This window comes from Flavobacterium suncheonense GH29-5 = DSM 17707, assembly GCF_000430025.1.
Taxonomy (GTDB): domain Bacteria; phylum Bacteroidota; class Bacteroidia; order Flavobacteriales; family Flavobacteriaceae; genus Flavobacterium; species Flavobacterium suncheonense.
Genome location: NZ_AUCZ01000003.1, coordinates 109,872 through 167,542, shown reverse-complemented (window position 1 = coordinate 167,542; position 57,671 = coordinate 109,872). Strand labels below are relative to the sequence as shown.

Genomic DNA, 57,671 nt, shown 5'->3' with positions numbered 1-57,671 from the left:
CCTACCCGATCTGAAAGCCGGATGTTCCCTGGCCGATTCCTGTCCGCCGGATTTGTTCGGTGCTTTTGCCTTAAAACACGCCGATCATATGGTAGTTACCTACGTGAATTGTTCCGCCGAAATTAAGGCGATGAGCGACATCGTTTGTACCTCTTCCAATGCGGTAAAAATTGTGGAATCCATACCCGAAGAAGTGCCGATTTTATTCGCTCCCGATAAAAATTTAGGCAAATACATCATGGAGAAAACCGGACGAAAGATGTTGTTGTGGGACGGCTCTTGTGTGGTGCACGAAGCGTTTTCGCTGGACAAGTTAATCGCACTGCACAAGAAACATCCCGATGCCGAAATCATCGCGCATCCCGAATCGGAAACCCATATTCTGAAAACCGCGAATTACATCGGTTCGACAGCGGGAATGATTGACTATGTGAAGAAAAGCAGTAAAGCAAAATTCATCATCGCTACCGAAGCCGGAATTTTGTACAAAATGCAACAGGAAGTTCCCGGGAAAACCCTGATTCCTGCGCCGTCAAACGAAGACAATACCTGCGCCTGCAGCGAATGTGCCTACATGAAAATGAATACGTTGCAGAAAGTTTACGATTGTCTGGTAAGCGAAAGTCCGGAAATCATCGTGCCGGAAACCATCCGTGAAAAAGCATTGCTGCCTATTGAAAGAATGTTGGAATTATCAAAATAAGTATGAGAACAGATTATCTGATCATTGGTTCAGGCGTGGCGGGATTAACTTTTGCCCTTAAAATCGCCAATCATTTTCCGGAACGAAAGGTTACTATCATAACGAAATCGGAGGAAGCGGAATCGAATACCAAATACGCACAGGGCGGTGTGGCGGTAGTGATTGATGAGATCGAAGATTCCTACGAAAAACACATTCAGGACACGCTGCTGGCCGGCGACGGAATCTGCGATGCTGAGATTGTGGAAATGGTGATAACCGAAGGGCCCAAACGCTTTAAGGAGCTGGTTGCCTGGGGTGCCAAATTTGATAAGAATTCCGAGGGTGAATTCGATTTGGGTAAAGAAGGCGGTCATTCCGAAAACAGAGTGGTACACCACAAAGACCAAACCGGATTTGAAATTGAACGCACCATCTTAAGACAAGTCAACCGAACCCGGAACATTACTATTTTAGAATACCATTTTGCCCTCGAATTAATCCTTGAAAACAACCGGTGTTACGGTGTTTACATGATGAATGAAAATAACGGGAACATCGAAATCTGTAAAGCCGGATACACGGTTTTAGCCACCGGAGGGATAGGGCAGGTGTACGGACATACCACAAACCCGGAAATTGCCACCGGAGACGGTATTGCCATGGCGTATAGGGCCGGAGCCAAAATTAAAGACATGGAATTTATCCAGTTTCATCCGACGGCTTTGTTTGATGAAACAGCATCGGAGACCTTTCTCATTTCGGAGGCGGTTCGCGGGTTTGGCGCTTTTTTGCGCAATGCGGAAGGAAAACGTTTCATGTCGGATTACGATGCGAGAGGAGAACTGGCTTCGCGTGATATAGTTTCGCAAAGTATTTACAAGGAATTAAAAGACAGTCAGCAAAAATGTGTTTACCTCGATTGTACCCATTTGGACGGTAACGAGTTCCGGCAACATTTTCCGATGATTTACCGCCATTGTCAGGATATCGGAATTGATATTGCAAAAGACTGGATTCCTGTGATACCGGCGCAGCATTATCTTTGCGGCGGCATTGTAACGGATAAAAACGGAAAAACCTCCATCGAGCATCTTTTTGCGTGCGGCGAATGTTCCCGAACCGGATTGCACGGCGCTAACCGATTGGCTTCAAACTCGTTATTGGAAGCATTGGTGTTTTCCAACAGGATTTTTAAATACATTTCGAGTACATCGTTAATCTCTTTAACGGTCAATAAAGAATTTTCAGAGTGGCATCCGATACAGAAAGGGGAAATTCCGTCCGGTTATATAAAGGAAACAGAGGAAGAACTTCAGTTGCTCATGCGGGAAAATGCCGGAATTGTCCGTAACGATGCCGATTTGCTTTCGGCAAAAGCCAGATTAATACAACTGCAGAAAGAAGTAGAAGGGAAGTACAAGCAGTATGTGATAACCACCTCACTTTGTGAATTGCGAAACATGATTCAGGTGGCTCTGCTAATTGTGGAACAGTCCTTACAGCGAACCAAAAATTGCGGCGGTTTTCTGAAAACAAATGCCTGCGTAGCGGTCTAAAAGGGCGATGAGAATACTCCGGCAACTGCAACTTGAATTTTCAGCGCTTTTCTGCTACAGGAAGAGTGAACGCTCCTGGCATATTCCGTTTTTGGCCTCTTTATGTGTCGGAATTCCGTTGTTTATCGGTTATTATCTGAACAAACCCGAATACGGAATAACGTCCTGTGTTGGCGGCTTGGTTTTTCTGTATTTGCCCGGCGGTTCGTTGGCCCGAAGAATGGTAACCATGCTGGCCTGCTCTTTCGGATTTGTATTCGCGTATACCATTGGTGTTTTGTTTAGTTTTCAGCCGTATTTGTCTTCCGTTGTATTGGGACTTTTTGCCGCTTTTGTGCATTGGGTATCCCGCTTTTTTCAGTTAAAACCACCAGGAAATTTTTTCTTTATCATGATTGCTTCCATAGCCAGTTGCATGCCTTTTGCTCCTGAGGAAATACCGGCAAAAGTGGGATTAATGGCGATGGGAACCCTGCTGGCGACCGTAATTGCTTTTGTTTACAGTATGCTGATAACCAAAGGTGTTGCCTTTTTATCAGAATTTGTCGTAGTTGTACAGCGCAATTATGTAACGATTTTTGAAGCTGTTGTGATTGGATTTTTCATGTCACTTTCGTTACTGATTGGTTTGCTGCTGAAACTGGACAATCCGTACTGGCTGCCGATTTCGTGTGCGGCCGTAATTCAGGGCGTAACGTTGCAACAGGTTTGGCGAAGGACGTTTCAGCGTATTCTGGGCACTTTTGCCGGACTGGTACTTACCTGGTTTTTGCTTCAGCTGGAGCTCAATTTGTTTTGGATCTGTTTCAGCATCGTTGTCTTTCAGTTTATCGTGGAAACCCTGATTGTGCGACAATATGCGCTAACCATCGTATTTATTACACCGCTCACCATTTTTCTGGCAGACGTCGGGAATTCACTTCGGATGGAACCCGGCGAATTAATCGCAACCCGTTTTTTGGATATCATCATCGGAAGCGTAATCGGAGCCGTTGCGGGTTGGTTGTTGCATCATCAGTACCTTCGCAACCAGTCGGAACGCCAAATCCGGAAAACTCGAATCGCCCTGTATCGGAAATGAAAATACAGTCGGATTCAGAATTTTACAGACTGAAAGTCAGATTCAGAAATACATTTCTTCCGCGTCTCGGGATGTTGTTCCAATCCGCAAAGGTGGAATATTTGGCGTCTAAAATGTTTTCCATGCCTACTCTTGTATTGAACTTGGTTTTTTCCAATCGGAACAAATAGCCCGCAGCACAATTTAAAATTGCATAATCCGGTGTGTTGTCTTCTCCGTATTTCGGGGCAAACCGATCTTGTTGCGCATTGCCCTGAACGGAAAATTCAGCAGTAAAGGAATTGTTTTGGTAGGCCAAGGTTGAGGTGTATCGGAACGGACTCATAAAAGGTAAGTTTTCCCCGTTGTTGTCTTTCCCCAAACTGTAAACCAATTGATTTTTCCATTTCAAAGAATTCAGCACCTGATATTCCGCGGTAACATCCAGATTGAAAATTTCCGCATAGGATAAAGCGGTATATTCTTTAATTCCGCTGGCGCCAATGGTCATCGGCAAAGCATCGGGATTTACTTTTCCAACGATATAATCGGAAATGTGAAAATAAGAACCCGCTATTTTAGAACTGAACTTTTTGTTTTTATAACCTATCGACGCATTGATTTCCAGCGATTTTTCATTTTTCAGATGCGGATTTCCGATGTAGTCATAGCGGTCAAAACTGTTAAAAAGATAAAAACCGTAGCCTTCCGAAACCGAAGGTGCGCGTTCGCCGTACCCCAATCCGAAAACATAGTCGAAATGGTTTTGGACATACGCAAAGGAACTGGCGCTGCTTTTTAAAATGCGGCTGTTAGTTTTTGCAGCATCCGGATAAAAAATCTGTAAACTTTGTAAACCGAATTCACTAGCCACTTCGTTGGTGTGGTTTCCGACACTCGCGGTAATTTGCAGCGAGCTGTGGCAGTTGAATTCGTAGCGGTCTTCCAGAAACAGTCCGTTGTAAAAGGTTCTCACATCGGGCCAGGTGTACATGAACATCAGGTTTTCATTCGGATTGTTCGGATACATGGTCATTTCGGCTTTGGATTGGTTGTAAAACGAATTCAGATTGGCCTGAAATTGATGTTTTTTATAGCTTCCGGTTATTTTGGAATAGCCGCCAAAAGTGTCGCTCCATCCCGGCATATCCATGTGAATCGGGACGAAAGGACGTTTGGTGTCGTCCATTCTATGGGTAATGGTGTTGTAATACAGTTTGGTTTCCCAATTTTTCAGCACTGTGGAAACGGGTTTGTATTCCAGTTTTAAGGAGGTGATTAAGGCTTCTGCCAGAGAAACGTCCATCGGAAGGGCAGGGTAGCCGACATCTGTGGCTTTATCGTAAATTACGGAGGCTTCAATCAGTTTGTTGTTGTGCCACTGAAAGCCCGAAGTTCCTGAGATGTTGAATTTCCGGAATTGGGAAAACGCCACTTCTTCGTTATTTCCGGCTTTGTAATTGTCGGCATCACGGTACATAAAATCAGTATCCAGATAAAATTTTGCTTTGGAATAATTTACCGCTGTTCCGATTATTTTTTGATTGCTGTTGGTTTCATACCCTGTGTGGAGTGCTCCGTTCCAGCCGGTTTCGCTAAAATTACTTCGGTTGCGTTTCAGGTCTATCGCACCGCCAATGGTAGCGCCGTGGCAAGTGCCCTGTTGTCCGGACGTTACGGTTGCCTCCGAAAGATTCGAGATTTCCACGTAGGAGGTAATCGGGTCCATTTTATCGGTACAGGCGCCAAAAATATGCATGCCTTCGATAGTTACCAGGGTTCTTTCGGTGGCCATATTGTTGATAACCGGTTCCCAGGCATAACCGCCTCGTTTTATCATGGTGATTTTGTTGGACTGTTGTAAATACTCATCAATGGTAGTAAGCGGTTTGGACTGTTTTTGATGTAATTCCGTTTTTTTGCCGATAACAATCACTTCCTCCAAGGGAACGGTTTTCAGGCTGTCTTTTTCCTGAGCCGTCAAAATAGCGGAAGACAGCAATAGCGCAATATGAAAAAAAAGGTTTTTCATGAGGTGTTTTTTTAGCAATAAGTGTGAAGCAATCCAATGGTATTAGCTGCTGCGGTTGCTTTTCTGAAAAGATAAAAAGGCTGAAAGCACTTGAAATACGGTAGTTGTCTTTCAACCTTTTCAGATTAAAGTGGCTGAAGATTAAAATTCCACTTCAAAATAAATGGAACTTTCCGTTGTGGTTTCCGTGATTTCTTCTCCTTTCAGCACTTCGTTAGCGCTGTTTAACAACTGCAGATTGATTTTCCAGTAGCCGGTCATGGTCAGGGAAAGTTTGCCGTGGTACAAAAGGTCTGTTGCCGATTGTGTTAAATTCACATTGTTTGGCGAACCGTGATTTCCCATACTCGGCATTCTCGGGTCGATTTTAACGGTATAATCATTAACGATCGGGAAACTCGTCATGTTTTCCATTTTGAAAACGCCCATTTTAATGTCGTTAAGGGCAACTTTCGGATTTGTCGGTTCGATTAAAGCCAGCACGTATTTGGAGCCGTCGGTTCCTGTAAAGGAAGTCACTCGTCTTTTAGCGGAAGCTGGCACGCTGATTATTTCGTCTACATTGTACTCTGTACCGTTGATGGTGTAGTTAACTTTCAGTTTCCAGTATTCGGTATCATTTTGCGCCATCTGGAAAACAATGTAACCGTTGTATAAAGTTTCCTTGCCCGAAGTTTTGGTTACGGCAGAATACGGACAGGCGTGCTGCATAGACATCATATACATTAAAGGCGACCAGGAAACCGTGGCATTTTTTTCGTATTCGTTTGTTGCTTTGTTTTTGATTCTCAGGGAAATGGCGTTGTGTCCTTGTTGTAAGGTTCCGGTGGAGGAATACAGTTCGACCACGTGGGTGTCGTTGGTCATTTCCTGAATTTTGGTTAAACCGTCCAGTTCGTTTGCGGTAACGGTTTCGTCATTGTCGGAGGAACATGAGGCAAAGAAAGCCAATATTGCTAAAGATAATATTCTTAAAGTTTTCATTTTTATTGTTTTAATTAATGTAATAAGAACCTGTCCGAAAAGTGTTTTTTCGAAGAAAAGGCATAAAAAACGGAAAAATTAAGAATGAATCGGAGGGTGGAAAATGGAATCGCTGTTCAGATGCGAATATTGATTGGAATAGTTGTTTTTTATAACAGGATTGTACTGCAAATCGTTATTTTTAAAAGAAATGTTGTAAAGCATCTCCAGAAATAAAATTTCCGTTTCCTGCTGGGTTTGTTTTTTGTTCTGGGAAACAGGATGTGTGCTTTCAGCCGCTTTGGCCAATTCTTTTTTCAGGTAACATTTCCCGTTACAGTGAAGCTGCGGTTTGGTTTTGTTTTCACAAAGTTCTTTAGCGATATAATCATAATTCACCACAAAAGTGACAACCGGAACTATCGGTTTCAGAAGTATGGTGAATATAAAAATGATTATAAACTTATTCATGCCACAAAGATAACACGATAATTCTCCTTTTTTGTATGATATTAGTCATATTTTCTTTAAATTTAAACGTTTTATTTTGTAAGATTCAGAAACTAAGGTGTGTTTTGCCTTACAATTTTCATCGGTATGCAGATAGATTTAGATTTGCTGTATTCTTGGGGAGCAGTTACCAAGGAATATAAAAAAAATGAAGTCATCTTTCACGAAGACACTCCAGCGGGCTTTTATTATCAGATTTTGGAAGGATGCGTTCGGATGTTCAATGCCAATGATAAAGGAAAGGAATTTACTCAGGCTTATTTTTGGTGCGGACAAAGTTTTGGTGAGCCTCCGTTGTTAATCGATAAAGACTATCCGGCTACAGCTGTGGCGTTTCGGGATTGCAAAATTGTGAAACTTTCCAAAGACCGTTTTTTGAAAATTTTAGATGAATATCCGTTTATCCAGAAGCACTTTCTCAATTTGCTGGCCGAAAGGATTCATACCAAAACCAAAATGGCGAAGGATATTATCAACCAAAAGCCGGAGTTTAGAATTTTGGCTTTTCTGAACGCCCATAAGAACTGCAGTAAAAACGAAAGAAAACTGGTGCCGTTTACACGGCAGGAAATTGCCAATTTTACCGGTTTGCGTGTGGAAACGGTTATCAGGGTTTTTTCCCGGATGAAAGAAACCAATACCATTGAAATAGTTAACCACAAGATTTACTATTAATGAAAACAGAAATGAGGTTCTGGCTGAAATTTTCCCTGATCAATCTGTTCGTGGTGGCTTTGCTGGGCCTATTGATGCGTTATAAAATTGGGTTTGAATTTCCGTATCTGAATCAAAAAAGCCTTCAGCTTACGCATTCCAATTTTGCGTTTACCGGATGGATAAGCCATACCCTGATGGTGCTGCTGATTTATACGCTTCAAAACAAACTGGCCGATTTTAATTTCGGAAAATACAAAGCAGCAATTGTCGGAAACCTGATTTGTTCCTACGGGATGCTGATTTTTTTTATTCTTCAGGGATACGGGCCGCTGTCTGTCTTTTTCTCGGTAATGACACTTGCCGTTTCGTTTTATTTTGCTTTTACTTTTTACAAAGATCTGAACCGGGCAGACAATAAAAGTCTTTTTAAGAATTGGTTTAAGGGCGCTCTTTTTTTTAACGTCCTTTCTTCGTTAGGTTCTTTGGCCTTGGCTTATATGATGGTCACCAAGAATATCCATCAGAAAGAATATCTGGCGTCTATTTATTATTTTCTGCATTTTCAGTATAACGGCTGGTTTTTCTTTGCCTGTATGGGGTTGTTTTTCGACTATTTTCAACTCAGAAAAACGGAGGATGCTTTTTTTGCCACTTCGTTTAACTGGTTTTTTGCGTCCTGCATTCCGGCTTATTTTTTGTCGGTTTTGTGGTTGAAACTGCCAGTGTGGCTTTATGTGATTGTGGTAATTGCTTCCGTAGCACAGGTATATGCTTGGTTTCGATTGCTTTACGGAGTGCTAAAACAGAAATCGGACAAGATGCGGGAACTTCGGTTTTCTTTGCGCTATGTGCTGCTTTTTGTCGGATTTGCGTTAAGCGTGAAATTGCTGCTTCAGCTTGGGTCGACAATTCCTTTTGTAAGCAAGCTCGCTTTTGGTTTCCGTCCGATTGTAATTGCTTACCTGCATTTGGTTTTATTAGCTGTTATTACGTTATTTCTGCTGTTTTATATTCATGCTGTTTCCTTTTTTACAGGATTGGGCAAGACATTTTTTGGGCTGATTCTTTTTTCGATAGGCGTGTTGCTTAATGAAATTATTCTGGCAGTACAGGGCATTGCTTCTTTTAGTTATACCATGATTCCGTATGTAAATGAGTTACTTTTTGGAGCGGCTGTAGTGCTGGCTGCCGGAAGCGGGGTTCTGGGCTATAATGCTTTTAAAAAAAGCTAAAAAAAAAAAGTTACTCTATGAGCATAATCATAAGAGAATAAGCAAATTGGTTATACCTTTCCCGTATAAATCCGAATACTTAAAAAAAGAAATTCAGTATGAAAAAATCAGTTAAAATTCTTGTACTGGCCAGTTTATTGGCTGTTTTTGGCTGTAAAGAATCCGAAAAAAGTGCACAGTCTGCAGAAGACCCATCCGCAACAGAAAGTGTCGGGCAATCCGGCGTTGTTGATGAGGTGTCAAATCCGAACATTGTGCAGACAGCCGTTGGCAGTAAAGAGCATTCCACTTTGGTAACCGCCGTAAAAGCCGCCGGGTTAGTAGATGCTTTAAGCAACGCCGGGCCTTTTACCGTTTTTGCACCCACCAATGCCGCTTTCGATAAATTACCTGCCGGAACCGTGGAAGGATTGTTAAAACCCGAAAAGAAAGATGAGTTAAAATCGATTCTGGAATACCATACCTACGTGGGGGTTCTGAAAACCGATTACATGCAGGACGGTCAGGAATTTGAAATGGTAAATCCCAAGAAAGTGAAAATCACTAAAAAAGACGGGAAAACGTATGTAAACGGCTCGGAAATAGTAGCTTCCATTGAAACGTCCAACGGAATCATTCATGTAATTGGAGACGTACTGTTGCCTAAATAAGAGTAATTATTAATTCAAGTTTCCTTTTCTAGTATTGTGTTCAGGAAAAAGCGTTAATTTTTTTAAGTTAGCGCTTTTTTCATGGCCGCTCCTGAACCTCAATTCGCGTAAAGCGTTTTCTCCATTAGCGCATTGGCAATGTTGAAAGCCCTGTCTTTTATTTCTTCTGCTTTTACACCCGAAAATAATTCGTCTACCGTAGTTTTAAACAGCGTTATCCAATGTTGGAAATGCTGCTGGGTCATGGTGCTTTTTTTATGCAGCTCTTGGTGTACAACCATTGGATTACCGTTGTAATTGCCGTTGTGAAAAAGAATGTTTTCCCAGAAATCATACATTTTGGGTAAATGGTTGTTCCAATTCACCTGCGCCACATCGTTAAATAAATAGCCTATTACCGTATCGGTTTTTACTTTTTCATAAAAAGCATCTACTAATTTTTCAATGTCTTTTCTATTCTTGATGTCTTTTTTCATACTAAAAAGGATAACGGATCAGAAAATTCAAATGCGAAAAATCACTTTCGGGCTTTATAAATCTTTCCGGTTAAATTTTTTAAGAGAAATGTAAAACGGAACGACGGCCCACAGTGACAATAACAAAAAGGAAACAATTAACCCAACCGATGTGCCGAAAAAGTCTTTGAAAATGGCTCCTGTATATCCCATCATGGCAGAAACGTCGAGATGCAGCAGTATTTGAATCCGCGCCAAATCAATGGGGCTTAATCCGGTAATGCCAACCATGGCAGTTTCAATGGGATAATCGGCAAACTGAAACAATAAAAACAGCACCATGCCGTCAAACAGCAAGGCAAAATACAGCCAGATTATGATGGCAATTCCGATACCTTTGGCCTTGTCTCTTGTGAGAATGGAACTCAGAAATGCCAAGGCGACAAAAACGACCGATACCAAACATCCCACGATTATCATCATGACACCAACACTGTCTGTAGCATTGATTAATAAAGGAATTCCGGCTCCGGCCAAAAAAGAAAAAACCATAGACGAAGAAAGACCGATAAACAGACTGAACCATATTTTCTGGCGTTTCACCGGCTGACTCAAAAGGAGTTCGATGAATTCGGAACTGTTGTAAAGGTAAATCGTTGAGAAAAGAATGGATACTAAGGGTACGGTAAACAAAATCACATTCAAAATGGTGAGCAGTCCTTTTGCGGAATTGTCTTCCAAAGCAAACGAACTCCAGGACAGTATCGCAAGAATAAGCGTGTAGCCTAAAACGATTTTGTTTTTGAGAATATCCAGTAAAATGATTTTAATGATTCGGTTCATTTTTTCTTGTGCGCTTTAAAATTTTAGCAATCGCTTTTGATATTTTGTGTTCGTGCGTTTCCGATTTCAATTCGGCTATGTTTTTATGAAAAAGAACATTTCCTTCCTGCATGAAAATAATTTCGGTAATCAAATCATCCAGCTCACTCAGAAGGTGCGAAGTGATTAAAATCAGTTTTCCTTTTTCTTTTTCCCGGATGATTTTGTCTTTCAGGATTTCGGAGGCCAGCGGGTCCAGGCCGGCGGTAGGCTCATCTAAAATCAGTACATCGGGATTGAACAAAAACGCCAGTGTGGCACTCACTTTTTGTGTGGTTCCTCCGGAAAGGGTGCGCATTTTTTTGTCGGACATCTTTTCCAGTTCGAAGGCTTTCAGCAGGTCTTCATCCAGTTCCTGATCGGTGTTCCGGATTTGTTTGATCATCTCGATAACCTGGCCAATCGTCATGTTGTCCGGATAACGCCCGATTTGTGGCATATAACCGATTTTTTCCCGGTACAGGTATTCTTTTTTAATCGGTTTTTCGTTAAAAGTGATGAGTCCTTTATCCGGAAGGACCATTCCCAATATCGATTTTATCAGAGTTGTTTTTCCACAGCCGTTAGGGCCAATTAATGCAATACACTCACCTTTATTGCAGTTGAGGTTTACATTTTTGAGCACTTCCAGCTTTCCGAATTTTTTATTTAAATCTGTAATCTGTATCATAGAGGCAACGACTTCATTAAGGGCGAATTGTCAATAAAATTATCCGGGGTGATACTCGGCAGTACTTTTTCGGATTTGTCTAAAAGGGTAATCATGAAACTCCGGTACAGCAGCATCGCGGACGGATTATTTTCGGTAAGCACGGCAAACAAACTCAGCGGATGATAAGGAACATCGCCAATTCCGTTTCTGTCCAGGTCATAGCCTTCGTATTTGTCCCAATAATTGCTGTTGAAGGTGTTTAAAACCAAACTTCCGTTGGTGCTGATGTCGAAAGTGTTCTTAAGATAATTGTTGTTTACAATCTCGTTCTCCATGCAACTGGCCTGGATTTTCATGCCCCAGCCGTTCGATTGAAACACGTTTTTCTCCACTTTTATCCGCGAGGTACCTTCCATGAAAATTCCGGAAGTGTTTCTGGAAAAACGATTGTTGAAGATGTAACTGTCGGAGATTTCTTTTAGCAATAATCCGTAGGCCGAATCGCCCCAGTTTTCCTCAAAATAATTGTTAAACATTTTTACGTTTCTGGTGAACATCACCGCCACGCCGGCACCGTTATCTCTGAATACATTCGTAATGTAGGCATCGTCGTTGGAAAACATAAAATGCAGTCCGTAGCGGATATTGTTGAAAGAAATGTTGCGCCAGATTACCGAATGCGTTACAAATTCAAAATAGATGCCGTCGCGATGACCGGATATTTTGTTGCCGATAATCTGCAGGTTGTCACTTTTCCAACAGTGGATTCCGTTGCCGATAAGTTGTTCTTCCTTCCCGTAGGCTCTGATGATGTTGTTTTTTACCCGACAGTTTTTGCTGTTTTGGATGTAAATGCCAAAGAAATTATTGTCGAGGATGTTGTTTTCAATCACCACATCACTTTTGTCATACACGCGTATCGCGCAAGGATCTTCCAGTGCCGCATGTCCCGAATTAATGATTTTAAAACCTTTAATGGTAACCTTGTGAGCGTTTACGGATATGATTTCCGATTTGTGTTCCCCGTCAATAATGGGGAAATTTTTACCGATAAGAAGGATTTCTTTGTTTATCAGCAGGCGTCCTTCCTTGTAAATTCCGTAATCAACGACAATCGTATCGCCGTCCGAAGATTGTGCAACGGCAGCCGTGATGCTTTTTACGGACTGATTTTTTCCCACCACTATCGTTTTGGCCTGACACCATAAAGAAAGGGAAAGAAAATATGCTATGAGAATTATTTTCATTGAAACGAATTATAAATGTCATCCCAGGTTGCGGGAGTGGCATTTAATTTGGATTTGTATTGTTCCGCTTCCTGTTTGGTGGAAAATGCGGCTTTGTTTCCTCTCATGGGGCTGTTAATGGCTCCGTCCTTTAAATAAAACGCTTTTTCAGCCGGAATTAAAGTGTTGTCCTGGAGATAATCGTTAACATAAAAGGCTTTTGCAGGAACGCTTGTTCCGGATTTGGCGAATTTCAGCATACAGGAAATATCGTCAAATTTGTAATGACGTCCTTTTTCCGTAATCAGTTCGGCTCCGAATTTTCCGCTGGAAATGGTCATTTTGCAGTTATCGCAACCGTCGGAATTAATTTTTATGGGTTTGGGTTCGTTTGAATTGCAGGAATTCAGAACACAAATTGTAAACAGAATAAACGCAACTCTTTTCATAATGGGGATATTTTTAATTTTTCTTCTTAAATAAATTATATTCTTTAAAAACAATTGCGAAGAGGAGCAAACCAGCCGCAGCAAGCATCCAGCCTCCGGTATCAGGGATGGAATACGCTCCGAAATTTAACAGTTGTTTGTATCCGATAAGCGGCGGCTGATAGGCCATGCCCGGCACCCGAATGGCGGCATTCGGATCGAGATTGTGACCGTATTCGTAATTCCAACGGTAAAAATCAATTCCTGCCAAGGCAACGAAAACAACGTAAGATAGGAAAAAAACCAATACAGCTTTTCGTTTTGCAATGAAAATCAGGAGCAGTGAAACCAAACCAAACGCTGCAAAAACATACGGCAATATTTTGAATTCGATAAAATTTTCAGTGTGTAAGGTAGCCATTCCGATGTAATGGTTTAATCCGTTGATGATTTCGACATCGCCGCCAATTTTATCGGCATGTAATTTTAAAACCAATCCTTCAGGATATTGCGGGGCGTTCAGTTCAATTTGCCACATGGGTACAAATATGGAACCTACAAACAAGGCTGCAATAATGAAAAGCAATACCTTAGCTATGAGGGAGATTTTTGTTGATGTCATGATAAAAGAGTTAAAAAAAGGGACAACTTACAATTGCCCCTTTTTGATGTTAAAGTTATTTTGTCGCAGGCAGATTGGTACCTACACTATACGATATCGGTACATTACTTCCGGCAGGGGAAACTCTGACGTAACCCGACATTTCCTGGTGGAGCGCACTACAGAAATCGGTACAGTACATCGGATACATTCCCACTTTTTTAGGCACCCATTTTAAGGTTGTAGTTTCACCCGGCATGATCAGCAATTCTCCGTTATCGGCACCTTTGATGGCAAATCCGTGCGGAACATCCCAGTCCTGCTCAAGATTCGTAACGTGGAAATACACTTCGTCGCCTAACTTAATCCCTTCAATATTATCCGGAGCAAAGTGAGAACGGATTGAGGTCATGTAAACGTGTACTTTATTTCCTTCCCGAACCACTTTGGATTCTTTTTCGCCTTTGGTGGCATACGGGTGATTGTTGTCTGCGATTTTATAGAATTTCAACTGTCCGTTGTTTCGGATAAGATCGGCCGGTGCTGCCTGTGCATAGTGTGGTTCTCCGATGGTTGGGAAATCCAGAATCAATTTCATTTTGTCCCCGCTGATGTCGAAGATCTGTGCACTTTGTGCTAACTCAGGACCGGTTGGCAAGTAGCGGTCTTTCGTGATTTTGTTGTAGGCAACCATGTATTTTCCAAACGGCTTTTTACTGTCACCACCCGGAATCATTAAGTGACCAACGGAATAATACGTAGGAACTCTGTCCAGCACTTTTAACGTTTTGATATCCCATTTCACTACTTCGGAAGAAACGAACATAGTCGTATAGGCACTTCCTTTTCCGTCAAACTCTGTGTGTAAAGGACCTAAACCTGGTTTTTGTACTTCTCCGTGAAGAGCCGCTTCGTATTTGATTACCGGAATTCCGCCATAATCGCCCTCAAACTGTTTTGACGCGATGGCAGATTGCATTTTGTCAAAGCTGAATACTGGGATTAGTGCAGCCAGTTTTCCGGAACCTACGATGAATTCACCACTTGGATCTACATCACAACCGTGAGGTGATTTCGGACAAGGAATCATATAACAGATGTCTTTCAGTTCGGCAGAATCTAAAACCAATACTTCTGTTTTGATTTCTGATTTTGCAGTATGCGTTTTTTCATCCCAAGTGTTGTGAGCATATTTTACCGATTGTTTTTTCCCTTTACCGGCTTTGATGTATTCTTCGGCTTTTTTCCAGTTTACCGCCATGATAAAGTCTTTGTCTTTTTGAGAAGCGTTAACTTCTAAAAGCGTATTGGCCTGTTCGGTGTTGTAACACGAGAAGAAGAACCATCCGTGTGATTTGCCTTTTCCGGCATGAGAAAGGTCAAAGTTAACACCAGGTGTTACGATCTGGAACGCCAAATCCATTTCGCCTTCTTTTCCGACTTTCACAAAACTGATGTGGCCTTTAAAGTTTTCTTTATACGTATTGATAGGCACATCTCCATTGGAATAATCTCCCGGTACACTGAAGCGTGTTCCCGCCACTACATATTCCGTATTTTCGGTTATGAAAGGCGAGGAGTGATTTCCGCCACTGTTTGGCAATTCGATAATTTCTGCTGTTTTGAACGTTTTCAGATCAATACGGGCGATACGCGGGGTGTTGTTGGCGTTACCGAAAACCCAGCGCCCGTCTATTTCACCATTGGTTTGCGACATTTCCGTATGGTGTAAATCATCCCAAGGCACAAAACCTTGAGCAGTGTTTAACATCGGTTTGGTTTCTTCACTGTAACCCCAGCCTTTTTCCGGATCTACCGAGAAAACCGGGATTACCCTGAACAATCTTCCGCTTGGAAGTCCGTAAACGCTCAGCTGTCCGCTGAAACCACCGGAAACGAAATTATAGAATTCGTCGTATTTACCCGGAGCAACATAAGCTTTTTGTGCGGCATCACCACTCACAGCGTCGCCGGAACTTTTGGGTTTGCAGGAAGTAAGCAAAGCACTCCCTAAAGCAATTGCAAAAACTGCTTTCAGAAATTTATTTTTCATTGTTTATGTATTTAGATTAAGATTACCCTAATCTTACATTTCCCTGATTAGGATTATCCGCTTAGGTTTATTTTACACCATCATTTTTGCGCATGTATTCCAGAATACTTCTGGCTTCATCGTCTGAAAGACCTTGGTTCGGCATTCTTACCAAACAGATTTCCAACTGCGCCTGTACTTCCGGATCTTTATCAATCATCGGATCAGGATTGGTGATAAAGTTCATAATCCATTCGGGTTTTCTTCTTTCGGTTACGCCTTTCCATCCCGGACCTACTAATTTTTCGTCGGTTATTTTATGGCAGGAAGTACATTTCACACCTGCAACTTCTTCTCCCTTGGAAGCCATTGCCTGATCTAAAGAAGCTCCCAGTTCGACACTGTCGAATTTTCCTTCACCTCTGTGAGGATCGTAAGAGGACGGATCTGAAGCGGGTGCATCAGTTTCTTCGGTTACCGGTTTTGACTCGTCTTGTCCGGATTTAGATTTATCTCCACCGCAAGAGGCGAAAAAAGCAAAACTGAAAAGGACGGCATAAATAGAAAACTTGTTCATATTCTGAGTATTTAAAAGGTTTATGTAAAAGTACGAATTGGTATACTAAATTTTTATGATTATAATCATATAAAAGCTTAAAAAAAATACTTATGGCAACTGGTTTTTTACAGTTAAAAAAAAGCCCTGTCCCAATAAGAACAGGGCTTTTTAACCAATTCGACCATTTGCCAACGGCAGTAGTGGTGTTGGCTTTCAATGTGTTTCGGTTTTTTTGATATGACGCCTGACTAAACGTAATATTATTCATCAAAGAAGTAATTGAAAATGCACACTTTTTAACAAATAAACTATTTCTTTGAATTCCGTTCCAAATTGAAAATATGGAAGCTTTTGACAGCTCTAAAATTGGCATTTATATATATGTGTAATTAACGATTCAAATATAAGACTAAAATGTCTTTTATTTGAATGACATTTGTCAGGTTTCCGAAAAAAAAATCATAAAAGCAGCAAAATAATGGTAAGAATAAGTGTTAAAACAAATCCTAAGGTTACTTTCCAGAACAGATTGGCCTTTTTCAGTTCCATAAAATTAAAAGCCACCAAGATAAATTTGACAGCCCAAAGGATTAGGAGCAGCGCATAAATAGTTGTGTTGCTTTCCGAGTTTTTCAGGGTTACCATGCTGGAGATAAGCGTCAATGCCAGCAAAGCAATAAATGTAGATTCTTCTGAGCGTTTCATTTTTTAAAAGATTAGGTATAAAACCGGGAACAATAACAGCCAAATCAGGTCGCACATGTGCCAGAAGGCGCCGCAGGTTTTCACCTCTTCGGCTTCAGTACCGGAATTTGGTTTCCGCATCGCGTAATTGGTCCAGAGAATGATGACAATACCCACCGCCACATGAATCAGGTGAAAAGCAGTCAGTAGCCAGTAGTACATATAGAAACTATTCACATCCGGGGTCAGGCCGTGTTCAATTTTAGCCGAATACTCGAAAAACTTCACCACAATGAACAGCAATCCGCCCAACGCGGTAATTTTCAGATACAGAGAGGCTTTCGAAATGTTTTTCACTTCAAATTCATGAACGGCCTTGGCCATGAAATAGCCGCTGGAAAGCAGGAATACTGTATTGATTAATCCTAAAGCCGTGTTTAACTGTAACTTAGCCCGGTGGAACGTTTCGTAATCTTTCGTTCCGTCATGCACAAAAGCCACCAGAGCCATTCCGAAAGTGATTAATTCGAGAAAAATAATAATCCAGATCAGGATGCCTCCCGGAGGATAGTAAATGTTTTTATAATCGATTTTTGCAGTATTCATTCTGATTTATTTTTTAAAGAAGTTTACTTCACCGGTCTGAATGTCGTAATAAGCTCCCACAATTTTTACTTTGCCCGCATTAACTAAACGTTTAATGGTGGCGCTGTTTTCGTAAATGTGTTTCATCGTTAGTTTTACGTTTTGTCTGGAGGTTTCCTCCGCGACATGTTCCGGTATCGGGTAGGTGATGTGTTTGCTGAAAGCCGGTTTGATTTGCTCGGTAAGCTGGGTTAAATGTTCGAGTTCTACATTGTCAATAGCTCCCTGAACCGCGCCGCAGTGGCTGTGTCCCAAAACCACAATCAGTTTGGTGTGTTTTACTTCCACGGCATATTCCATACTGCCCAAAATGTTATCGTCTTCTACGTTTCCGGCCACACGGGCTACGAATAAATGACCGATGCCCTGATCTAAAATGATTTCCGGCGGCACTCTCGAATCGATACAGCTTAATACAAAACTGTGCGGATGCTGTCCGTTTTTGGTTTTCTGAATCTGTTCGTGATAGTCCGTATATATCATGGCATTGTCCAGAAAGCGGTTGTTGCCGTAAATCAATTCGTTTAAAGCTTCGTCGGGTGTGTTTATTTCGGGATCGGCTGCTTTGCGTTCACTGAACTCCAAAAAACATAATGCCAACAGTATTAAAGCCGTTTTGGTAAACAGCGATGAAATTACAGATGATGGTTTTTTAGTACTTTTCATGACCGAGTTTTTTATTTCCAGTCGAGCAATCGTTTTTCGCCTTCAATGGTTTTGATGTCGGTAATATCCTGCGACATTTCAATCACGCCTTTATAGTTTTTCTGGGCGTCGCGAACTGCGAAATAGCGAATGTAAATCAACCGCTCTTTGTAGTTGATCCAGAAAGACGATTCGCTTTGTTCCCCTTTTCGGAATTTATCCAGAATTTCCAATACCGTTCCCACGCTTTTCGGCGGATGACAAAACCGGACTTCCCGCCCGATAATCCCGGCACTTCTCGGAAAAACGCGCTCTTCGCCGCGGTTGTAGAAGATTACTTTGTCGTTTTCATCCACGTAAGTGATGTCTAAAGGCATGGTTTTTAACAGTAAATTCACCTGTTCCACGGTCATGTAGCCTTCGTCGTAATGCGTAGTGTTTTCTAAAGAGAAAGTCATTTCGCGTTGGGTGAAATCCTGACTCGGGTGCACGTACACTTCTTTGGGATAAGGCATCGGCGCTTTGGGCAGCATCCAGCCGATTTCTTCTTCGCCGGCGCGCATTTCAATCCAGTCGGCATTGGTTAAAAGCTCTAGGGCATTTGGAAACAAAACGGTTTCTTCCACCTGCATCAGTCGGTAAATTCCGTTGATTAAATACGGCGTGTTGATTTTGACGGTTCCGAAATCTCTTGCTTCGAGGTCTTTGCGCATTAGCCGGAACTGGTCTCTCAAATTGTCGTGAAACGACCACATCCCTTGCGACGGACCGTTCCATCCGCGTTTTTCAAGATAGGGGAATAACTGATTTTCTTTGCGCTGAAAGCGTTTTTCAATCGTGTTCAGCTGGTTAAAAATATTGTAGAATTTCTGGTTTTCCGTCATCGGATTGGTAACGGCTAATTCTTCCAGTAATTTGTGAATGAGGTCGGTTTCCTGAAAATAAGTGTGCACCGGATGCCCTTCGGGAATGGCAGTATTGTTTTGGGTATCGTTCATGAGTATTATTTTTGATGTTTGATTTTTTCGTATAATTTCACCAGGGATTGTAAAAGTTCCACCGGTGTGGTGAGAATCTGATAATGATTTTGGCCGAACATCTGCGGCAGGTAATATTTTGCCTGCGCTTCAATGGCCAACGCATACGAATTGATGTTTCGCTCGTTGAGTTCCCGCAATGCCTGTTTTACATCGTTGATGCCGTGTTTGCCTTCGTATTTGTCGAAGTCGTTGGGTTTTCCGTCCGAAATCAGGATGATCCATTTGTTTTTGGTTTTGCGCGTGTCCATTCGGGCGCCGGCATGACGTAAAGCCGCGCCAATTCGCGTATAGCCGTTGGGCGAAACCGCTCCGATTTTGTGTTTGGCCGTATTCCAGTTCTCGTCAAAATCTTTCAGTGTGAGATAGGACGCATAGTTTCGGGTTTTGGAATAGAAACTGTCGATGGAAAAATCGATGTTAAATTCATTCATGATTTCCCCGAAGAGAATCGAAACTTCTTTTTCCACATCCAAAACGCGGTTTCCGGCCGCATAACTGTCGCTCGACAAACTGATGTCTAAAAGCAGTAAAATGGATAAATCTTTTTCTTTTTTTCGGTTGGAGATGTAAATGTTTTCCGAAGGCGTGCGTTTGGAATGTACGTCTACAAACAAATCGGTAATCGCGTCGATGTCAAATTCTTCTCCTTGGGTTTGCCGGCGTTGCTGTTGCATTTTGTTATTTACGTTGGTCAGCATTTTTCGCAGGCCCATTAAGGTTGAAGCGTTTTTGGCAATCGTGTTTTTATAGTAATCGGCATCCGTTTTTAGTTGTGTTTTCGGATAAACCTTGCAGAAATTCTCTTTGTAAGCCTGTTTGCTGTAATCCCATTCGTCGTATTTTAAATGAAAGCCTTTTTCGTCGGTTTCGGCACTTTCGGAAATAGTCGTGTTTTCGATAAATTCCGCCTGATACACCGAATGTGCGGTGTCATCCACCCGAACGGTAAATTTCATACTCAGTTCTTCCAGCGCATCCTGATGGTCTTCCAGTTCATCGGAACCGTCAAAATCACGCCAGTTACCGCTGAATTCATCGGCCGTTTCCACTTTTTCGAAATTGTGCGTCATCACGTAATCTTCCTGTTGTTTTTTGTCGACTTCCAGTGTGATGACTTCTTCCACGGCGGTGGCTTTGATCACCGTTTTCGGTTGTTTTTCGACGAGGCTTTTTACCTTATCGGAAAAATTGTGCAGCAGATTGTCGGCGTTAACTTCCGGATCGTTTTTCATCCATTTCCCGTACAGCCAGGTGAAGTCGGCCGGTTTTTTTTCGGTGGCTTTTTGCTGAAGACCGGTGGAAATCGTTTCATGAATTTTTTTTACCACCGGATAATTGCTGAAAATTTTCTCCAAAACCAAAGGAGCGGTTTCCAAAGCTTTGTGTTGTGAAGCTTCCAAAGACGGATCTTCATTGGTCCAGTTAAAAGCGAGCGCTTTCTGTTCGCTGAGGTAAAGGGTTCTGAAAAGGTAAAAAGAAAGATTCGCTTCAAAAGTCCGTAAAGCCGAAAAGGAGACAGGAAGGAAAAAACTGTTGTTCTTATAACCACCTTCTCGTTCTGCCGGGAAAATTTCAATGGCTTCTCCAGTTAAAGCGCTGGCCAAAAGGGTTAGCCGGGGTTTGATATCCTCTAAAAAAACGGTTCTGCGGAGTGTTTCGGCATCGGTTTTTTTGTTGTTTTTGAAGTATTTTACGATTTTTCCGTAGAGGAATTCGTCTAATTCTAATCCCATCTGTTCAGTATTCAGTGTTCAGTATTCCGTAATCAGACATTTAAATCATCAAATCACATATGTCTTTCAGAGCTTCTAAGGTTTGTAAGTCGTCGGTTAACGGTTCCACAACGGCTGTGTGTACAGACAATCGTTTCGGTAATCCGCTGTGAATTAATTTGGCGGCATCCACTAACAATCGGGTGGAAACGGTTTCGGTTAAGCCCAATTCCGTCAGGTTTCGGATTTTGTTTCCGATGTTCACCAGTTTTTTGGCGATTTCGGCATTCACCTGGGTTTCGTTTACCAGAATTTCAGTTTCCACGCGCGGTTCGGGATATTCGAAAGAAACAGCAATAAAACGCTGACGGGTAGAAGGTTTAAGTTCTTTGAATCCGCGTTGGTAGCCCGGATTGAAAGAAGCAACCAGCATGAAATTGTCGTGTGCTTTAACGGTTTCGCCTAATTTATCGATGAACAATTCGCGTCGGTGATCGGTAAGCGAGTGGATGGCTACGATGACATCCGGACGGGCTTCGGCTACTTCATCCAGATAAATGATAGCGCCTTCTTTTACGGCTGTGGTTAACGGTCCGTCCAGCCAAACGGTTTCAGCACCTTTGATGATGAAGCGTCCGATTAAATCGGTAGCTGAGGTTTCTTCGTGACAACTGATAGTGATGATCCGTTGGTCCAATTGGTGCGCCATATATTCGATAAAGCGCGATTTTCCGGTTCCTGTCGGCCCTTTCAGCAAGAAGGGAATTTTGTTCCTGAACGCATGCGTAAAGACCTCTTCTTCTCTTCCGGTGGCGTGATAATAGGGTATGGTTTGCGTCTGTACCATGATTTTTTGTTTTAAAAAAACGAAACCCATTCGTATGCCTACAGGCAGTGACATTTGCTGTAACCAACAGAACGAGTTTCGTTAACAAGAATAAAAACGTATAGTAAGGATTAGTTTGTTTCTTCTGTGTAAACAACATTCGCGTTAGGGATGTTGTTTATTTTTTTACCGGTCAGTACATAATCGTGGTTTTCTTCCAAAGCTTCATCGGTAGGTTTTCCGTATTTGATGAAGTCATAGATGAACAATGAAATACCTACGGCAAACATGGTCGCACAAAGAACAAGCACCACAAAGTGAATGCTGATTTCGTTCTGAACATCCATGAAATCCATTTTCATTTTCCGTTCCAGATATACCTGAGCCACACCCGCTACACCAAAGGCTACCGTCATTCCCAGCATTCCGATATTGGACAGCCAGAAAGCCATTTTTCCCGGTGCACTTTCATAGCGTTTGCGCCCGGTTAAATTCGGTAACGCATAGCTGATAATGGCTAAAACAATCATCGCATAAGCACCCCAGAAAGCCAAGTGACCGTGCATCGCTGTGACTAAAGTTCCGTGTGTGTATAAATTGGTTTGCGGCAAAGTGTGGGCGAAACCTAACACTCCGGCTCCGATAAACGAAACGATGGAAGCTCCGATAGTCCAGAACAAGGCAATTTTATTCGGATGGTTTTTTTCGCCTTTTCGGTACATATTCACCGCAAATAATGCCATCGCAAGGAATGCTAACGGTTCAAGTGCGGAGAATATACCGCCAACCACCAGCCAGATTTTGTTTACGCCGATGAAGTAGTAGTGGTGCCCGGTTCCCAACAATCCGGAAAGGAATGTCAAACCAACAATCACATACAGCCATTTTTCGATTACCTCACGGTCTACACCGGTTAGCTTGATTAACAGGAACGATAAAATACCGCCCATGATCAATTCCCAAACCCCTTCAACCCACAAGTGAACTACCCACCAGCGGAAGAATGAGTCCATAACCTGACTGTCAAACCAGATCATCCCCGGTAAATACAGCAAGGCGGCAAACAAGAGTCCCATCGTTAAGACCAAAGCGGTGGTGGTTTTTTGTTTTCCTTTGAATAAGGTGGCCAGAATCAATCCGAGGAATAGCAGTACATTCACGACAACTAAATAGTCGAGTTCTCTCGGAATTTCAAGGAATTTGCGGCCTTCCCAATAATTAAAATGATAACCGACAATCGCAACAACGCCCACAACAGCCAGCGAAACTAACTGCAGGTAGGCTAATTTAACACTTACCAATTCGCGTTGTGCTTCCTCGGGAATAATATAATAAGCGGCTCCCATGAAACCGGTTAAAAGCCAAACAACCAATAAATTGGTGTGCACCGCCCGGGCAGTGTTGAACGGAATAAAATCGTGTAGTCCGTCAAAACCGATTCTGGCAAAGCCCATGATAAAACCATAGATGATTTGCAGCGATAAAAGCAACATGCACAATCCAAAAAACCAATAGGCTACTTTTTGTGATTTATATTTCATAATGTGTAAGATTTAATTGTTATCCTTAGCTAAAGGTGATACCACTCGGTCAAAGCCGTTCAGGTCGATTTCGCCGTTCCATTTTAAAAAGGCAATAACCGCTTCGGCATCGGCCTCACTCATGTTGTATTTTACCATTTTTCTTCCTTTTGGAGCCCAGGGAATAGGGGACATGAGCACGGCTTTTACGTAACCTTCTCCGCGTCGTTCTATTACTTTTGTGAGTTCCGGCGCATAGTAACCGCCTTCTCCTAAGAGTGTATGGCAGCCCATACAGTTGTTTGATTCCCAAATTTCTTTTCCTCTAATAACCTTTTTGTCAATCTTGGAATAATTCGACTGATCATTAGCAGGCATGAACGAATAGATGGTCAATCCGATAAATATCAGGAAGGTGACTACCGTTCCGCCTAAAAAGAATGCTCTGGCCTGTGATTTTGAAAGCATAATGATTAGTATTTGTTAGTTAAAAAATTAATTGAGATAAAAGACTATTTTGTCCTTTATTTTGCAAATGTCGTTGTAGATTTAGTTTGAGAACATGATAAAAATCATTTTTCAGCTATTTTTTTGCGCTTTATTATTAAATATAAAATTTTTGGCTTCGGATGGCATCGAATGCATTTTTTTTATCAGCCCATCCTGTTGAAAAATAATAAAAGATATATTTATCCTTTATTAAAAAATAATCTGTAAATTTGTATGTAAATAAATTTAAAACGATTGATTATGAATGCGATTGAACAAATGACAATAGGAGAATATGTAGCAGAAGATTTCAGAACAGCCGCTGTTTTTTCCAAATACGGAATCGATTTTTGCTGTAAAGGACACAGAACTCTGGAAGAGGTTTGCGACGCCAAAGGAATGGATATTGCCCTCCTTCAGGACGAGCTTTCCGCAGTATTGAATACAAAAGGAGACAGCGGTATCGATTTCAAATCCTGGCCCACCGATTTACTGATTGATTATATCGAAAAAACCCATCACCGTTATGTGGAAGAAAAATCGCCAACGCTGCTTCAGTTTTTAGATAAATTATGTAAAGTACACGGAAATGCACATCCGGAACTTTTTGAAATTCACGATTTATTCAGAGGATGTGCAGGCGAACTGGCACAGCACATGAAAAAAGAAGAACTGATATTGTTTCCGTTCATCAAAAAGCTGGTAAAAGCAGCCGCAAACAACGAAACCCTCGAAATGCCGCCTTTCGGAACTGTAGACAATCCGATTGCCATGATGAAACACGAACACGACACAGAAGGCGAACGTTTCCGAAGAATTGTGGAGCTGACCAATAATTACACACCACCGGCAGACGGTTGCAATACATATAAGGTAACTTTTGCCATGTTGCAGGAATTCGAACAGGATCTGCACAAGCACATTCACCTGGAAAACAACATCCTTTTCCCCAAAGCACAACAATTAGAGAAAATACTTTTTTAATTGGGCCATTTTAATACCACAAGTAAAACACTGCAACATCGAACGTATGGAAAAATTCGTTATCAAAAGAAATGGAGAATATAAACCATTCGAGAATTTTAAAATAAAAGACGCCATTGCTAAAAGTTTTAACAGTGTCACCATTCCGTTCGATGTTAGTGTTTTCGACAGTGTGATGTCTGCCATCGAAATCAAAGACATTTGGGCGGTGGAAGAAATTCAGGACATGATTGAAAAAACGCTTTTCCAGAAAGGGTATTTTTCCGTGATGCGCTCGTTTATGCTGTTCCGGCACACGAGAAAACTGCAACGCGAACATGTGCAGGGATTAAACGATGACACTACCTACGTAGACAGTACGCAAACTATCGAAGAATATATCGGTCAGACCGATTGGCGCATCAATGCCAATGCCAATACCTCGTATTCCAATGCCGGTCTGGTGAACAATGTGGCCGGGAAAATCATCGCGAATTACTGGTTGGACAAAGTATATTCCAAAGAAGAAGGCTATGCGCACCGAAACGGCGACATTCATATTCACGATCTGGACTGCCTTACCGGATACTGTGCCGGCTGGAGTTTAAGAGTCCTGCTGAATGACGGTTTTAACGGCGTTCGCGGCCGGGTGGAAAGCAAAGCGCCTTCGCATTTCAGGGAAGCCTTGGGTCAGATGGCCAATTTCCTCGGAATTTTGCAAAGCGAATGGGCAGGAGCACAGGCTTTTAGTTCGTTTGATACTTATTTGGCACCTTATGTTTTTAAGGATAATCTGTCTTTTGATGAGGTGCTCAAAGCGATACGCAGCTTTGTGTACAATTTGAATGTACCGGCGCGTTGGGGACAATCGCCTTTTACGAATATCACGCTGGATTGGGTAGTGCCGTCCGATTTGAAAGAACAGATTCCAACGAAAAACGATCTGCATTTATTCACTACCATCACAGATGAAACCATGCAGAATCGCGCCAGAGAAAGAGGTGTTTCGTCCTTAACCGAAATGCGTTACGAGCATTTTCAAAAGGAAATGAACCTGATTAACAAGGCCTATTATACCGTAATGACCGAAGGCGATGCGAACGGACAACCGTTTACGTTCCCAATTCCAACGGTAAACATCACCGAAGATTTCGACTGGAACGGCGAAAACACCGATTTGCTTTTCGAAAATACGGCCAAAATTGGTTCTTCGTATTTTCAGAATTTTATCGGGAGTCAGTATGTATTGGATGAAAACGGTAACCGCGTTGAAAATCCGAATGCCTACAAACCTAATGCGGTTCGCAGCATGTGCTGTCGTTTGCAGCTTGATTTACGGGAATTACTGAAACGCGGTAATGGCCTTTTCGGAAGTGCGGAAATGACCGGAAGTATCGGCGTGGTAACCATCAACATGGCACGTTTGGGCTATCTGTTCAAAGGCAATAAAGAAGCGTTGTACCAACAATTGGACAAGCTGATGGAACTGTCGAAATCGACTTTAGAGAAAAAAAGAATCTTCATTCAGGAAATGTACGAGCGTGGTTTGTATCCGTATACGAAACGTTATCTGCCGCATTTCAGAAACCATTTTTCTACCATCGGTGTGAACGGAATGAACGAAATGGTTCGGAATTTTACTTTCGATAAAGAAGACATCACGTCTGATTTCGGGGCCGAATTCTGCATGGAAATCTTAGAACACATCCGCAACCGAATGAAAGAGTTTCAGGAAGAAACCGGAAATTTATACAATCTGGAAGCCACACCGGCGGAAGGTACCACTTATCGTTTTGCCAAAGAAGACAAAAAGCGTTTTCAGGATATTTTACAGGCCGGCGAGGGCGAGAACATCTATTACACCAACAGTTCGCAAATCCCGGTAAACTATACCGAAGATCCTTTCGAGGCTTTACTGATGCAGGATAATCTGCAATGCCAATATACCGGCGGAACCGTTTTGCACTTGTACATGAACGAAAAAATCAGCTCTTCGGAAGCCTGCAAGCAGTTCGTGAAAAAAGTACTGAGCAATTTCAAATTGCCGTATATCACGGTTACTCCGGTGTTCAGTGTTTGTCCGGTCCACGGTTATCTGACCGGAGAACACGAATACTGTCCGAAATGTGACGACGCCTTACTACAAAACCACAAAAGCGAATTATATGAGAAACAGTAATGAAATTTTAGAGCAAAATCAGCATTTGCGAACAAAATGTCTGGTTTATACCCGGGTAATGGGTTATCACAGACCCGTAGAAAGTTTTAATATCGGTAAAAAAGGTGAACACAAACAACGTACCCATTTTACAGAAAGAAAATGCCACTAAAGCCATCTTTAGTATAACGCCTTTCACCTTGCTGGATTATCCGCATAAAGCGGCCTGTATTCTTTGGTTTACAGGCTGCAACATGCGGTGTCTGTATTGCTATAATCCGGAAATTGTACTGGGAAAAGGCAAAATTTCGTTCGACGAGGTACTTTCCTTTTTAACGACAAGAAAAAATTTACTGGATGCCGTGGTTCTCAGCGGAGGCGAATGTACGATGCACAAGAACCTGATTCCTTTCGTGGAACAGATTAAAGCACTGGGTTTTGACGTTAAAGTAGACACCAACGGTTCTCATCCGGAAGTGCTGCAACAGCTGATGCACAAGGAACTGATCGATTATGTGGCACTCGATTTTAAGGCCTCCGAATCCAAATACAAACAGGTAACCCAGTCGGATTTGTTTTCGGCGTTCGAAAAATCCTTACATTTATTACTGCAAAATAAAGTTCCGTTTGAAGTGCGGACCACTTTTCATTCGGACTTAATCGATGAACCGGAACTTCGCTCCATGATTCGCTATCTGGAAAGCAAACAGTACAGCGGTAATTATTACATTCAGCATTTTGTGAATGAGGTGAAAACCCTCGGGGATTTGCCCCGGTCATCGCGTGAAATCGAGAAAAACGCTTTCACCACAAGAACAATACAAGTAAATTTCAGAGGCTGATGATGCTAAAAAAATGGATATTGGTTTGTTTTGGTAATTTTTTAATCGCCGCACTGATGGGGTTACTCCTGCGTTTGCAGTTTGTGGCTCCCGTGGGCACTATAAATTATCAGTTTCTGTTGCACGGTCATTCTCATACAGCCATGTTGGGCTGGGTGTATCTGGCACTTTTTTCACTGATTTATCACTTTTTTATTCCGAAGAATGGCGAAACCGCACAGAAATTCAACCGTCTTTTCTGGATAACCGAAGTGGCGGTTATTGGGATGATGGTGACTTTTCCGCTTCAGGGTTATGCGGTTTTTTCGATTATTTTTGCTACCCTGCATATCTTTTCCAGCTATTATTTTGTCCGGCTGGTATGGAAAAATCAGCAAATTGACTCTTTGGCCGAACGCTGCCTGCTTAAAACCGCCTTATTCTTCATGATTTTATCCACCTGCGGCATCTGGTGTTTAGGCCCGGCTGTTGGTTTGTTGGGGAAAACGAGTGCTTTTTATCAGATTGCCATTCAGTTTTTCCTGCATTTTCAGTTTAACGGCTGGTTTATTATTGCGGTTTTGGCCCTGTTGTTCCATCAGGTGCAACTAAAAGTAAACGATAAAACATTCCTTTCCTTTTACCGATGGCTTATTGTAGGCACCGTTTTAACCTTTGCCCTGCCGGTAAGCTGGTATCTTTCCAGTCCGGTTTTAACTTGGGCTAACGGAATTGGAGTAGTGGTACAGCTGATAGCTTTTGCAAAATTGGTTTTGATGTTACGTCCGCACATAGGGGTGTTTTACGCCAGACTCAGCACCATCGAAAAAACCGTATACAGTTTTGCGTTGTTATCCTTAGGTTTGAAAGTAGTGGTGCAATTGGTGGTTCTTTTTCCGGACATGGCACTGTTGTCGCACCAGATCCGAAATTTTGTCATCGGCTTCATTCACATGATAATGCTGGGAATCATCACCGGGTTTTTATTGGGATTTTTACTGAACGTTAACGTGATTAATCGCAAGAACCGGTTTTCGGGCTACGGGATTAAAATTTTTCTCATGGGATTCGTACTTACCGAGTTCCTGCTGTTTGCCCAAGGAGGGAATCTGTTTTTTAACTGGAACCTCATTCCCATGTACCACCAGAATTTGTTTTTGTCCAGTATTTGGTTGGTGGTCGGAATTATAATGATTATTTTTAGTACCGCCAATCTGAAAAACAGCTTGAAATGAACCATCACTTCTTGTTAATCGTGCACCTGATTTGTGCAGCAATATGGGTAGGCGGGCATCTTTTACTGGTGTTCGCGTATTTGCCGAAAGCGCTCCGGGAGAAAAATCAGCACTATATTCTGGATTATGAAAAAAAATACGAACCGGTGGGAATGTCTGCGTTGGTTTTACTGGTAATTACCGGAATTCTGATGGCCTACAAATATGGAGTTGGCATCGAAAGCTGGTTTCATTTTGCCACACCGATTGAAAAAGTGGTTTCCGTAAAATTAACCCTATTGATTGTAACCGTGCTTTTTGCCTTAAGTGCCCAGTTTCGGGTACTTCCTAAGCTGAAAAATAATCCTGGTGCTTTACCGGAAATGGGTTTTCACATCGTTTCCGTTACTACTATCGGAGTGGTTATGCTCATTTTGGGGTCGTTTGTGCGGTTTGGAGGAATTTAAAAAGAGAGACAATGATACTAGAAAAAAAACCATTAAAAAGAGTAAAAGAGCTGCAGGAGTTAAGTCGGGAGCACCATCATGGGTTGTTGCTGTGCTGGAAAATCAGAGCCGGATTTTCGAAAAATATTGCTCCCGAGCGCATTAAAAAGTATGCCGACTGGTTTTACACCGAACATTTGCTGCCCCATTTTGAATTGGAAGAAGAATATGTTTTTCCGGTTTTGAAAGAAGGCCATGAATTGGTTAAAAAAGCACTTATTGAGCATCGCAGGCTGAGACGGCTTTTCAGTCAGAAAGACCACGCGGATAAAAACTTAGGGTTAATCGAAGAAGAACTCGAAGCCCACATCCGGTTTGAAGAACGCGTTTTGTTCCCCGAGATACAAAAAGTCGCTACAGCGGAACAATTAGCCAAAATTGCCGAGGTTCACAAGGAAGGCAGTTTTACGGAGAACGAACAAGATGTTTTTTGGAAATAACGAATTAAAATAATAACTAATGAGAAGAGAAATCCTTTTGGGACTTTTGTTTTTAAGTCTTGCCGCCTGCAGGAAAAACGCAAACGAACCCGAAAAAACAGAAGAAACAACCACAACTGAAGCAGCCGCAGAATCGGTTCATGAAGCAAAAGAAGTAACACTCGATAACGGCCAATTATGGACAGCCAATCCGGAAACGACGGAAGGGATAAAAAACATGCAGAAAATCATTTCGGAGCGCCAGCAGGAAACCACCGGTAGTGATTTGAAAGCAGCGCTGGAAAACGAATTTCAGATGATTTTCGAGAAGTGTACGATGAAAGGTGAGGCTCACAATCAACTGCACAATTATTTATTACCGCTGAAAATGAAACTGAATCAGCTGGACGGAACCAACGACGAGGAAGTTATTTCCGAAATCGACACTTATCTCAAAGAGTATTCCAACTACTTCCAATAAAAAAAGCCTGTGTTACACGATGTAACACAGGCTTTTTACTAATTAACCTAACTTAACTAAGAATTTATTTTGCTGTGGTAAAGATTCTCGGATTGATGGTAATCATAACCCAGGCCCAGTTGTTGTCATAGCCTTTGTTTCCTGCTTTTAAAACTTCCATTGTATCGCTTCCGAACATTTGGGAATACCCTCCGGTGATGGTGATGTCTTTCTGAAGGGTGTACGTCGCTGTTAAATCGACTTCCGTACCCAGATAGCTGTCCATTTTTTTGGTTATATCTGTTGGATCAATTACATCGGCGGCTGTCATGAAAACATGTGGGATTGCGTTGAATTGCCATTTGTTGTCAGCATAAGTGAATTTGGCAAAAACATCCTGCAAACCAACGGTGTTTTTGTAATTCCCAACGTAGAAGTAATCCATAAAACCGTTAAAACCGTGATTGGTTCCGAAAATAGGGTTGAAGGATTTGATTTTGCTGTCGGTATCGTCCTGATCTTTTCCCGAAAGGTATTCGTACCCTAAACCTGCTTTAAATTTATCGGTGAAAGCATAATTCAGATTCAACCCGCCGTACCAAGCGCTAACGGAAGTGTTTTCAGTAACCAGTTTGCCTTTCCCGGTTTGTCCGTACACGCCTAAATTAGCGTCAAATTTGTTTTTCTTATACGATAAATACGTTCCGAAAGTCTGCATGTTATCGATTTCCAGCTCACTTGTTAGTGCGTCATTGTACTGGAAACCCACGTTCAGAAACAACAAACTCATGTTCAGATTGCTGAAACTCGTGTGGTACCAGGCATATTGCATGTGCTTGTAACTCGCCGTGTTTACATCGCGGTACAGTTTTTCGGCATCCGAATTTACGGCAAATCCCAAATCTAACTGATGGTTATTGGGTTTAAACGTAAGTAACGCCGCGTCATGGCTTTGCCCTTGTTGTGCCCAGTCGATTTCGCCCATAATTCGCTGATTGTCATACGAAAGCACCTGTCTTCCCAATCTGGCGCTCCATTTGGCATTGAAGTCGTACTGTGCCCAAGCTTCAAAAAGGGCAATTCCGTTTTTATCGGACGTCGTAGTTGTCGGCACATCACCCCAAACACGGATGTTCTGAAAAGTTAGTTTCGCTTTTAATTTTTCCTGCTTAAAGTTAAAATTCAGCCGGGATCGTTGGGATACGAAAGAGGTGGGTAACGAACCGTCTTTCATGAGTTCCTTAAATCCGTTTCGGTATTCGTAGCGGGGTCTCAGTTGTAAATTGGCGTCTAATTCCTGAGCGAAAGCGCCCGTGCCTATCATCAGAATCAACGATAAGCTCATTTTTTGATATAGTTTCATATTTGGATTAATTTAGCTTTTCAGCTTCTTCGGTAATTTTGTTTACGGTTTCGTCATAGCTTACTCCCAGGCCCTCCTGTTGGAAAGCCAATTCACCGTCGGCATTAAAAACGCTGATAATGTTGGAATGGGAGAAATCTATCGGGGATATTTTTTTATAGTTCACGGCCAACACGGCAGCAAATTCCCGGGTGTTTTCCTCGGTTGAGCGAAGGAACAGCCATTGGTCGCTGTCCATTTTGTTTTCTATGGAGAATTCTTTTAATCGTTGCGGCGTGTCTACAGTCGGGTCGATACTTACCAGTACGAGTTGTACGTTGTTTTTCAGGTTTTCGGGGATGCGTTCTTCAATATGGCGCATATCGGCCACTAATCTGGGACATGCAGATTTGCAGGAGGTGTAAATCATTACCATCACCAGTACTTTTCCTTTTAAATCTTTCATCTCAATGTTTTTATTGTCTTGTGTAGTCCACTGAGACGGAAGGTTGTAGATGGATAAATCGGAAATGGTTTTTTGGGTGGCAGTCGCCGTTTCGCTTTTCTTTTGGGAAGTACAGCTTTGTAAACCGATCAGGAGTATCAGTAACCCCATTACTATCTTTTTCATATTAGTTAAATTTGAGTTTCTTCAGAAAAAGGCTTTTATCTTAAGGCAAGGCATTTATTTTGGTACATCTTGGGCACATCGGAAACCGAGATTTCGCGTGGTATAACTGGCTTTTAAACTGCCTCTGAAGGCATAGCGCATAAAAGCGGCATAATTCATCAGATCGGAAGCATTTACAGAACCGCTTCCGCAGAATAAGTTCTTGTCTGAGTCTTTGTCTTTTCGGGATTCTCCGGAAAGCATGATGCTGTTAAAGTCGGAAGTCCATTCCCATACCAACCCGTGCATATCGTATACACCCCAGTAATTTTTAAAGGTTTTCCCTATCGGATTGTTGTAGGTTTTGGATTTTTCATACCAGGAAAGAATGAATTGGTTGTATTCTTCTTTGGTTCGGGCATCAATTCGTTTTTCATCCGCCATAGCCACATATTCCCATTCGTCCATCGTGGGCAGTCGTTTTCCCTGACATTCGCAATATTTTTTAGCGGCAAACCAGGAAATATTAGTAACCGGCGCATTGTTTTTACCGGGCGCGTAATCAAAATCACTTTTCCAGTGTGACAGATAGCTTTTATCGGCGAAAAGCCTTTTAATTTTTGAACGGCTGTACTGAGGATTTTTTTTCAGAAAGGTTGCATATTCCTCATTGGTTACCGGATAAACATCAATTTTAAAAGTTTTGACTTCTACCGGTTTTTTATCGGTGGTTCCATAAAGGGGAACGTACGTTCCCCTTTTTATGGTAACCATGCCTTTTTCCTGAGCAATAAGTGATGTTGCCATAAACAAAACAGCGTAGAAAACGAATGTTATTTTATACTTGAGTTTCATGGCTAACGTTTTTAATTGTTACTTATTTTTTCCCTCTTTGGGCTTTCACCATTGCCGGAGTTACTTTTGTTCCGTTGTTGCCCCAACTGCTGTACACATAAGTTAGTACGTCGGCAATTTGTTCGTCGGATAAAGCCTGAGGCGTCATCATGGCATTGAAATTTTTACCGTTTACAGTAACGGGACCGCTTAATCCGTTAATAACCGTTCTGATGGCACGATTTACATCTTTGTTTAAGTAATCGGATTTTGCCAACGGAGGAAACGCATTGGGAACACCTTGTCCGTTAGCCTGGTGGCAGGCAATACAGGTTTTTGAGTATACCTCTTTTCCTTTTACGGGATTACCAACGGCAACTTTGGTTACTTTTTCCGTTTTCACCGGAGTGGTGAAGCTGTATAAACCTATGGTTAAGGCCACAGCGGCCACGCCTAAAATTATCTTTTTCATGATAAAAAGTATTTAAATAATTAATTGATTATTCGTGTATGTCTTTTACTGCTTTGGCAACGGTTTTCTCTCTTTGGGTTTTTACCATTGGTGCAGTTACGTTTGTTTTGTTGTTCCCCCAACTGTTGTACACATAGGTCAGAACATTGGCAATCTCTTCGTCTGTAAGGTTTTGGCTGGTCATAATACTGTTGTATTTTTTGCCGTTAACTGTGATTTCTCCGCTCAAACCGTTTAGGACAGCATCGATGGCTCTTTTCGGATCGGCATTCAGGAAGTCTGATTTTGCCAAAGGAGGGAAAGCATTCGGAATTCCTTGCCCTTCAGACTGGTGACAGGCAAAACAGGTTCTTCCGTAGATTTCTTTACCGGCTTTAATTTGTTCCGGAAGCGTTTTCGCTACGACCTCTTTTGCTGTTCCTTTTTGTTTTGGCATGTTTTGGATGGTTCCGCCTTCCGGTAAATAGATACCTTCCTGAACGGTTCCGGAGTAGATGGTTTTGTCCTGTTCGCCTTCTACTTTAAGCATACCGATTGCTCCTTTGTTGAACGCTCTGAAAATAGAGTGGTCTACCAGGATGAAAGTGCCGGGAACATCAACTTTGAATTCCACAATGGCAGAACCACCAGCCGGAACCAACGTAGTCTGTACATCTTTGTTGATTAAATGTCCGCCTTCAATTTGAACTTTGTCGAAAATTTCACCAATCACGTGGAAGGAAGAAACAAGGTTAGGACCTCCGTTACCCATATAGATGCGCACGGTTTCTCCTTTTTTGGCAGTGATGGCTTTGTCGCCTGTTAACGCTCCGACTTTACCGTTAAACACTACATAGTCCGGTTGTTCTTTAATGGCTTTTTCCATGTCGAAAGGTTGCGAACCTTGCTCACCATAAGCACCTTTAGTATAGAAATCCCCTTGCATTACGTAGTACTCTCTGTCTACCGGCGGTAAACCACCTTCCGGTTCCACAAGGATTAGTCCGTACATTCCGTTGGCAATGTGCATCCCTACAGGAGCTGTTGCACAGTGGTATACATACAATCCGGGGTTCAAACATTTGAAATTGAATACTTTCTCATGTCCAGGAGCCACTAAGGAAGAAGTTGCACCACCTCCAGGTCCGGTTACGGCGTGTAAATCGATGTTGTGCGGTAATTTGTTATCCGGGTGGTTTTTTAAGTGAAACTGCACTTCATCCCCAATTCGTGTACGAATGAAACTTCCGGGAACAGAGCCTCCAAATGTCCAGTAAGTGTATTTTACACCATCAGCCATTTCGCCTTCTTCCTCTTTGATTTCCATGTTAACGATTAGTTTTGTAGCGGCTCTTTTTCCAACCGGTTTAGGAACAAACGGAGGAGCAGTAAGCTCGGCAACCATTTCGCCTTCTACTTTAATTTTTGACGGATCGGTAGTATCTTTGTCTCCAAAGGAAAATAAACCTACCGTGATTGCTGATAGCACTAAAACACCGACAACAATCTTAAATTTGGTTTTCATGATTATGGGTTTTTTTGTTAAATGTTTTATAGGGTAAAATTAAAGGACAAAAAGGTCTTTTATAATGATATTTGTCATCTTTTCGAAAAATAAATCGGAGAATCTGAAAATAATTTAAAAATTTTTAATCGAAGTAAAGTGCTGGTGTAGAGGCTTGTAGGTGTGATGTGGATTGCTCAGGGTAAAAGAAAAAAGCAGGAAATGTTCAGAAATAAAGAAAAATGTCTGGCAGTTTCAAAGGCATAATTTCATTTCAATCCGGTGTTTTTAAGTTATCTTTGAAATGAAAATGATTTCCCCATGCAAACAGGGAAGAATTACAACTTAAAATATGCGGCTAACGGAATACCGAACTGTTTTTATCCAAGAATTATCTGCCATCTATGATGAACAGGAAATCGACAGTTTTTTCTACATCATCTTAGAAGATTTTCACCACATGAAGCGCGTGGATTTAGCTTTGAATCCCGATTTCGAATTATCCCCGGAATTCCTAAAACAATGGGAAAATGTAGTGGCGCAGTTGAAAGAACAGCGTCCCATTCAATATATATTAGGAGAAACGGAATTTTATGGTTTGCCTTTTTATGTGAACGAACACACCTTAATCCCGCGTCCGGAAACGGAAGAGTTGGTCGACTGGATTATTAAAGTGTCAAAAGTCGCAAGTCAAAAGTCGCAAGTCAAAATTTTGGATATAGGAACCGGAACCGGCTGTATCGCCATTTCGTTGGCCAAAAACCTTTCCAATGCGAAAGTATATGCGATGGATGTTTCGGAGAAAGCGCTTGAAGTAGCCCAAAAAAACGCCAAACGAAACGAAGTAACCGTCGAATTTTTGCACCAGAGTATTTTAGAAACAGAAGATTTAGGCCAAACTTTTGACATCATCGTGTCCAATCCGCCGTATGTGCGGCATCTGGAAAAAGAGGAAATCAGAAAGAACGTGCTGGATTTTGAACCGCATCTCGCCCTTTTTGTGGAAGATGAAGACGCCTTACTGTTTTACCGCAAAATCACCGAATTGGCCGTGAAAAACCTGAACGACAACGGGCAGCTGTATTTCGAAATCAACCAGTATTTGGGGAACGAAATGGTACAATTGCTCCAACAGCACAACTTTCAGCAAATCGAATTGCGAAAAGACATTTACGGAAACGACCGGATGATTTTCGGGAGCATTTAGCGTACGGTCGAGGTGTTCGGCAATCAAACAAGCTTACTCATAGCGCAACGCCTCCACCGGATCCAGTTTCGATGCCTTAATCGCCGGATACAAACCGGAAAACAAAGCCACAACCAAAGAAGTTACCACCGCGGCAAAAATCGCCATCCACGGAATGGAAAAGCTGAAACTTAACGCGGCCGACAAACCAAATCCAATCAAAACACCCAGAATAATCCCCACCAAACCGCCTAATTGACCAATGACTAAAGTTTCAGTAAAAAACTGCCAGGCAATCGTGCTGCGTTTGGCGCCCAATGATTTTCGTACCCCAATTTCACGGGTACGTTCCGTTACGGAAACCAACATGATGTTCATTAAGGCAATCGACGAACCGAAAACCGTAATAATTCCAATCACCCAGGCGCTGATGGCCAAAACTTCGGTGTTGGATAATAAAGTATTGATGAGCTCATCGCTGCGTTCCACTCCGAAATTGTTTTCTTCGACCGGGTTCAGTTTCCGCACTCTTCGCATGGTAATGGTAGCGTTGTCTACCGCCTGATCCATCAGGTTTTTGTTGGCAATCATGACGCTTAAATCGTAGTTGATGTTCGGTGCCGAAAACAACGAACGCGCAATCTGAATCGGAATCAATACCCGGAAATCCTGACTGCTGCCAAACGTAGAGCCTTTTTCCTTCAGCACGCCGATTACTTTAAACTTGGCGCCGCGAATCGAAATCGTTTTGTCCAGCGGATTACTGTCTTTAAACAAATCTTTGTCTACATCCGAACCCAAAACGCAAACGAAATTGTTGTTTTCCACGTCGAAGCCTGTAAAATTACGGCCTTTGGTTACCTCAAGCCCTTTGTTCGGCAGGAAAATTTCATCCACGCCCATTACGGTAACTTTCGGGTCGGTTTTGTCGGATTCGTATTTAATTTCTGCTGTAGCCGTTGCGGTGAACGAAAGGGAAGTCGAAGTAAACGGATAGTCGTATTTCTCTTTAAACTCTTTAACCTGCGGATAATTGATAATCGGATTGATTTTCTGCTCGTTGTCGCCCTGACGCATTCTGGCCGAAAAATCATACTGACTGATGGAAAAGGTGTTGGCGCCCATCGAAGCAAAATCCTTCATAATGGTATTTTCCAGCGCCGAAACCAGCGTAAGAATCCCCACCAAAGCCGTAATTCCTATGGCGATAATCAGGATGGTTAAAATAGTACGCAGCAAATTCGTCCGGATGGAATCGATTGCGATTTTGGTATTTTCCTTAAAGAGTCCGACGTTTCCCATGATGGCAATTTGACACTAAATTAGGCTATTTGTTACAAGTTTCCCAAAACAGATTTACGAAATTCTTTAAAAAGTAAGATATTTGCAAAGTATTAGGAGCGAAACTTCAGGTTTTACCGTGATACGCAGTTCCCGTTTTCCGCACTACACGGTAGTTGCTGCAACCGGGGCTAAAAGAAAAACTATTGGCTTTTTTGGAAACATAACCCAAAAACCAACCATAAATTCACCAAAAAAATGGCTCAAAAACCAAGCATACCCAAAGGAACCCGCGATTTTTCACCGGCCGAAGTAGCGAAGCGCAACTATATTTTTTCCATCATCAAAACGAATTTTGAAAAGTTTGGCTATCAGCCTATCGAAACCCCAACTTTTGAAAATTCCGAAACCTTAATGGGAAAATACGGCGAGGAAGGCGACCGTTTGATTTTTAAGATTTTGAATTCCGGAAATTATTTCTTCAATAAAAATAAAATTGAATTGCCGGAATCGATAGAAGTATTGCAATCTAATTCCGCCGAAACCATCTCGGTAAAAGAGTTGGTGGAATTAAACAAGTTTACCGCCAAAATCTCCGAAAAAGCCTTACGCTACGATTTAACCGTTCCGTTCGCGCGTTACGTGGTGCAACACCAAAACGAAATTGAATTTCCGTTCAAACGCTACCAGATTCAGCCGGTTTGGCGAGCCGATCGTCCGCAGAAAGGCCGTTTCAGAGAGTTTTACCAGTGCGATGCCGATGTGGTAGGCTCGAACTCCTTATGGCAGGAAGTGGAATTGGTGCAGTTGTACGACAGCGTGTTTTCCGCTTTAGGTTTGGAAGGCTGTACCATCAAAATCAACAACCGAAAAATATTGTCCGGAATTGCAGAGGTAATCGGGGCATCTGATAAATTAATCGACTTTACCGTTGCTTTAGACAAACTCGACAAAATAGGCGAGGATGGTGTAAAAAAAGAAATGTTCGAAAAAGGAATTTCCGAAGCCGCGTTGGAAAAAGTACAGCCGTTATTTAGCTTTACCGGAACCATTTCCGAAAAAATCGAAAAACTTTCCGCTTTGCTGGTGTCATCCGAAGAAGGAATGAAAGGTGTGGAAGAACTGAAATTCATTTGTGACAACGTTCAAGCTTTAGGTTTAGACAAATCCGTTTTAGATTTGGATGTAACCTTAGCCCGTGGTTTAAACTATTATACAGGAGCAATTTTCGAAGTAGCTGCTCCTAAAACCGTGGCTATGGGATCTATCGGCGGCGGCGGTCGTTACGACGATTTGACCGGAATTTTTGGATTAAAAAACATGAGTGGCGTTGGAATTTCCTTCGGCTTAGACCGTATTTATCTGGTTTTGGAAGAACTGAACCTTTTCCCGGAAACCGTTACGTCAACTTCCAAGGCGTTGTTTTTAAATTTCGGGGACGCCGAAGCCTTGTATTGCATGAAAGCAATTACCCAATTGCGCAGAGCCGGCATCAAAGTAGAACTCTATCCGGACAATACCAAAATCGGAAAACAATTTCAGCATGCCGACAAACGCGGTATTCCGTATGCCGTAATCGTAGGCGGCGACGAAATGGCGAACAATCAATTCGCCCTGAAAGATTTAGCGTCCGGCGAACAAAAGAAAGTAAGTTTGGAGGAGTTGAAAGAAATTCTGAAATAATAAGTAAGGCTGTCCATTACGACAGCCTTATTTTTTTTAAAATTTATAACCGATCCGTGCATGCAGATAAAAAGCAACATCATCGTTGTTATTGTTCTGCTTCAGGTTGGTTTCAAAAACTTTTCGGTAGCCCAAACCTGCGCCAAGTTCATAATTGAAGTGATCGCTCAGATTTCTTTTCATTCCCCAGGTTGGTACGATATGCAACTCCGGAATAAAAGCGTTGTCGGCTATTTTTTCGCCAACCGTAAAACTGTCTGGGAAATAGGAGGAACGTAATGATATGAAATTTCCGCTGTTGTGGCTTACGTCTTTTCCTTTGTCTGCCCGCTTTTGAATGTTATAATAGAAACGGGGTTCCAGTACAATTTCAGGTGTTAAAAAAGTGAATGTTTTATCCGGATTTTTGGTTTTAAGGGTGTAGGTCTGTAAACCAAGTTCTGATTTCAGGACTATTTTATCTGTAAGTTTTAGTTCGTTGTAAGCCCAAGCACCCAGAAATCCTGCCTGAACACCAAAGATAGAGTTTGAAACTCCGGCTGTCGATTTTTCTTTTTCTTCGGTGTTAGTTTGGGAAAAAATGGGAGCAGAAAGAATCAGAAGGAATAAAGTAGTAATGCGTTTCATAATTAGGACAATTTTAGAGTCGGCAAAAATAATTTTAAAATCCGATTTCAGTTACAATATTTTAAGGAATAATTAAATTTTAAAGTTATCGTTCCGATTTAAAAATCTCCCGAACCGCTTCCTCATAATGTTTGCTATTCCCTGCTTTCTTAATCTTCTTATACGTTTTTTGCGGATTGGAAAACGATTCCGAAAAGTATTCCCAAAAGCCTAACATTTTCATTTTTATCGGTGTTGGACCTTGCAGGTAAGCGTCGTAATCGCGGTAAATCGTATCGTGAAATTCCTCAAAAATCTCAAAGCGGTTTTTCGGATATTCCGTCGTATTGTTTTTAATCATGCTGGGTAAGAACGGATCGGCAATCAAACCGCGGCCAATCATGAAATGGTCAATTGAAGGGAAGCGTTCTTTCAGCATCCGGAATTTTTCCACCGACGTGATATCGCCGTTATAATACAATTTGTGTTTGGAAACATCCAGACATTTCTGAAACGAATCCAAATCCACACCGCCTTTGTACAACTGTTTCCCGATACGCGCGTGAATGGCAATATTTTTTATCGGATATTTTTCCAGAATCGGGAAGACGTCTAAAATTTCGGTTGGGTTTTCATAGCCCATGCGCATTTTCATCGAAACAATGATGTCGGTTTCACTGTGTGCGCGGTCTAAAATTTCGTCAATGCGGCCGGTGTTACAGATTAAACCCGAACCCATACCGCTTTTCGCCACCATCGGATACGGACAGCCCAAATTCCAGTTTAGTTCGTTGTAGCCTAATTCTTTTACGTACTTGGCTACGAATAAAAATTCTTCGGGATCATTGGTGATAATCTGCGGAATAACCTGCAAATTGCTGTTGTTCTCCGGAAGTATGTCGCGCTCGTACGACCCTTTTACCACTAATTTTCCGTTCAGTTTGATGTAAGGAGAATAGAAGGTGTCAATCCCGCCAAAATATTTATGAAAAGCATTTCGGAACCGGAAATCCGTAAAACCCTGTAACGGCGAGGAAAGTAAAGTGATGCTCATGGTTTGCAAAAGTACTTAAAAGGGTTACAGTTGTGGTTTCTTTTGTCTGAAAAGCCAATCGTACAGCGCATCTTCGTGAAACAATCGTTCCACATTGCTGTGGTTGCCGCCGGGAATTACGGTAAAAGTTACATCAGCATCGGGTTTACATTTTTTAATCGCATCGACCACTTTTTTAGATTCCGACAAACGAACAATAAAATCCTTGTCGCCGTGCTGAATCCAAAGCGGGAGGGAAGCTAATTTACAGCCGTCCGCCACATTTCCGCCACCGCAAATCGCTACCGCTGCGGTTATTTTATCGGCGTGTTTTCCGGCGAAATGCAAGGTCCCGTAAGAGCCTAAACTCATGCCGCAAACATAAACGCGGGATACATCGGTGTTGTAATTCTTTTGAACGTATTCCAGCAGTTGTAATACTTTGTCCGGATTCCAGGAGCCGGAAGCCAACTGTGGCGCCACGACAATTCCCGGTATTTTTCGTCCGCGTTCCATGGCGCGCAAAACGCCGTAGCGCTTCACACGGTTCAAATCGGTTCCGGAAAGACTTCTGCCGTGAAGGAAAATCAAAACGGGTTGTTTTTCGGTTTTTTCAGCTTCGGGAACGTTAATCCAGAACGGATAATCGGTTTGGCCGACGATGGTTTTGAGTTGTCCGAAAGTTGTGGTGGAAACGAGTATCAGGAGGAATAAAAAGCGAAATTTCATGGCTAATCTTATGATGAGGTGCAAAGGTACTGTTTTCAGACTAAACTTTAGGGCATTAAAAAAGCCCTCCGAAAAGGGCCTTTGCTAATTATTTGATACTTACTTTTTTACTCATTAATCCATCGGAAGTTTTCAGATTCACTATGTAAACACCCGAACGGAGATTTTGAACCGGCAGCAGTATGTCGGTTTGCACCTCGTCAGTAACATTCCATTTTTTAACGGATTGTCCTAAAATATTGAAAAGTTCCACAGAGTTTACGGTTGTGTCGTTTCGGTGGTTTTTAATGTTTAAGATGTTATCCGGGTTTACAAAAATTTGAATGCCGTTCGCCAATTCCGGATTATCAGTACCTAAAGTGCTGTTAGTGAAACGCAATGAAAAACGGTTGTTGTGTTCGCCTATTGGTAAATTGGCCTGGAAGTTGCCGTTTCTTAAATCGTGATAACTGCCGGTTTCGCTGTCAAACAAATATATGGAAAGGCTTTCGTCGATATTTTCCAGATTTTCAATTTTAATGGTACTTGTGCCGGCGTTGGCTACTTTTACGCCAATCGGGATAATTTGGGTTTCGTTGAAATGCTGTACCGCCTGAATTACAAATTTTTCATTGGAAAAGCTCCAGTACATATCCTCGTTGTTCACATCAATCATAATGGCATCATAACCAAGATCGAAGGCGTTGGAAGCATTCGAATCGCTGCCTATCAACAGATGACGTTTTAAACCGGAAGGCGATTCAAAAGACAGTCGGATTTTTTGTCTGCTGTCTTCGGCGTCAACCGTAAGATTTTGATTTCTGAAGAAAACAGAATTGACAGGCGACTCCGTTTTAAAAGCCCGCTGACTGTTCTTAATGATTAAGGTTCCTCCCGTAAGCGGACTGGTCATGTTCGCTGTGGCATTTCCCAAATCAGTTCGGACGAAAAAGCCTTGTCCGACAGGAATATAACGTTTCGGTATTTTTGTTCCGGCAGCATTATTGTTGTTAATCATCGGATCGTTGGAAACCGCAACAGTTCCACCCATTAAAGTATAGGTTGCATAGCCGCCGATATATTCTCCCAGATAATGGTTTTCTCCTCCAAAGTGATCCCAAAAATACAGCGCGCCACTGAAAACATTGGTTGGAGCATTTCCGCCATCTTTAATGTTATCTTTAATAAAAGCATCTGCATCTAAAGCCGAAGGATACGGGTTGCCAATCAGGTAAAGTTGGTTTAAGCTCAAAGTGAGACCGATGTCGCCGTTATTCGGTTTTCCTTTGAAGACATAATTTTGATACTCGGTGTTTGGTGCTAATCCGGTTACGCCTTTCATGGTGAAGCCTTCTCCGATTTTCATCGTTCCGGTGCTTCCCACTGGCTGCCAGGCGGAGTAACTGGTGCTGACAGTGGTGTATTTGTAAATCCACCGGTTACTGATTTTTATCGGATTGCTGATAGGACCGTCGGAATAGTTGTAACCGTCGCCAAAACTGATGGTTCCCGGATTGAAAGGATTGCCGGCGGCATTAGTACCGTCCCGGAGAACAGCGGAAACCGAATAATTGGTACCGTTCAGACTCACCGGCGAAGACCAGTAATTGTAATGAAAACTGCTTTTGGTTCCCTGCTGATCGCGTAACAGATTCCCTGTTCCGACCATCGAATTGGGTGCGCTGCCGTTTTGAACCAATTGCGCTTCGCCGGTTAAACGCAAATCGCCGCTGGTTAAGATTAGGCTGTTGGCCACGGTAAGCTGAAAAGCATCCGGAGTGGTTACGCCCACGGCACCGTTGGTAGTGTTTAAAATCAGATTGTAAAAATTCTCAAAAGGTTTGGTATTGGCAGCTGTATTCATGTTCTGTATCATGTTGTTGGTGCTGCTGTTGAAGGTTACATTGCCCGTTCCCGGAATAAATATTCCGCGGTTAATCCAATGGCGTTTTACATGTAAATGGGAATTGGCTGCCATCGTTAAAGAAGCTCCGGGATCAATTACGACATCACGGGCAACAGCGATATAACTGTAAGCCGCAGCATAAGGACTAAGCGGATCTATCACCGGCATTCGTATGCTTCCGTCCGGAATAACGGCGTCTGTAGTAGCGGAAGGAAGGCCTCTTTGCCAGTTTCGGCAGTCAAACCAATCCGAACTGATTAAACCGGTCCAAAGGCCTTGCGTTCCGTTTAACACGGTTACAGTTGCGGTACCTGTTATGTCTGAGGTAATTGCTGTACATTTCGAATCGTTTAATGCTGTAATGTAGTAAGTGCGGGTGACAGTCATGTTTGTAATGTTAAAAGTGTAGTCACCGCTGGCGTTAGGCGTGATATTGTTGTAAGTCGTTGAGGTTGTTCCGTTGAATAAAGTAAAGCGATAAGGTCCGTTTCCGGTAAAATGAACGGTAAAGGTAGCCGTTCCGCCATAACAGACGTATTGGTCCTGGCTAAGTTCCGCCGTTGGTCTTGGGTTTACATTTACGGTTACATAAGCTGTTCCGTCAGTGCCGAAACTGTTGCAGCCGTTTAAAAAGGAAGTCACGGCATACGTAGTGGTAACCGTAGGTGAAACTGTAATCGTGGTGTTATTGCTAATCACTGTTCCGCTTACGGAATCTACCCATTGTGTGGATAAATTTGTCGGAACATCCGGAATGGCAATATTGTCAACTGCCCAGGAACTTCCGATATTTCCAAAATAAGCAAATCGGATTCTTAAATTGGGCTGTCCCAAATAAGCACTCAAATCTACCGATCTCGGATTGGTGTGGAAATTCAGATAAGGAGTTCTTGTTGCCGCTCCACTGGCAGACCAAAGGGTGGTATAAGCACCGCCGCTAACCGAAATCTGAATTGCAATTGAAGCGCCCGCCTGTAAATTATAAGCATCGGCAAAAGATAACGAAGCGGTTGTTAATCCAAAAGTGTTAAAAGTCGGCGTGTATAGGTAAGATGTGAAGTCGCCGTTTGCTATGGCAAATTTTCCATCAGAAGTATAAGTTATACCCGAATAAGTTCCGCCGTTTGAAGCGCTTAATTGCCACGGACTAGGATTAGTGTTACTGGAACCCGCATTTAAACAGTTTCCGCAGCCACCCACCGCCCATCCCGGAGGATTTGAATTGCTGAATGATCCTCCCGTTGCAATCGAACCACTTGTTGCGTAACTGCTTTGTGCGGTAAGCACAGACGAGCCTCCGTTACAGATTGTGGCCGGGGTTGCTATTACAGGAGTTGGCTTGATGTTTGGAATCACATTTATCATGGAGGAAGTGGAGTAGGCTAATGCACAATACGGTCCATTTTGTACCAAGGCTCTGAAAATAGTAGTTGCAGTAATGTTGCTGTAATTATGGGTAGTTGAGGTATTGGCAATAGTTGTCCAGGAAACTCCTGCGTTTGTGGAATATTCCCATCGTACTACATTTCCTCTGTGTCCGCTCAGATAGAGAGTTCCGCTTGCGGTGTGACATTCCGTTTTTATGTTTACTACTGGAGTAATGTTAGGCTGGGATATAGTAACGGCTCCGCCAAAGGAAGTTGCCTCGACGATAACCTGGGCGGTAATCGGAATGCCGCTGCAGCCGTTTCTTTCCGGTGTGATTGTAAAGGTCACTGTTTGTTGTGTTGTGGTTGTGTTGGTGAGATTGCCGGTTATGTTTCCGCTTCCGCTGTCGGCAATTCCGGTAACGTTTGATGTGTTATCTCTAACCCAGTTATAGGTAGTACCTGAAATTCCGGTGAAAGCTATTGTTGTAATGTTATTTCCGGAACAAATGGTCTGCGAACTGTTTGTGGTGGCAACGGTGGGAATGGGATAAACAATTACCGTGGCGCTAACAGTAGTAGGGATTCCGGCGCAACCTTCGTATTTTGGTGTGAAGGTAAAAGTTACCGTTTGGTTTGAAATAGTATTGTTGATGAGAGTGCCGGTTATAATTCCGTTTCCAAATGTTAAATCGTTGTTTGCGATTCCGGTAACATTGATTGTGTTATTTCTTGTCCAAGTATACAAAGTACCACTAACATTACTTGACGGAATAATGTCCGATATTGGAAATCCTGAACAGATGCTTTGCGAAGGGATGTTTACGCCGGCAACTGGATTAGGATTAATGAGCGCAGTCACGGTTATTGGATTTCCCTGACACCCGTTGGCACTTGGTATTACTGTGAAAGTTGTAGTTTGAGGAGTATTTGTATTGTTGATTAAGGTGCCGCTAATCGCTCCGGTGCCACTGTCAGCTATTCCTGTAAGGTTTGTTGTGTTGTCCCGGATCCAGGTATAGGTTGTTGCCGCGGCAGAAGTATTGCTTGTAATTCCAAAACCTCCTAAAGCGACTCCGGAACAGCGTATTTGATTAGGGTTTGAGGCACTTGCAATTACTTCCGGATTTACGGTAACGGTAACCGAAATAGTCGCTCCTTCACATCCGTTTGCAGAGGGTGTAACAGTAAAAGTGGTTATTCTTGGAATTGTGGTTGAATTTGTCATAACACCACTAATGGTTCCATTTCCAGAGGCAGCTATGCCGGGAGTTAATACCTCGTTGGTTCGGGTCCAACTGAATTGTGTTCCGGGTATGTTACTCGTAAAAACGATGTCGGAAATGCTCTCTCCGGAACAGATGGTTTGCGATAAGGTAACTGTATTGACATCCGGAATCGGATTTACCGTTACCGTTGCCGTAATTGGCGTTCCGTCACATCCGTTGGCTGTTTGTGTGATGGTAAAGGTTACAATTTGCGGCGAAGTCGTGTTGTTTATAAGAGTGCCACTGATGTTTCCGCTACCGGAATTCACTATGCCGGTTACATTTGTTGTATTGTCTCTTGTCCAGTTGAAAGTGGTACCGGGAACGCCTCCAGTAAAATTAATCGGAACAATTGCAAAACCTGAACAAACAGCCTGACTGGAGTTTGCAGTACTTGCATCCGGAATCGGGTTTACGGTTACGACGCCTTCATCGGTATAGGTAATGTCACATTCGATAACATATATAGTGTAATTTGTGGAGGTTGCCGGAGATACGGTGAAAGTTAAATCTCCGCCATTTCCTGCCAGCGGAACACCAACGTCAGTTGCTCCAAGACGCAGTTGGTAATGCACACCTGTTTCACTACCTGATAGTACTATTGATGCACTCTGACCAAAGCAGATAATGTCATCCGATACTGTTTTCTGAGTAACACAATCCTGTCCCAAACAGAATGTGGAGAAAAGCAGGAGTGAAAATAAACGTAGAAAAGAGTAACTTTTTTTCATAATAACAAGGCTTTTAATTAACATAATTGTTTCTAAAAGGGACCTTGGTTATGAACTGAGGAAAGTGAATTCCAGACAAAAGCAGTTGCAAGCCAGTTTTGAAAAGTTGATGGTAAAACAAGGGAATTCTCAAAACAACAGGCTTTGTTTTTGGAATAATAGTAAAACTACTAATTACTTTTTAGTTAACATATTGTTTGCGGGCCTTTTCGATGAATCGGAATTTAGCTCGATAAAAAGCATTTTTAAAAACAACCCAAACGAAAAATAAAAAAGCCCTACAAGAGCAGGGCTTTTTTGTAACAACAATTTCTTTTGTTTATTGAATAAGAATTTTCTCACTTAGTATTTTTGCATCAGAAGTTTTAATCTGAACGATGTAAATCCCTGTTGCCAAATCAAGGCCTTCGATGTCTACACTTTGCAGTTTTTGGTTTTTGGTGTCAATCGTTTTGATTTTTTGACCCTGAACCGTAAACAGTGTAACTTCGCTTATTGTTGTTTCCTGAACCAATGAACTCACATTAATTGACTGATTAGATGGGTTGTAATAAGCAGTAACAGGTTCTTCCGCTTTCTGATTGCCATGTCCCGGATTGTGCGACATAGGATTGACAAAGCGAAGTGAAAAACGAGAAGTGGTTTCTCCGGCCGGAATGCGTACAGAATAACGGCTGCCTCGAATGTTGTGGTAACTGTTGTCAAGATTGTCATGGATGAAAATCGCCTGACTGTTGTCGAAATTCTCTAAACCGTCAATCATAAATTCTACTTTACCGGTAAGACTTGCTTTTACGGTAATCGGATAAATGGCTTCCGTTTTGAAAGTTCCTACACCCTGAATCTGAAGTTTTTTGTCATTCAGCTGGAAATAAGCATCATTGCTCTGAACGTCGAGTACATCACCGTCGTAACCTAAATTGTAACCTTCATCGGCATGTTCGTTCATAAAACCGATTAACAATTGACGGTGTAAATTAGTAGCGCTGTTATAGCCCAATCGGATTCTTGCAAAACCGTCATTATCAACAGGATCATTGTTATTATTTCCGTTGCCATTATTTCCGTTGTTTCCATTGTTGTTTCCGTTATTTGCTTTTGCAGAAAGCTGACTGTTACGGAACATCACGTTGGAATCTACGTTGTCTTCTTTGATGAATTTTCGCTGATTGTTTCGGTAGATTATCTGACCACCGGCAGCATTTCCTTTAATGAAGAAACCCTGTCCTACCGGGATAAAACGCCCCGGAATTCTCGTGCTGGATCCCAATCCGCTAATTTCAGACGGAGAAACTGGAATTGTTCCGCCCACCAGATTACGGGCTGCATATCCACCTTGGTATTCTGCTAAATTGTGTGATGCATTCGACGGATAGTGTTCCCAGAAGTATAAAGTTCCTGTGGTTCCGGCTAAATTATCGGTAATAAACTCGTTGGCATCGATGGCAGAAGGATAAGGGTTTCCGATTAAATTCTGATTGTTGGCTCCCACCTGAATACCTGCATGATTGATCAGCCCGTTGTTGGGTTTCCCGACAAATACATAGTTTTGGGTTGTGGTTGCCGGAGGAATGGCAATACCGCTTCCTTTCATGGTAAATCCCTGACCGGTTTGCAAAACAGAGTTTTCATTAATCTGCTGCCAGTTGGCATACGATTGACTCAGGTTTGCAAATTTATACAGCCAGAATCTTGCCAAACGCATAGGATTAGCCGCTCCGTCATAGCCGCCAATCCAGGTTATGGGTTGAGGTGATGCTGGGTTGGTACCGTCTTTAAGAACATTCGCAACCGTGAAGCCGGTATTGTTGTCGGTAACACTGGCTATGGTACTTACCGGTGGCGACCAATAGTTGTAGTTGTACAGGTTTCCGGTTCCCTGTTGGTCTCTTTCCAAAATTCCCGTACTGGTTACGTCTAAATCACTGTTGGCAGTTTGCAGTAATTGGGAACGGCCTTCCAAATCGATTTTTCCGTCAAGTTTCAGATACCAGTCGTTGTGGATTTTGGTGTCGTTGGTCATGGTGATGGTGGTGCCCGGATCTACAATCATTCCCAAATCGATATTGTTAATGTTGGAAGTAATGTTGTGTTTTACATGGATGATAGACCAGTCGTAATCATCCACATCCAATCCTCTGATTTGTTTTGAAACGGAATGGGAAGCCGTTGCAAAATTTCCAGGCTGTTCTGTTACAAAAGGCATCGGCGCTTCCTGAACTTTGATGGTTTTTACATTGTAAATTCTTGCACCTGGCGTTACATCTATTGCAGCGGTTGTGTGATTGTCGATTACATCATCTTTGTAGTTGTCCATTCTGTAATAACGGATCAGGTTGGCCCACGGTAATCCGGGTACGTCTTTAGGAATGATTTCACCTCTAACCTGTCCGGCATTGTTTCGGATTTCCTGATATACGATTTTCTGCAATTCTGCATCCGTTAAGGCTACATTGAAGAGTCTGGCCTCATCGATTTTTCCTTTGAAGTAACGGTCGTTGGTTACAGCGTTTTTACCGATGGTTAGCAGGGTAGTTGTAGGTAACAGATTTCCTGAAATGGCTACAGAATTCACCAAAGCACCATTAATATATTGTTTCATTAAGCCGTTTGTACTGTCATAAATTGCGGCAAGATGAATCCATTGCGAAGTGTTTAAGGCGGAGTTGTATTTGGTTATGGTGCCGTTGTGCACCACCATGAAGCGTTTTTGGGCATCGACACCAATTCTCAGGTTTTGTTGTCCGAAGATCATTCCCTCTGCATTGAAAGCGTTGTTAAGGTTCACCCATGCCATAATGGAAGCATTTGGCCAGGTGCCGATAACGCTGGTGTCTGTGGCATAATCGTTTCTGCCGTCGAATTCGATATATAATTTGCGTTCTAAATTTCTTGGCGAACCAAATCGGGTTGTGTCGGTGTCGAAAGCATCTAGGATTCCGTCGTGGTCGATATCGGCATTTCCGTCTATGATTCCGTCGTTGTTAGCGTCTAAGGAGGCGTAAAGTCCGGCTGCAATATCGTATGTAGTTCCGTTGGACATTACATCTAAGTAATTGGGAATGCCATCGCCGTCTGCATCCAAAACATAATTTAAGAACGGCGCCACATTACTTCCCTGGTCAAGGTTGCCGTATCCGTTTACGTAATAATCGTAAATGTCTAAGATACCGTCTCCGAAACCTTCGGTTGTACCATCACCATCGGTGTCTTTGTTTCTGAAAGTTTCCGATTCCGGACCGTCGCCAACACCATCACCATTAATGTCACCATCACCGTTTTCAAATCCGGGATACGCGTGAATGTTTCCGGCCCACGATTCGTCTACATCGAAAATTGAATCATTGTCGCTGTCTAAATCCATATAGTCCGGAGCGCCGTCACCATCAGTATCCAATGGAATCAGTGCTTCAGCGCTATCGTGTAAACCATTTCCGTTGGCGTCTACCCAAGCAACATCCATGCGGCCTTTTCCGTTGCTTAAGTTGCCTAAGCCTACTTCTATGATGTCTTCTATACCGTCGTTATCGGCATCTAAATCGAATACATCGGCTACGCCATCGTTGTCAAGATCGCACAAGGTTTGAGAGATTACGATATCGTCTAACGCAAGGTCGTTTCCAGTACCTCCAGTTTCATTGTTGATGAAAATTACCCGGAAAGCGGTAACGTTCAGGTTTAGGTTAGCGGTAAAATTGTACCAGTCACCAGTCGGATTAGCTGCGTTAGTAGGCGGAATATCACCGGTATTAATGGCAGTAAGCAAGTTGTTGCTCATGTCGCGGAACTCTACGCGCACATCGGGTCTTAAACGGGTAGCAATTCCGGGAGCATTGCTGCGGTCTAAGTTGATTACCCAAAAGCTATAAGTAATAGGGATGTTTGGCAAAGCGCCCGAAATGGTTGCAGTATAGAAAATACCAGGCTCATAAGAAGCGTTGAACAAAGCCATTCGTCCGTTAGGATTTCCGGTGTGGTCGGGACCTGTATACCAATATGAGGCCGCCCATGAAGCAATCTGTGCGGATGGGCCTACCGTATATTTTCCGTCATTTAAATCGGTTGTGCTTAAATTAGGACATTCCGGAGTGTCAATACCTCCGGAGCCGTCTTCATAACAATAGGTGGTAATGGCGTTATAGGTGGTATTAATTGTAGTTCGGGCTCCGGTTCCAAAAGTTTCATTTAAGAATTTGTAGTTAACTTTAGGGCCGTTGGCTGCATTACAATTGTTTTCTTCCACATCATCTCTTATGCCGTCATTATCGTCGTCGATATCAACATTGTCCAGAATACCATCGCCATCACTGTCAAAAAAAGTCTGTACACCTTCCCCTTTAATTTGGAAAATATACGGATTTTCATCACTGTCATTACTTGCAATGGAAACAGTCGCGTTTTTAATACCGATAGAACTTGGAATAAAGCGAATCTGAAAAGTTGTGTTATTCAGAGATGCAATTGGAGTAGTAGGCAACGCAATTACTGTAAAATCAGTGCTTCCGGTTATGTTGACAAGTGGGCTTCCGGTTAAGTTAATCGGGTTTGAGCCAATGTTTTTGATGATGAAAGTCCGAATGACAGGATCGGTTATAATCTGTGTGGTTCCGAAATCTGTACCATTAGTGGTGGTAGCTAAAGAATTATGGGGAACGGGATTGTTGTTGCTCCCGGTAACGGTCATGTTATTACCAATTGGCACTCCGTAAAGACTGATGTTGTCGATGAAATAAAAATCGCTGGTATTACTTTGGTTATCAAGCTCATCGAAACGAATTCTCACGCGAACCTGAGTATTTCCGTTTGGGATACTGAACGAATAAGGAGAACCCACTGTATTTCCCGGGGATGCAGGATGAGAATAGGGAAGGTTGTCCGGTGCAGTATTGGCTTTACCGTCAATTAATTTAATTGAGACGGGATACGTTGCCCCGTTGTTGTAGGATATGTCTAAGTATAAATCGTCATTATCATCCGGTGTACCGTTAGAAGAGAACGATAAATTTAAGACAACGTTGGTGTAGCCACTAATGTTTACATTGTTAAAAGTCGTAAAAGGGTCATTGTTCGCAGCACCCGTTCCTGAATTATTTGAACCGCCCAACCGCAGAGAGTTAGGTGCGGAAACAGAGGTCAGGTTACTGGTTGCAATGGTGCCGGTGTTTAGTGTGTTCGTGTAACCCCATACGTCTGCCGGAGTTCCGTCGAATCCCTGGTAGGTAATGAGGGTTTGTGCTTGAATCTGAATGCAACTTAAAAGGTTGAAAATAAGTAGGATGAGTAAGTTGCGAATAACGGAAGTAGTTTTTCTTACCATAATTCTTTGGGGTATTTGAGTTAGAGCTATGTAAATGTAATTAATAAAATTTTAACATTTTTTATGAAAGCATAACAAATAGATAAAATAACATAAAAGATGTATTATGTGTTTTAAATAGCGGTTTTGTTTAAAAAATGAATAAAAAACACGATTGTTAAATTATCATAAAATTTATTATATTTTTGAATTAAATATAACAGATGTAAAATCGTATTTAGACGTAATACCTTGTTAATTAGGGATGAAAGAAAGTGAGTTATTCTCGCAGGCGGAAGAAGAAATGGAGTGAAAATAAAAAACCCCGTAGAAGTTACGGGGCTTTGTAGCGAAGACGGGAGTTGAACCCGTGACCTCAGGGTTATGAATTCAAACTATACAAATTACCAATTGATAATCAAATGGTTATGTTTTGAGAAATATTGTTTTTTAAGCTATTTGTATGCGCGAAACATACTCTTAATTATTTCTTGAATTGTATAACAAGAGCATTGTATTCACCAGCAGAACTATATGAACTAATAATTATACCGCTTGCTTTAGGATAGGTTTCATTGCATTTTTTTAATAACTTATCTCTGATCTCAGTATAATGAAGATTAAAAATCGGTTTAACTTTCACTTTGCCTATGGTATCATGGGGCATTAAAGGTTCAGAATCAGTAAAAACGCATAAGCCATTAAATTTCGGAAATTCATAAACCTCTGCGCTATCATACTTTATATCATATACAGCTTTAAAAGCAAATCCGGAAGTTACAACAACACCTAATAAAAAAGGTAAAACAAATCTTTTCATATGAATATAATTTTTAAAAGGCTGTAATTAGCCATATTAATAATAATGTCAAATTTACTCTTTTTTCTTACTTTTCCAAACAACTGAAAGAGTCGGTTTGGAAGAAGTTTTTAATTTCTCTTTTAGATCAGCGTTTTCGCTTTTCAATAGTTCGATAATCATGTCTTTGTGCTCAATTATTTCTTTAAGAGCAATTATTTCAATTAGTAGGTTTTAATTGTCATTTGGGAAGACTTAAAATCACTAAAATAAAAAGTAAATAAAATTTTACACATCACTAAATTTAGTGATTTTTCTCTCACTATTTTTAGTTATGCGGTTTTGGAATCGTTTGATTTTGAAAGCATTTCGATTTTCTCTTTTAAACGCTCTATTTCATTTTTCTGCAAATTGATTACTTCGTCTTTCAATTTCAGCATTTCATTTTCATATCCGTAACTCGGTTTTGGTTCATTTGCAATATTTGAAACATCGGACAACGGACGATTTACAAAATCGTCAATTGTTAATCCAAAATGAATTGATATTTTTTGTAGAGTTTCCAATTTTGGAACTGCAATTTCACGTACATAAGTTCCAACAACTCCTTTTTTTAAATTAAATAACAAACCAAATTCATCTTGACTTAAAAAATTTTTCTCGCACAAATGTTTGATATTCAATGAAATATAATTTTTCATCTAAATTTTATTTATTTTTAAACGAATTTTATTTGTTTATTCAAATTTCATTCGTAATATTGCTGTAACAAAATACAACAAAATGAACTCAGTTAAAAATTTTATAGACGAACGAAACCAAAAAATTCGGGATCGCTACCATGTTTTGAAAGCTGATAACAAACGAAATGAAACTTTAGAAATAGTTGCTTCCGAATTTGGATTGTCAACTTCGAGCATTTCAACAATTGTATTTCGTAAGAATACGAAAAACCGTGCCAATTAACATTGTTTAGTAAGAAATGACGGCAGAAACAGTATATAACGTTGCAAATTCACTTCCGCCTGCGGAACTGGAAAGGCTTGTTATAATGCTGAACAAACACAAAAAGCCTGTTGAAGCCAAGGTGCAGAAGAAAAAAGACAATGCAGAGGAAATTTGGACAAAAGCGGAGTGTTATGAAGCTGTTTGGAAACTTTTAAATGACCGAAAAAAAAATAGAATTAAAGCCGCTAACCATTAAAACCAAAAAAAGCGGCAGGTACCACCCCGCCGCTTAACCATTTAACCACACAAAACCATGAACGGTATGTGTAGTGTGCCAGGAACCACCCCGGCACAACAAAGATAACAAAAAGTAAGCCAAAAAGTAAAGCTTGCTGTAAAATATAGAGCGCAAATGGTTTTGCACAGATGCCTTGACGTTGAGGGCGGCTGGTTGGTTACCGGCCAATGCCCTCTCCTGATAGGGGAAACAATTAAAACTTTAGAGTATGTCACTATTTGAAAAATACAATCGTTACACAACCGCTATCGAAGCGCTAAGTGAAATTGTAAAAAATGACAATGAGCCGCATTTAAAAGTACAAATTGATTATCTAAGACAACAGCGCAACATTATAGGCCGCGAACAATTGGATTTAATCAATAATTGTAATGTAGTTTATGAAGAAGTAACCGTAAAATCATTTAATCATGCAAGTATTAACTAACGGATCAGATGTAACATTACTCATTTGGCCAACCTGCGAAAAGGAGTTTGAAGCTAAACCGGAAATTCGATTCCGGATAGACAATAAAAAAATTGTTGAGCCCGGTACAAGAATCGAAGTTGCCAAATTAAAAGAAAAAGGTGTTTGGGTTCATTATGAAATAGTTGACATTTTAGAAGTAAAACAAAGCGTTTCACATTGGGGACAAAACATCATCACAGCAAAGGTTAACCGCTTTGTTCAGTAAAAACCATTTAACCACAAAATCATGCAAAAAACCATTACCATTCAAGAAGTGGGTAAACGTCCTACGCTTGACAAACTACCAATCTTATTGCAACAACCTGTTGAATTAGCAACGAATTACCTTTGTGTTGCCTCTGTTGATTATATTCAATTTGATGGTCAAAACTTTATTGCTTTCCGTTTTGATGAAGATTTGCAAATGGAAGTTAATACCATTTTAGAAATTTTCAACTCTTTTCAATTTCAAATCCCTATGAAACTTGTCGACCCATTATGTCGGTTCATGTTTATTTGTGTAGAACCAAGTAAAGCATTGTTAAACTAAAGATTTACGAAGATGGAAAAACAGCAAATCGTAAAAGTACTTAAAAGTATGCTTGTGGACTGGAGAGATTCAGAAAGGACAAAATCAATAAACACGGCTGAAGCAAATAGCACACAATACGGTTTTTGTCATTGGTTAGAGTTTAGTTCTTTAACAACTTTAGAACAAAAAATAATCCTAAATGAATTACAAAAGGATTTAGAAGTTAAGAAATTTTTTATTGTTACTTGGTATCCAACTTTCGATGGTAATCCATCTAATCCAAAGGTCTTTACTAATAGAATTTCCCACCTAAACCGAACCATCAGCAGACTAGAGAAAGAACCACTGCAATAACCATTTAACCACCAAAACCATGCACGATAACCAACCAAAAAAAGCCGGGGAACTGTTTTCGTACGATCTGTTTGGAAACATAAAGCTGCACCCGGTACGTGAAAATACCGCGCGTACCACTCACGTACCAACCACGTACCACTCACGTACCAACCACGTACCGCGTACGCGAAATTCACGTACCACGTTCGAACCATCTACGGAAAATTCACGTCCTGTTTACGCTATTTGGCCATATATAACACAGGAAGCCTTTGCAAATACGATGGATAATTACAGATTATTCATTGCTGCCTATAACGATCAGGTAGAACTTACCAATATAGAAACCGAAAAATATAATGCAGCCGTACGTACCGCAATAGCTTCTGAACCACTAACAGATGTACAAAAAGAATTTGCACGTATTTTCAAACGGAAATACGCTTCAAAACGAGCCAAAGAATATAACGAACTGGTTGAAGAATTCAACACGGAACGCGGTTTGACTTTAGAGAAAAAGAAAATCGCTACCGTTAAATATGCTACCGAAATTGTTTTTCAGCAAATGCTACACCTTTATTCCAGTCAACTAGCAGCAAAAACACAAATATACATGCAGCTTGGGATTACAGAACCGCAACCCGTTAAACAATTTGAAGTAAACAGCTACCACGTAACAAGCTTAGAGCGCAATGGCGTGAAAAGTATCGACGTTTGCACCGAAACCATTCGCAACCACAGATCCCGTTTAGAAGAGGCCGGAGTACTGACTGAATATACCTTTTTAGGCCATAAAAGAGGGGTTAAAATGCACATAAACAGTCAAATTTTATCGATTTTCGATGCCAAAACTTTAAATTTTGTCGGTGCTGAAAATCAGCGAGTTAGCCCCGAAACGTCAAAAGAATTTGGAAATACCAATGATATTACAAGAACTATTAAAAAGAATATTAAAATAAAAGAGAATGTTGAAAACAGTTCTCTTGATTTAGGAACGGCGCAAGCGCCTGAATTTTTAAATTCTTTTTTACAAGAGCATAGAGTGCAAGGTGAGAAGATTTCACAAGGGGGCGCGGCTGAAAATGTTAAAGTTTCGAAACAATCTTCGGAAAATCTGCAAAGTTTAATCCTCCACGATCAGGAGTTGGCCGAAAAGTTAGCCGCCGGTGAATTTAATTACCATGTACCGATCGATATTCGGGTCCTATATGCAGAATCAAGAAACGGAACCATGAGCCGGGATGATTTCCAAGTGTTAATTATTCAGGAATTTATGAAATGTGCCGCTCGTTTGTACCGCAGTGCGACACCATTTGCCGGAAGCTGGAAAAAAGCAATCAATTTTTGGATGCAAAACAAACTGAAAGCTCACAACGGTTTGTACCACAAAGAACTAATGGTGGACAAATTACAGGAATACCGTTGGAGATTGAACCATGCGCACAAATGGTTTGCAAAATCGGAAGTAAAAACGCTATATCCGGGTAATTATTTTGACTTAACCCGTACCGATGCGAAAGAAATTGGTTTTGAATACACTCGAAAAGCATGGCTAAAACACAAAAAGTATCAAGAAGAAGTTAAAGCCAAAGAAGCTGAAGTAAACCGCACTGCAAAACAGCGAAAAGAGCGTATAAATCACGCAAAAAAATTCGATTTGAAATTAAAACAGTTCCTTAACAACCGTATTACGCTTAATGAATTGATAGACTACGTTCATAACAATTTACCAAGCAATTTCCGCGCAAAAGTTTCGGAACGATTAAACCAGTTTTCAACTAAAAATCTTTGTTAATGATACTTACAAGAATGGGGAATAAACGTCGAATAATCAAAAAAATTGCTTCTTATTTTCCTGAACATCGTTTGAGAATTGAGCTTTTTTTTGGGGCGGGTGGATCGTATTTTTATCTTCCAAAACCAAAGTATTCAATATTAAATGACCTTGACAATGATGTTACAAATCTTTACTTGATTGTTCAAAATCATAAAGCAGAATTAATCAAACAAATTGAAATTTTACCGATATCTGAAGGGTTGATTAAATATTGGAAACAAAACCAAGAAACTGAACCAATTAAAAAAGCTATACGATTTCTTTTTTTGTCAAATTTCACCTACTTGGGAAAAGGAGATACTTTAAGAGTTGGTTTAGACAACGCAAAACAAACTCTTTTAAAAAACATTGATTCCACATTCAATCATTTAACTGATTGTAAAAT

Annotated in this window: 56 protein-coding genes (2 of these 56 cut by a window edge); 24 read left to right on the top strand and 32 right to left on the bottom strand. The window is 41.6% G+C overall.

Going from position 1 to position 57,671, the window contains the following annotated elements; all coding sequences use genetic code 11:
- The 3 genes in view from nadA to G498_RS0100945 are tightly spaced (at most 7 nt apart) and all read left to right on the top strand, a layout consistent with a single transcriptional unit that may run on beyond the window.
- A protein-coding gene (gene nadA, locus G498_RS0100955) for a quinolinate synthase NadA (RefSeq protein WP_026979415.1) crosses the window boundary here: on the top strand, positions 1–703 show its 3' portion. The gene continues 227 nt to the left of window position 1, outside the view; the window shows 703 of its 930 coding nt (coding positions 228–930); its start codon lies beyond the left edge, outside the window; the stop codon is at positions 701–703.
- Positions 704–705: 2 nt separating this feature from the next.
- Complete coding sequence (gene nadB, locus G498_RS0100950) at positions 706–2,241, top strand: L-aspartate oxidase (protein ID WP_026979414.1); 1,536 nt, start codon at positions 706–708, stop codon at positions 2,239–2,241.
- Positions 2,242–2,248: 7 nt separating this feature from the next.
- A complete protein-coding gene (locus G498_RS0100945) occupies positions 2,249–3,322 on the top strand; it encodes an FUSC family protein (RefSeq protein WP_035744368.1) in 1,074 nt (357 codons plus the stop codon).
- Positions 3,323–3,344: 22 nt separating this feature from the next.
- Here G498_RS0100945 and G498_RS0100940 read toward each other — a convergent pair whose 3' ends face one another.
- The 3 genes from G498_RS0100940 to G498_RS0100930 all read right to left on the bottom strand — a co-directional run bounded on the left by G498_RS0100940 (position 3,345) and on the right by G498_RS0100930 (position 6,767).
- Positions 3,345–5,333: a TonB-copper family protein gene (locus G498_RS0100940; protein WP_026979412.1), complete on the bottom strand. Its 1,989-nt coding sequence runs from the start codon at positions 5,331–5,333 to the stop codon at positions 3,345–3,347.
- 141 nt (positions 5,334–5,474) lie between these two features.
- The gene (locus tag G498_RS0100935) at positions 5,475–6,317 is read right to left on the bottom strand and encodes a hypothetical protein (RefSeq protein WP_035744366.1); all 843 of its coding nucleotides are present in this window, start codon (positions 6,315–6,317) and stop codon (positions 5,475–5,477) included.
- 78 nt (positions 6,318–6,395) lie between these two features.
- Positions 6,396–6,767, bottom strand: coding sequence for a hypothetical protein (locus G498_RS0100930; protein WP_026979410.1), 372 nt, complete (start codon positions 6,765–6,767; stop codon positions 6,396–6,398).
- Positions 6,768–6,893: 126 nt separating this feature from the next.
- Between G498_RS0100930 and G498_RS0100925 the strand changes: the two genes are divergently transcribed.
- The 3 genes from G498_RS0100925 to G498_RS0100915 all read left to right on the top strand — a co-directional run bounded on the left by G498_RS0100925 (position 6,894) and on the right by G498_RS0100915 (position 9,345).
- On the top strand, positions 6,894–7,481 hold the full coding sequence (locus G498_RS0100925; RefSeq protein WP_026979409.1) for a Crp/Fnr family transcriptional regulator: 588 nt from the start codon (positions 6,894–6,896) through the stop codon (positions 7,479–7,481).
- An 11-nt stretch (positions 7,482–7,492) separates the two neighbouring features.
- Positions 7,493–8,695 carry a hypothetical protein gene (locus G498_RS14515; RefSeq protein ID WP_211227760.1) on the top strand — a complete coding sequence of 401 codons (1,203 nt, stop codon included), beginning with the start codon at positions 7,493–7,495 and terminating at the stop codon, positions 8,693–8,695.
- 98 nt (positions 8,696–8,793) lie between these two features.
- The gene (locus tag G498_RS0100915; protein WP_026979408.1) at positions 8,794–9,345 is read left to right on the top strand and encodes a fasciclin domain-containing protein; all 552 of its coding nucleotides are present in this window, start codon (positions 8,794–8,796) and stop codon (positions 9,343–9,345) included.
- 98 nt (positions 9,346–9,443) lie between these two features.
- On the opposite strand, the gene G498_RS0100910 is transcribed toward G498_RS0100915, so the two are convergent.
- From G498_RS0100910 to G498_RS0100835, 16 genes are all read right to left on the bottom strand, one after another.
- Complete coding sequence (locus G498_RS0100910; protein ID WP_026979407.1) at positions 9,444–9,821, bottom strand: group III truncated hemoglobin; 378 nt, start codon at positions 9,819–9,821, stop codon at positions 9,444–9,446.
- A 54-nt stretch (positions 9,822–9,875) separates the two neighbouring features.
- Positions 9,876–10,643, bottom strand: a complete 768-nt coding sequence (locus tag G498_RS0100905; protein WP_026979406.1) for an ABC transporter permease subunit — start codon at positions 10,641–10,643, stop codon at positions 9,876–9,878.
- Positions 10,627–11,352, bottom strand: coding sequence for an ABC transporter ATP-binding protein (locus G498_RS0100900; protein ID WP_026979405.1), 726 nt, complete (start codon positions 11,350–11,352; stop codon positions 10,627–10,629). The genes G498_RS0100905 and G498_RS0100900 overlap by 17 nt, the downstream gene beginning before the upstream one ends.
- Positions 11,349–12,581: a nitrous oxide reductase family maturation protein NosD gene (locus G498_RS0100895; protein ID WP_026979404.1), complete on the bottom strand. Its 1,233-nt coding sequence runs from the start codon at positions 12,579–12,581 to the stop codon at positions 11,349–11,351. The genes G498_RS0100900 and G498_RS0100895 overlap by 4 nt, the downstream gene beginning before the upstream one ends.
- On the bottom strand, positions 12,578–13,009 hold the full coding sequence (locus G498_RS14510; protein ID WP_131387685.1) for a nitrous oxide reductase accessory protein NosL: 432 nt from the start codon (positions 13,007–13,009) through the stop codon (positions 12,578–12,580). The genes G498_RS0100895 and G498_RS14510 overlap by 4 nt, the downstream gene beginning before the upstream one ends.
- A 13-nt stretch (positions 13,010–13,022) precedes the next feature.
- Positions 13,023–13,610 (bottom strand): hypothetical protein, encoded by a 588-nt coding sequence (locus G498_RS0100885; protein WP_026979403.1) that lies wholly within the window; start codon positions 13,608–13,610, stop codon positions 13,023–13,025.
- A gap of 55 nt (positions 13,611–13,665) precedes the next feature.
- A complete protein-coding gene (gene nosZ / locus G498_RS0100880; RefSeq protein ID WP_026979402.1) occupies positions 13,666–15,642 on the bottom strand; it encodes a Sec-dependent nitrous-oxide reductase in 1,977 nt (658 codons plus the stop codon).
- A gap of 67 nt (positions 15,643–15,709) precedes the next feature.
- On the bottom strand, positions 15,710–16,198 hold the full coding sequence (locus G498_RS0100875; protein ID WP_026979401.1) for a c-type cytochrome: 489 nt from the start codon (positions 16,196–16,198) through the stop codon (positions 15,710–15,712).
- Between the two features lie 441 nt (positions 16,199–16,639).
- Positions 16,640–16,885 carry a cytochrome C oxidase subunit IV family protein gene (locus G498_RS0100870; RefSeq protein ID WP_026979400.1) on the bottom strand — a complete coding sequence of 82 codons (246 nt, stop codon included), beginning with the start codon at positions 16,883–16,885 and terminating at the stop codon, positions 16,640–16,642.
- A 3-nt stretch (positions 16,886–16,888) separates the two neighbouring features.
- On the bottom strand, positions 16,889–17,470 hold the full coding sequence (locus G498_RS0100865; protein WP_026979399.1) for a cytochrome c oxidase subunit 3: 582 nt from the start codon (positions 17,468–17,470) through the stop codon (positions 16,889–16,891).
- 6 nt (positions 17,471–17,476) lie between these two features.
- Positions 17,477–18,175 (bottom strand): carbonic anhydrase, encoded by a 699-nt coding sequence (locus G498_RS0100860; RefSeq protein ID WP_081694184.1) that lies wholly within the window; start codon positions 18,173–18,175, stop codon positions 17,477–17,479.
- 11 nt (positions 18,176–18,186) lie between these two features.
- Positions 18,187–19,152 (bottom strand): DUF438 domain-containing protein, encoded by a 966-nt coding sequence (locus G498_RS0100855; RefSeq protein ID WP_035744359.1) that lies wholly within the window; start codon positions 19,150–19,152, stop codon positions 18,187–18,189.
- Positions 19,153–19,157: 5 nt separating this feature from the next.
- On the bottom strand, positions 19,158–20,927 hold the full coding sequence (locus G498_RS0100850) for a nitric oxide reductase activation protein NorD (protein WP_026979396.1): 1,770 nt from the start codon (positions 20,925–20,927) through the stop codon (positions 19,158–19,160).
- Positions 20,928–20,967: 40 nt separating this feature from the next.
- Entirely contained in the window at positions 20,968–21,753 is a 786-nt protein-coding gene (locus G498_RS0100845) for a CbbQ/NirQ/NorQ/GpvN family protein (protein WP_035744410.1), read from the bottom strand.
- 110 nt (positions 21,754–21,863) lie between these two features.
- The gene (locus tag G498_RS14505; RefSeq protein WP_051269603.1) at positions 21,864–23,273 is read right to left on the bottom strand and encodes a cbb3-type cytochrome c oxidase subunit I; all 1,410 of its coding nucleotides are present in this window, start codon (positions 23,271–23,273) and stop codon (positions 21,864–21,866) included.
- A 12-nt stretch (positions 23,274–23,285) separates the two neighbouring features.
- Positions 23,286–23,720: a c-type cytochrome gene (locus tag G498_RS0100835; RefSeq protein WP_026979394.1), complete on the bottom strand. Its 435-nt coding sequence runs from the start codon at positions 23,718–23,720 to the stop codon at positions 23,286–23,288.
- A 282-nt stretch (positions 23,721–24,002) separates the two neighbouring features.
- Here G498_RS0100835 and ric point away from each other — a divergent pair, with 282 nt between their 5' ends.
- Genes ric through G498_RS0100800 form a run of 8 tightly spaced genes read left to right on the top strand, consistent with a single transcriptional unit; the run spans position 24,003 to position 30,303 of the window.
- A complete protein-coding gene (gene ric / locus G498_RS0100830) occupies positions 24,003–24,725 on the top strand; it encodes an iron-sulfur cluster repair di-iron protein (protein ID WP_026979393.1) in 723 nt (240 codons plus the stop codon).
- Between the two features lie 46 nt (positions 24,726–24,771).
- The gene (locus G498_RS0100825; protein ID WP_026979392.1) at positions 24,772–26,883 is read left to right on the top strand and encodes a ribonucleoside triphosphate reductase; all 2,112 of its coding nucleotides are present in this window, start codon (positions 24,772–24,774) and stop codon (positions 26,881–26,883) included.
- Entirely contained in the window at positions 26,870–27,034 is a 165-nt protein-coding gene (nrdD, locus tag G498_RS15995) for an anaerobic ribonucleoside-triphosphate reductase (protein ID WP_117616525.1), read from the top strand. Before G498_RS0100825 ends, nrdD begins: the two co-directional genes overlap by 14 nt.
- Positions 26,988–27,704 carry an anaerobic ribonucleoside-triphosphate reductase activating protein gene (locus tag G498_RS0100820; RefSeq protein ID WP_051269596.1) on the top strand — a complete coding sequence of 239 codons (717 nt, stop codon included), beginning with the start codon at positions 26,988–26,990 and terminating at the stop codon, positions 27,702–27,704. Before nrdD ends, G498_RS0100820 begins: the two co-directional genes overlap by 47 nt.
- A gap of 56 nt (positions 27,705–27,760) precedes the next feature.
- Positions 27,761–28,918, top strand: coding sequence for a hypothetical protein (locus tag G498_RS0100815; protein WP_240470456.1), 1,158 nt, complete (start codon positions 27,761–27,763; stop codon positions 28,916–28,918).
- The gene (locus G498_RS0100810; protein ID WP_026979389.1) at positions 28,915–29,364 is read left to right on the top strand and encodes a CopD family protein; all 450 of its coding nucleotides are present in this window, start codon (positions 28,915–28,917) and stop codon (positions 29,362–29,364) included. The genes G498_RS0100815 and G498_RS0100810 overlap by 4 nt, the downstream gene beginning before the upstream one ends.
- A gap of 11 nt (positions 29,365–29,375) precedes the next feature.
- Positions 29,376–29,843, top strand: coding sequence for a hemerythrin domain-containing protein (locus G498_RS0100805; RefSeq protein ID WP_035744355.1), 468 nt, complete (start codon positions 29,376–29,378; stop codon positions 29,841–29,843).
- Between the two features lie 19 nt (positions 29,844–29,862).
- Entirely contained in the window at positions 29,863–30,303 is a 441-nt protein-coding gene (locus tag G498_RS0100800; protein WP_026979387.1) for a hypothetical protein, read from the top strand.
- 64 nt (positions 30,304–30,367) lie between these two features.
- Here the strand turns inward: G498_RS0100800 and G498_RS0100795 are convergent, their stop codons facing one another.
- The 5 genes from G498_RS0100795 to nirK all read right to left on the bottom strand — a co-directional run bounded on the left by G498_RS0100795 (position 30,368) and on the right by nirK (position 35,044).
- Positions 30,368–31,645, bottom strand: coding sequence for an alginate export family protein (locus G498_RS0100795; RefSeq protein ID WP_026979386.1), 1,278 nt, complete (start codon positions 31,643–31,645; stop codon positions 30,368–30,370).
- Positions 31,646–31,652: 7 nt separating this feature from the next.
- Positions 31,653–32,255: an SCO family protein gene (locus tag G498_RS0100790; RefSeq protein WP_026979385.1), complete on the bottom strand. Its 603-nt coding sequence runs from the start codon at positions 32,253–32,255 to the stop codon at positions 31,653–31,655.
- 54 nt (positions 32,256–32,309) lie between these two features.
- Positions 32,310–33,041, bottom strand: coding sequence for a formylglycine-generating enzyme family protein (locus tag G498_RS0100785; protein WP_240470458.1), 732 nt, complete (start codon positions 33,039–33,041; stop codon positions 32,310–32,312).
- A gap of 70 nt (positions 33,042–33,111) precedes the next feature.
- Complete coding sequence (locus G498_RS0100780; protein ID WP_026979383.1) at positions 33,112–33,540, bottom strand: c-type cytochrome; 429 nt, start codon at positions 33,538–33,540, stop codon at positions 33,112–33,114.
- A 28-nt stretch (positions 33,541–33,568) separates the two neighbouring features.
- Positions 33,569–35,044: a copper-containing nitrite reductase gene (gene nirK / locus G498_RS14500; RefSeq protein WP_035744352.1), complete on the bottom strand. Its 1,476-nt coding sequence runs from the start codon at positions 35,042–35,044 to the stop codon at positions 33,569–33,571.
- A 331-nt stretch (positions 35,045–35,375) separates the two neighbouring features.
- On the opposite strand from nirK, the gene prmC reads away from it, so the two are divergent.
- A complete protein-coding gene (gene prmC / locus G498_RS0100770; protein ID WP_026979382.1) occupies positions 35,376–36,230 on the top strand; it encodes a peptide chain release factor N(5)-glutamine methyltransferase in 855 nt (284 codons plus the stop codon).
- A 33-nt stretch (positions 36,231–36,263) separates the two neighbouring features.
- On the opposite strand, the gene G498_RS0100765 is transcribed toward prmC, so the two are convergent.
- Positions 36,264–37,511, bottom strand: coding sequence for an ABC transporter permease (locus tag G498_RS0100765; RefSeq protein ID WP_035744349.1), 1,248 nt, complete (start codon positions 37,509–37,511; stop codon positions 36,264–36,266).
- 237 nt (positions 37,512–37,748) lie between these two features.
- Between G498_RS0100765 and hisS the strand changes: the two genes are divergently transcribed.
- Entirely contained in the window at positions 37,749–39,173 is a 1,425-nt protein-coding gene (gene hisS / locus G498_RS0100760) for a histidine--tRNA ligase (RefSeq protein WP_026979380.1), read from the top strand.
- A 36-nt stretch (positions 39,174–39,209) separates the two neighbouring features.
- On the opposite strand, the gene G498_RS0100755 is transcribed toward hisS, so the two are convergent.
- The 7 genes from G498_RS0100755 to G498_RS0100715 all read right to left on the bottom strand — a co-directional run bounded on the left by G498_RS0100755 (position 39,210) and on the right by G498_RS0100715 (position 53,588).
- Positions 39,210–39,800 carry a hypothetical protein gene (locus G498_RS0100755; protein ID WP_026979379.1) on the bottom strand — a complete coding sequence of 197 codons (591 nt, stop codon included), beginning with the start codon at positions 39,798–39,800 and terminating at the stop codon, positions 39,210–39,212.
- A gap of 85 nt (positions 39,801–39,885) precedes the next feature.
- Positions 39,886–40,833, bottom strand: a complete 948-nt coding sequence (locus G498_RS0100750) for a tRNA dihydrouridine synthase (RefSeq protein ID WP_026979378.1) — start codon at positions 40,831–40,833, stop codon at positions 39,886–39,888.
- A gap of 24 nt (positions 40,834–40,857) precedes the next feature.
- Entirely contained in the window at positions 40,858–41,541 is a 684-nt protein-coding gene (locus tag G498_RS14495; RefSeq protein ID WP_035744344.1) for a carboxylesterase family protein, read from the bottom strand.
- Between the two features lie 88 nt (positions 41,542–41,629).
- On the bottom strand, positions 41,630–46,792 hold the full coding sequence (locus G498_RS15270) for a PKD-like domain-containing protein (RefSeq protein WP_161625324.1): 5,163 nt from the start codon (positions 46,790–46,792) through the stop codon (positions 41,630–41,632).
- Between the two features lie 319 nt (positions 46,793–47,111).
- Positions 47,112–52,109, bottom strand: coding sequence for a LamG-like jellyroll fold domain-containing protein (locus G498_RS0100725; RefSeq protein WP_026979376.1), 4,998 nt, complete (start codon positions 52,107–52,109; stop codon positions 47,112–47,114).
- A gap of 463 nt (positions 52,110–52,572) precedes the next feature.
- Positions 52,573–52,908: a hypothetical protein gene (locus G498_RS0100720; RefSeq protein WP_026979375.1), complete on the bottom strand. Its 336-nt coding sequence runs from the start codon at positions 52,906–52,908 to the stop codon at positions 52,573–52,575.
- A gap of 311 nt (positions 52,909–53,219) precedes the next feature.
- The gene (locus G498_RS0100715; protein WP_026979374.1) at positions 53,220–53,588 is read right to left on the bottom strand and encodes a helix-turn-helix domain-containing protein; all 369 of its coding nucleotides are present in this window, start codon (positions 53,586–53,588) and stop codon (positions 53,220–53,222) included.
- An 82-nt stretch (positions 53,589–53,670) separates the two neighbouring features.
- Between G498_RS0100715 and G498_RS0100710 the strand changes: the two genes are divergently transcribed.
- The 8 genes from G498_RS0100710 to G498_RS0100675 all read left to right on the top strand — a co-directional run.
- A complete protein-coding gene (locus G498_RS0100710; protein ID WP_026979373.1) occupies positions 53,671–53,853 on the top strand; it encodes a hypothetical protein in 183 nt (60 codons plus the stop codon).
- A 16-nt stretch (positions 53,854–53,869) separates the two neighbouring features.
- Positions 53,870–54,091, top strand: coding sequence for a hypothetical protein (locus G498_RS0100705; RefSeq protein ID WP_026979372.1), 222 nt, complete (start codon positions 53,870–53,872; stop codon positions 54,089–54,091).
- A 250-nt stretch (positions 54,092–54,341) separates the two neighbouring features.
- Positions 54,342–54,560 (top strand): hypothetical protein, encoded by a 219-nt coding sequence (locus G498_RS0100700; RefSeq protein ID WP_026979371.1) that lies wholly within the window; start codon positions 54,342–54,344, stop codon positions 54,558–54,560.
- Entirely contained in the window at positions 54,544–54,807 is a 264-nt protein-coding gene (locus G498_RS0100695; RefSeq protein WP_026979370.1) for a hypothetical protein, read from the top strand. Before G498_RS0100700 ends, G498_RS0100695 begins: the two co-directional genes overlap by 17 nt.
- Before the next feature lie 21 nt (positions 54,808–54,828).
- Positions 54,829–55,131, top strand: a complete 303-nt coding sequence (locus G498_RS0100690; protein ID WP_026979369.1) for a hypothetical protein — start codon at positions 54,829–54,831, stop codon at positions 55,129–55,131.
- 12 nt (positions 55,132–55,143) lie between these two features.
- Positions 55,144–55,467: a hypothetical protein gene (locus tag G498_RS0100685; RefSeq protein ID WP_026979368.1), complete on the top strand. Its 324-nt coding sequence runs from the start codon at positions 55,144–55,146 to the stop codon at positions 55,465–55,467.
- 19 nt (positions 55,468–55,486) lie between these two features.
- The gene (locus G498_RS0100680; protein ID WP_026979367.1) at positions 55,487–57,244 is read left to right on the top strand and encodes a hypothetical protein; all 1,758 of its coding nucleotides are present in this window, start codon (positions 55,487–55,489) and stop codon (positions 57,242–57,244) included.
- On the top strand, positions 57,244–57,671 hold the 5' portion of the coding sequence (locus G498_RS0100675) for a DNA adenine methylase (RefSeq protein ID WP_026979366.1). It continues 352 nt past the right edge of the window; only the first 428 of its 780 coding nucleotides appear in the window; it begins with the start codon at positions 57,244–57,246; its stop codon lies beyond the right edge, outside the window. The genes G498_RS0100680 and G498_RS0100675 overlap by 1 nt, the downstream gene beginning before the upstream one ends.

Excerpts from the sequence above, each read along its gene's own strand:
- G498_RS0100865 (WP_026979399.1), bottom strand. The coding sequence starts at position 17,470 with ATGAATACTGCAAAAATCGATTATAAAAACATTTACTATCCTCCGGGA.
- G498_RS0100900 (WP_026979405.1), bottom strand. The coding sequence starts at position 11,352 with ATGATACAGATTACAGATTTAAATAAAAAATTCGGAAAGCTGGAAGTG.
- G498_RS0100805 (WP_035744355.1), top strand. The coding sequence starts at position 29,376 with ATGATACTAGAAAAAAAACCATTAAAAAGAGTAAAAGAGCTGCAGGAG.
- G498_RS0100685 (WP_026979368.1), top strand. The coding sequence starts at position 55,144 with ATGGAAAAACAGCAAATCGTAAAAGTACTTAAAAGTATGCTTGTGGAC.
- G498_RS14515 (WP_211227760.1), top strand. The coding sequence starts at position 7,493 with ATGAGGTTCTGGCTGAAATTTTCCCTGATCAATCTGTTCGTGGTGGCT.
- G498_RS0100945 (WP_035744368.1), top strand. The coding sequence starts at position 2,249 with ATGAGAATACTCCGGCAACTGCAACTTGAATTTTCAGCGCTTTTCTGC.
- G498_RS0100910 (WP_026979407.1), bottom strand. The coding sequence starts at position 9,821 with ATGAAAAAAGACATCAAGAATAGAAAAGACATTGAAAAATTAGTAGAT.
- G498_RS14505 (WP_051269603.1), bottom strand. The coding sequence starts at position 23,273 with ATGAAATATAAATCACAAAAAGTAGCCTATTGGTTTTTTGGATTGTGC.
- G498_RS0100690 (WP_026979369.1), top strand. The coding sequence starts at position 54,829 with ATGCAAAAAACCATTACCATTCAAGAAGTGGGTAAACGTCCTACGCTT.
- nirK (WP_035744352.1), bottom strand. The coding sequence starts at position 35,044 with ATGAAAACCAAATTTAAGATTGTTGTCGGTGTTTTAGTGCTATCAGCA.
- G498_RS0100695 (WP_026979370.1), top strand. The coding sequence starts at position 54,544 with ATGCAAGTATTAACTAACGGATCAGATGTAACATTACTCATTTGGCCA.
- nadB (WP_026979414.1), top strand. The coding sequence starts at position 706 with ATGAGAACAGATTATCTGATCATTGGTTCAGGCGTGGCGGGATTAACT.
- G498_RS0100870 (WP_026979400.1), bottom strand. The coding sequence starts at position 16,885 with ATGAAACGCTCAGAAGAATCTACATTTATTGCTTTGCTGGCATTGACG.
- ric (WP_026979393.1), top strand. The coding sequence starts at position 24,003 with ATGAATGCGATTGAACAAATGACAATAGGAGAATATGTAGCAGAAGAT.
- G498_RS0100915 (WP_026979408.1), top strand. The coding sequence starts at position 8,794 with ATGAAAAAATCAGTTAAAATTCTTGTACTGGCCAGTTTATTGGCTGTT.
- G498_RS0100895 (WP_026979404.1), bottom strand. The coding sequence starts at position 12,581 with ATGAAAATAATTCTCATAGCATATTTTCTTTCCCTTTCTTTATGGTGT.
- G498_RS0100935 (WP_035744366.1), bottom strand. The coding sequence starts at position 6,317 with ATGAAAACTTTAAGAATATTATCTTTAGCAATATTGGCTTTCTTTGCC.
- G498_RS0100860 (WP_081694184.1), bottom strand. The coding sequence starts at position 18,175 with ATGAAAAGTACTAAAAAACCATCATCTGTAATTTCATCGCTGTTTACC.
- G498_RS0100720 (WP_026979375.1), bottom strand. The coding sequence starts at position 52,908 with ATGAAAAGATTTGTTTTACCTTTTTTATTAGGTGTTGTTGTAACTTCC.
- G498_RS0100715 (WP_026979374.1), bottom strand. The coding sequence starts at position 53,588 with ATGAAAAATTATATTTCATTGAATATCAAACATTTGTGCGAGAAAAAT.
- G498_RS0100810 (WP_026979389.1), top strand. The coding sequence starts at position 28,915 with ATGAACCATCACTTCTTGTTAATCGTGCACCTGATTTGTGCAGCAATA.
- G498_RS0100930 (WP_026979410.1), bottom strand. The coding sequence starts at position 6,767 with ATGAATAAGTTTATAATCATTTTTATATTCACCATACTTCTGAAACCG.
- G498_RS14495 (WP_035744344.1), bottom strand. The coding sequence starts at position 41,541 with ATGAAATTTCGCTTTTTATTCCTCCTGATACTCGTTTCCACCACAACT.
- G498_RS0100940 (WP_026979412.1), bottom strand. The coding sequence starts at position 5,333 with ATGAAAAACCTTTTTTTTCATATTGCGCTATTGCTGTCTTCCGCTATT.
- G498_RS0100875 (WP_026979401.1), bottom strand. The coding sequence starts at position 16,198 with ATGAACAAGTTTTCTATTTATGCCGTCCTTTTCAGTTTTGCTTTTTTC.
- G498_RS0100680 (WP_026979367.1), top strand. The coding sequence starts at position 55,487 with ATGCACGATAACCAACCAAAAAAAGCCGGGGAACTGTTTTCGTACGAT.
- G498_RS0100710 (WP_026979373.1), top strand. The coding sequence starts at position 53,671 with ATGAACTCAGTTAAAAATTTTATAGACGAACGAAACCAAAAAATTCGG.
- G498_RS0100800 (WP_026979387.1), top strand. The coding sequence starts at position 29,863 with ATGAGAAGAGAAATCCTTTTGGGACTTTTGTTTTTAAGTCTTGCCGCC.
- G498_RS0100845 (WP_035744410.1), bottom strand. The coding sequence starts at position 21,753 with ATGGTACAGACGCAAACCATACCCTATTATCACGCCACCGGAAGAGAA.
- G498_RS0100815 (WP_240470456.1), top strand. The coding sequence starts at position 27,761 with ATGGGGTTACTCCTGCGTTTGCAGTTTGTGGCTCCCGTGGGCACTATA.
- G498_RS0100755 (WP_026979379.1), bottom strand. The coding sequence starts at position 39,800 with ATGAAACGCATTACTACTTTATTCCTTCTGATTCTTTCTGCTCCCATT.
- G498_RS14510 (WP_131387685.1), bottom strand. The coding sequence starts at position 13,009 with ATGAAAAGAGTTGCGTTTATTCTGTTTACAATTTGTGTTCTGAATTCC.
- G498_RS0100700 (WP_026979371.1), top strand. The coding sequence starts at position 54,342 with ATGTCACTATTTGAAAAATACAATCGTTACACAACCGCTATCGAAGCG.
- G498_RS0100855 (WP_035744359.1), bottom strand. The coding sequence starts at position 19,152 with ATGAACGATACCCAAAACAATACTGCCATTCCCGAAGGGCATCCGGTG.
- G498_RS0100905 (WP_026979406.1), bottom strand. The coding sequence starts at position 10,643 with ATGAACCGAATCATTAAAATCATTTTACTGGATATTCTCAAAAACAAA.
- G498_RS0100850 (WP_026979396.1), bottom strand. The coding sequence starts at position 20,927 with ATGGGATTAGAATTAGACGAATTCCTCTACGGAAAAATCGTAAAATAC.
- nrdD (WP_117616525.1), top strand. The coding sequence starts at position 26,870 with ATGAGAAACAGTAATGAAATTTTAGAGCAAAATCAGCATTTGCGAACA.
- G498_RS0100825 (WP_026979392.1), top strand. The coding sequence starts at position 24,772 with ATGGAAAAATTCGTTATCAAAAGAAATGGAGAATATAAACCATTCGAG.
- G498_RS0100750 (WP_026979378.1), bottom strand. The coding sequence starts at position 40,833 with ATGAGCATCACTTTACTTTCCTCGCCGTTACAGGGTTTTACGGATTTC.
- prmC (WP_026979382.1), top strand. The coding sequence starts at position 35,376 with ATGCGGCTAACGGAATACCGAACTGTTTTTATCCAAGAATTATCTGCC.
- G498_RS0100780 (WP_026979383.1), bottom strand. The coding sequence starts at position 33,540 with ATGAAAAAGATAATTTTAGGCGTGGCCGCTGTGGCCTTAACCATAGGT.
- G498_RS0100790 (WP_026979385.1), bottom strand. The coding sequence starts at position 32,255 with ATGAAAAAGATAGTAATGGGGTTACTGATACTCCTGATCGGTTTACAA.
- nosZ (WP_026979402.1), bottom strand. The coding sequence starts at position 15,642 with ATGAAAAATAAATTTCTGAAAGCAGTTTTTGCAATTGCTTTAGGGAGT.
- G498_RS0100725 (WP_026979376.1), bottom strand. The coding sequence starts at position 52,109 with ATGGTAAGAAAAACTACTTCCGTTATTCGCAACTTACTCATCCTACTT.
- G498_RS0100835 (WP_026979394.1), bottom strand. The coding sequence starts at position 23,720 with ATGCTTTCAAAATCACAGGCCAGAGCATTCTTTTTAGGCGGAACGGTA.
- G498_RS0100885 (WP_026979403.1), bottom strand. The coding sequence starts at position 13,610 with ATGACATCAACAAAAATCTCCCTCATAGCTAAGGTATTGCTTTTCATT.
- hisS (WP_026979380.1), top strand. The coding sequence starts at position 37,749 with ATGGCTCAAAAACCAAGCATACCCAAAGGAACCCGCGATTTTTCACCG.
- G498_RS15270 (WP_161625324.1), bottom strand. The coding sequence starts at position 46,792 with ATGAAAAAAAGTTACTCTTTTCTACGTTTATTTTCACTCCTGCTTTTC.
- G498_RS0100785 (WP_240470458.1), bottom strand. The coding sequence starts at position 33,041 with ATGGCAACATCACTTATTGCTCAGGAAAAAGGCATGGTTACCATAAAA.
- G498_RS0100765 (WP_035744349.1), bottom strand. The coding sequence starts at position 37,511 with ATGGGAAACGTCGGACTCTTTAAGGAAAATACCAAAATCGCAATCGAT.
- G498_RS0100795 (WP_026979386.1), bottom strand. The coding sequence starts at position 31,645 with ATGAAACTATATCAAAAAATGAGCTTATCGTTGATTCTGATGATAGGC.
- G498_RS0100925 (WP_026979409.1), top strand. The coding sequence starts at position 6,894 with ATGCAGATAGATTTAGATTTGCTGTATTCTTGGGGAGCAGTTACCAAG.
- G498_RS0100705 (WP_026979372.1), top strand. The coding sequence starts at position 53,870 with ATGACGGCAGAAACAGTATATAACGTTGCAAATTCACTTCCGCCTGCG.